Origin of the sequence: Lysinibacillus parviboronicapiens, assembly GCF_003049605.2 — a bacterium.
Lineage (GTDB): Bacteria > Bacillota > Bacilli > Bacillales_A > Planococcaceae > Lysinibacillus > Lysinibacillus parviboronicapiens.
The window spans coordinates 1203084-1260754 of record NZ_CP073713.1 but is presented as its reverse complement, the minus strand read 5'-3'; the positions used below and the strand labels follow the sequence as shown (position 1 = coordinate 1260754).

61 protein-coding genes (2 of these 61 cut by a window edge) are annotated in these 57671 nt (G+C 38.8%); 4 read left to right on the top strand and 57 right to left on the bottom strand.

All coding sequences use genetic code 11. The annotated features are described in order from the left end of the window. The 4 genes from C9J31_RS05920 to C9J31_RS05905 form a co-directional block, all read right to left on the bottom strand. Nucleotides 1-614, bottom strand: partial view of an aspartate-semialdehyde dehydrogenase gene (locus C9J31_RS05920; RefSeq protein ID WP_107923036.1) — the 5' portion only. The gene continues 424 nt to the left of window position 1, outside the view; 614 of the gene's 1038 nt are visible here — the first part of the coding sequence; the start codon lies at nt 612-614; its stop codon lies beyond the left edge, outside the window. 82 nt (nt 615-696) lie between these two features. Further along, nucleotides 697-1287, bottom strand: a complete 591-nt coding sequence (locus C9J31_RS05915) for a dipicolinate synthase subunit B (RefSeq protein WP_107923037.1) — start codon at nt 1285-1287, stop codon at nt 697-699. Further along, nucleotides 1281-2060 (bottom strand): dipicolinate synthase, encoded by a 780-nt coding sequence (locus C9J31_RS05910; protein WP_107947816.1) that lies wholly within the window; start codon nt 2058-2060, stop codon nt 1281-1283. Before C9J31_RS05910 ends, C9J31_RS05915 begins: the two co-directional genes overlap by 7 nt. A gap of 9 nt (nt 2061-2069) precedes the next feature. Continuing rightward, entirely contained in the window at nt 2070-2333 is a 264-nt protein-coding gene (locus C9J31_RS05905; RefSeq protein WP_010858502.1) for a YlmC/YmxH family sporulation protein, read from the bottom strand. 198 nt (nt 2334-2531) lie between these two features. Here C9J31_RS05905 and C9J31_RS05900 point away from each other — a divergent pair, with 198 nt between their 5' ends. The 4 genes from C9J31_RS05900 to C9J31_RS05885 are packed head-to-tail and all read left to right on the top strand — an operon-like array spanning nt 2532 to nt 5010. Beyond that, nucleotides 2532-2909, top strand: coding sequence for a GntR family transcriptional regulator (locus tag C9J31_RS05900; protein WP_054767149.1), 378 nt, complete (start codon nt 2532-2534; stop codon nt 2907-2909). Next, entirely contained in the window at nt 2910-3755 is an 846-nt protein-coding gene (locus C9J31_RS05895; RefSeq protein ID WP_107947814.1) for an ABC transporter ATP-binding protein, read from the top strand. After that, nucleotides 3755-4381 carry an ABC-2 transporter permease gene (locus tag C9J31_RS05890; RefSeq protein WP_107947812.1) on the top strand — a complete coding sequence of 209 codons (627 nt, stop codon included), beginning with the start codon at nt 3755-3757 and terminating at the stop codon, nt 4379-4381. Before C9J31_RS05895 ends, C9J31_RS05890 begins: the two co-directional genes overlap by 1 nt. A 14-nt stretch (nt 4382-4395) precedes the next feature. Next, entirely contained in the window at nt 4396-5010 is a 615-nt protein-coding gene (locus tag C9J31_RS05885; protein WP_107947810.1) for an ABC-2 transporter permease, read from the top strand. 161 nt (nt 5011-5171) lie between these two features. Here C9J31_RS05885 and C9J31_RS05880 read toward each other — a convergent pair whose 3' ends face one another. The 53 genes from C9J31_RS05880 to C9J31_RS05620 all read right to left on the bottom strand — a co-directional run. Continuing rightward, nucleotides 5172-5663 carry a pyridoxamine 5'-phosphate oxidase family protein gene (locus C9J31_RS05880; RefSeq protein ID WP_107947808.1) on the bottom strand — a complete coding sequence of 164 codons (492 nt, stop codon included), beginning with the start codon at nt 5661-5663 and terminating at the stop codon, nt 5172-5174. Between the two features lie 13 nt (nt 5664-5676). Further along, a complete protein-coding gene (locus C9J31_RS05875) occupies nt 5677-6459 on the bottom strand; it encodes an ABC transporter ATP-binding protein (RefSeq protein ID WP_107947806.1) in 783 nt (260 codons plus the stop codon). Next, entirely contained in the window at nt 6459-7448 is a 990-nt protein-coding gene (locus tag C9J31_RS05870; RefSeq protein ID WP_107923043.1) for a FecCD family ABC transporter permease, read from the bottom strand. Before C9J31_RS05870 ends, C9J31_RS05875 begins: the two co-directional genes overlap by 1 nt. Before the next feature lie 15 nt (nt 7449-7463). Continuing rightward, nucleotides 7464-8456, bottom strand: coding sequence for an ABC transporter substrate-binding protein (locus C9J31_RS05865; RefSeq protein ID WP_107947804.1), 993 nt, complete (start codon nt 8454-8456; stop codon nt 7464-7466). A 148-nt stretch (nt 8457-8604) separates the two neighbouring features. Beyond that, nucleotides 8605-9828: a M16 family metallopeptidase gene (locus C9J31_RS05860; protein WP_107947802.1), complete on the bottom strand. Its 1224-nt coding sequence runs from the start codon at nt 9826-9828 to the stop codon at nt 8605-8607. Between the two features lie 87 nt (nt 9829-9915). Continuing rightward, nucleotides 9916-12030 carry a polyribonucleotide nucleotidyltransferase gene (gene pnp / locus C9J31_RS05855; protein WP_107947800.1) on the bottom strand — a complete coding sequence of 705 codons (2115 nt, stop codon included), beginning with the start codon at nt 12028-12030 and terminating at the stop codon, nt 9916-9918. Between the two features lie 238 nt (nt 12031-12268). After that, nucleotides 12269-12538: a 30S ribosomal protein S15 gene (gene rpsO / locus C9J31_RS05850; RefSeq protein ID WP_010858490.1), complete on the bottom strand. Its 270-nt coding sequence runs from the start codon at nt 12536-12538 to the stop codon at nt 12269-12271. A 131-nt stretch (nt 12539-12669) separates the two neighbouring features. After that, nucleotides 12670-13620: a riboflavin biosynthesis protein RibF gene (ribF, locus tag C9J31_RS05845; protein ID WP_107947798.1), complete on the bottom strand. Its 951-nt coding sequence runs from the start codon at nt 13618-13620 to the stop codon at nt 12670-12672. A 13-nt stretch (nt 13621-13633) separates the two neighbouring features. Next, complete coding sequence (gene truB / locus C9J31_RS05840) at nt 13634-14545, bottom strand: tRNA pseudouridine(55) synthase TruB (protein ID WP_107923047.1); 912 nt, start codon at nt 14543-14545, stop codon at nt 13634-13636. Nucleotides 14546-14763: 218 nt separating this feature from the next. Further along, a complete protein-coding gene (gene rbfA, locus C9J31_RS05835) occupies nt 14764-15105 on the bottom strand; it encodes a 30S ribosome-binding factor RbfA (RefSeq protein WP_107923048.1) in 342 nt (113 codons plus the stop codon). 201 nt (nt 15106-15306) lie between these two features. Further along, on the bottom strand, nt 15307-15585 hold the full coding sequence (locus C9J31_RS05830) for a DUF503 domain-containing protein (RefSeq protein WP_010858486.1): 279 nt from the start codon (nt 15583-15585) through the stop codon (nt 15307-15309). After that, nucleotides 15585-17870, bottom strand: coding sequence for a translation initiation factor IF-2 (gene infB, locus C9J31_RS05825; RefSeq protein ID WP_107947796.1), 2286 nt, complete (start codon nt 17868-17870; stop codon nt 15585-15587). The genes C9J31_RS05830 and infB overlap by 1 nt, the downstream gene beginning before the upstream one ends. Before the next feature lie 14 nt (nt 17871-17884). Further along, entirely contained in the window at nt 17885-18193 is a 309-nt protein-coding gene (locus tag C9J31_RS05820; RefSeq protein ID WP_010858484.1) for a YlxQ family RNA-binding protein, read from the bottom strand. Beyond that, nucleotides 18190-18468 (bottom strand): RNase P modulator RnpM, encoded by a 279-nt coding sequence (rnpM, locus tag C9J31_RS05815; RefSeq protein ID WP_107923050.1) that lies wholly within the window; start codon nt 18466-18468, stop codon nt 18190-18192. Before rnpM ends, C9J31_RS05820 begins: the two co-directional genes overlap by 4 nt. Nucleotides 18469-18668: 200 nt before the next feature. After that, entirely contained in the window at nt 18669-19808 is a 1140-nt protein-coding gene (nusA, locus tag C9J31_RS05810; protein ID WP_054767143.1) for a transcription termination factor NusA, read from the bottom strand. Between the two features lie 24 nt (nt 19809-19832). Further along, nucleotides 19833-20309, bottom strand: a complete 477-nt coding sequence (gene rimP / locus C9J31_RS05805) for a ribosome maturation factor RimP (RefSeq protein WP_107923051.1) — start codon at nt 20307-20309, stop codon at nt 19833-19835. 435 nt (nt 20310-20744) lie between these two features. Then, nucleotides 20745-25076, bottom strand: coding sequence for a PolC-type DNA polymerase III (locus C9J31_RS05800; protein ID WP_107947794.1), 4332 nt, complete (start codon nt 25074-25076; stop codon nt 20745-20747). A gap of 661 nt (nt 25077-25737) precedes the next feature. Further along, nucleotides 25738-27444, bottom strand: coding sequence for a proline--tRNA ligase (locus C9J31_RS05795; protein WP_107947792.1), 1707 nt, complete (start codon nt 27442-27444; stop codon nt 25738-25740). Between the two features lie 377 nt (nt 27445-27821). Then, nucleotides 27822-29084, bottom strand: a complete 1263-nt coding sequence (rseP, locus tag C9J31_RS05790; RefSeq protein WP_107947790.1) for an RIP metalloprotease RseP — start codon at nt 29082-29084, stop codon at nt 27822-27824. A gap of 47 nt (nt 29085-29131) precedes the next feature. After that, on the bottom strand, nt 29132-30277 hold the full coding sequence (gene dxr, locus C9J31_RS05785; protein ID WP_107947788.1) for a 1-deoxy-D-xylulose-5-phosphate reductoisomerase: 1146 nt from the start codon (nt 30275-30277) through the stop codon (nt 29132-29134). Nucleotides 30278-30386: 109 nt separating this feature from the next. Then, nucleotides 30387-31187: a phosphatidate cytidylyltransferase gene (locus C9J31_RS05780; RefSeq protein ID WP_107947786.1), complete on the bottom strand. Its 801-nt coding sequence runs from the start codon at nt 31185-31187 to the stop codon at nt 30387-30389. Next, entirely contained in the window at nt 31184-31978 is a 795-nt protein-coding gene (locus tag C9J31_RS05775) for an undecaprenyl pyrophosphate synthase (protein ID WP_107947784.1), read from the bottom strand. The genes C9J31_RS05780 and C9J31_RS05775 overlap by 4 nt, the downstream gene beginning before the upstream one ends. 481 nt (nt 31979-32459) lie before the next feature. Then, the gene (gene frr / locus C9J31_RS05770) at nt 32460-33017 is read right to left on the bottom strand and encodes a ribosome recycling factor (protein WP_107923058.1); all 558 of its coding nucleotides are present in this window, start codon (nt 33015-33017) and stop codon (nt 32460-32462) included. Next, the gene (gene pyrH / locus C9J31_RS05765; protein ID WP_107923059.1) at nt 33017-33742 is read right to left on the bottom strand and encodes a UMP kinase; all 726 of its coding nucleotides are present in this window, start codon (nt 33740-33742) and stop codon (nt 33017-33019) included. Before pyrH ends, frr begins: the two co-directional genes overlap by 1 nt. A 240-nt stretch (nt 33743-33982) precedes the next feature. Next, nucleotides 33983-34870, bottom strand: a complete 888-nt coding sequence (tsf, locus tag C9J31_RS05760; RefSeq protein WP_107947783.1) for a translation elongation factor Ts — start codon at nt 34868-34870, stop codon at nt 33983-33985. Nucleotides 34871-34970: 100 nt separating this feature from the next. Next, nucleotides 34971-35690 (bottom strand): 30S ribosomal protein S2, encoded by a 720-nt coding sequence (rpsB, locus tag C9J31_RS05755; RefSeq protein WP_107923061.1) that lies wholly within the window; start codon nt 35688-35690, stop codon nt 34971-34973. Nucleotides 35691-35847: 157 nt separating this feature from the next. After that, nucleotides 35848-36441 carry a hypothetical protein gene (locus C9J31_RS05750; protein WP_107947781.1) on the bottom strand — a complete coding sequence of 198 codons (594 nt, stop codon included), beginning with the start codon at nt 36439-36441 and terminating at the stop codon, nt 35848-35850. Nucleotides 36442-36450: 9 nt separating this feature from the next. Further along, nucleotides 36451-36759: an RNA polymerase subunit sigma gene (locus tag C9J31_RS05745; protein WP_107923063.1), complete on the bottom strand. Its 309-nt coding sequence runs from the start codon at nt 36757-36759 to the stop codon at nt 36451-36453. Between the two features lie 38 nt (nt 36760-36797). Further along, nucleotides 36798-37568: a FliA/WhiG family RNA polymerase sigma factor gene (locus tag C9J31_RS05740; protein WP_107923064.1), complete on the bottom strand. Its 771-nt coding sequence runs from the start codon at nt 37566-37568 to the stop codon at nt 36798-36800. 314 nt (nt 37569-37882) lie between these two features. After that, entirely contained in the window at nt 37883-38254 is a 372-nt protein-coding gene (locus tag C9J31_RS05735) for a hypothetical protein (protein ID WP_107947780.1), read from the bottom strand. Next, nucleotides 38254-38757 carry a chemotaxis protein CheD gene (locus C9J31_RS05730; protein WP_054767140.1) on the bottom strand — a complete coding sequence of 168 codons (504 nt, stop codon included), beginning with the start codon at nt 38755-38757 and terminating at the stop codon, nt 38254-38256. The genes C9J31_RS05735 and C9J31_RS05730 overlap by 1 nt, the downstream gene beginning before the upstream one ends. After that, nucleotides 38758-39390, bottom strand: a complete 633-nt coding sequence (locus C9J31_RS05725) for a chemotaxis protein CheC (RefSeq protein WP_107947778.1) — start codon at nt 39388-39390, stop codon at nt 38758-38760. A gap of 9 nt (nt 39391-39399) precedes the next feature. Continuing rightward, complete coding sequence (locus C9J31_RS05720) at nt 39400-39846, bottom strand: chemotaxis protein CheW (RefSeq protein ID WP_107923066.1); 447 nt, start codon at nt 39844-39846, stop codon at nt 39400-39402. Between the two features lie 27 nt (nt 39847-39873). Continuing rightward, nucleotides 39874-41919, bottom strand: coding sequence for a chemotaxis protein CheA (locus C9J31_RS05715; protein WP_107947776.1), 2046 nt, complete (start codon nt 41917-41919; stop codon nt 39874-39876). Between the two features lie 15 nt (nt 41920-41934). Beyond that, nucleotides 41935-43089: a protein-glutamate methylesterase/protein-glutamine glutaminase gene (locus tag C9J31_RS05710; RefSeq protein WP_107947774.1), complete on the bottom strand. Its 1155-nt coding sequence runs from the start codon at nt 43087-43089 to the stop codon at nt 41935-41937. Further along, complete coding sequence (locus C9J31_RS05705; RefSeq protein WP_107923069.1) at nt 43090-43965, bottom strand: MinD/ParA family protein; 876 nt, start codon at nt 43963-43965, stop codon at nt 43090-43092. It abuts the gene before it with no gap. Beyond that, the gene (gene flhF, locus C9J31_RS05700) at nt 43962-45161 is read right to left on the bottom strand and encodes a flagellar biosynthesis GTPase FlhF (protein ID WP_107947772.1); all 1200 of its coding nucleotides are present in this window, start codon (nt 45159-45161) and stop codon (nt 43962-43964) included. Before flhF ends, C9J31_RS05705 begins: the two co-directional genes overlap by 4 nt. After that, nucleotides 45158-47191 (bottom strand): flagellar biosynthesis protein FlhA, encoded by a 2034-nt coding sequence (gene flhA, locus C9J31_RS05695; protein ID WP_107947770.1) that lies wholly within the window; start codon nt 47189-47191, stop codon nt 45158-45160. The genes flhF and flhA overlap by 4 nt, the downstream gene beginning before the upstream one ends. Before the next feature lie 24 nt (nt 47192-47215). Further along, nucleotides 47216-48304, bottom strand: a complete 1089-nt coding sequence (flhB, locus tag C9J31_RS05690) for a flagellar biosynthesis protein FlhB (RefSeq protein WP_107923072.1) — start codon at nt 48302-48304, stop codon at nt 47216-47218. Between the two features lies 1 nt (nt 48305). After that, complete coding sequence (fliR, locus tag C9J31_RS05685) at nt 48306-49082, bottom strand: flagellar biosynthetic protein FliR (protein ID WP_107947768.1); 777 nt, start codon at nt 49080-49082, stop codon at nt 48306-48308. Between the two features lie 4 nt (nt 49083-49086). Further along, complete coding sequence (gene fliQ / locus C9J31_RS05680) at nt 49087-49356, bottom strand: flagellar biosynthesis protein FliQ (protein ID WP_024362021.1); 270 nt, start codon at nt 49354-49356, stop codon at nt 49087-49089. Between the two features lie 13 nt (nt 49357-49369). Then, complete coding sequence (gene fliP, locus C9J31_RS05675; RefSeq protein ID WP_107947766.1) at nt 49370-50035, bottom strand: flagellar type III secretion system pore protein FliP; 666 nt, start codon at nt 50033-50035, stop codon at nt 49370-49372. Then, the gene (locus C9J31_RS05670; RefSeq protein WP_238602000.1) at nt 50032-50703 is read right to left on the bottom strand and encodes a flagellar biosynthetic protein FliO; all 672 of its coding nucleotides are present in this window, start codon (nt 50701-50703) and stop codon (nt 50032-50034) included. Before C9J31_RS05670 ends, fliP begins: the two co-directional genes overlap by 4 nt. 10 nt (nt 50704-50713) lie before the next feature. After that, the gene (locus C9J31_RS05665; protein WP_004269288.1) at nt 50714-51076 is read right to left on the bottom strand and encodes a response regulator; all 363 of its coding nucleotides are present in this window, start codon (nt 51074-51076) and stop codon (nt 50714-50716) included. Between the two features lie 21 nt (nt 51077-51097). Continuing rightward, nucleotides 51098-52318, bottom strand: a complete 1221-nt coding sequence (gene fliY / locus C9J31_RS05660; protein WP_054767137.1) for a flagellar motor switch phosphatase FliY — start codon at nt 52316-52318, stop codon at nt 51098-51100. Further along, a complete protein-coding gene (gene fliM, locus C9J31_RS05655) occupies nt 52311-53306 on the bottom strand; it encodes a flagellar motor switch protein FliM (RefSeq protein WP_107923075.1) in 996 nt (331 codons plus the stop codon). The genes fliY and fliM overlap by 8 nt, the downstream gene beginning before the upstream one ends. A gap of 34 nt (nt 53307-53340) precedes the next feature. Continuing rightward, complete coding sequence (fliL, locus tag C9J31_RS05650) at nt 53341-53769, bottom strand: flagellar basal body-associated protein FliL (protein ID WP_107947762.1); 429 nt, start codon at nt 53767-53769, stop codon at nt 53341-53343. Further along, a complete protein-coding gene (locus C9J31_RS05645; RefSeq protein ID WP_054767214.1) occupies nt 53759-53980 on the bottom strand; it encodes a flagellar FlbD family protein in 222 nt (73 codons plus the stop codon). Before C9J31_RS05645 ends, fliL begins: the two co-directional genes overlap by 11 nt. A 241-nt stretch (nt 53981-54221) precedes the next feature. Continuing rightward, a complete protein-coding gene (flgG, locus tag C9J31_RS05640; RefSeq protein WP_107947760.1) occupies nt 54222-55187 on the bottom strand; it encodes a flagellar basal body rod protein FlgG in 966 nt (321 codons plus the stop codon). Between the two features lie 85 nt (nt 55188-55272). Continuing rightward, nucleotides 55273-55644 carry a TIGR02530 family flagellar biosynthesis protein gene (locus tag C9J31_RS05635; RefSeq protein ID WP_107947759.1) on the bottom strand — a complete coding sequence of 124 codons (372 nt, stop codon included), beginning with the start codon at nt 55642-55644 and terminating at the stop codon, nt 55273-55275. 14 nt (nt 55645-55658) lie between these two features. Beyond that, complete coding sequence (gene flgD, locus C9J31_RS05630) at nt 55659-56321, bottom strand: flagellar hook assembly protein FlgD (RefSeq protein ID WP_107947757.1); 663 nt, start codon at nt 56319-56321, stop codon at nt 55659-55661. A gap of 2 nt (nt 56322-56323) precedes the next feature. After that, nucleotides 56324-57601 carry a flagellar hook-length control protein FliK gene (locus tag C9J31_RS05625; RefSeq protein WP_107947755.1) on the bottom strand — a complete coding sequence of 426 codons (1278 nt, stop codon included), beginning with the start codon at nt 57599-57601 and terminating at the stop codon, nt 56324-56326. Nucleotides 57602-57622: 21 nt separating this feature from the next. Then, a protein-coding gene (locus C9J31_RS05620) for a MotE family protein (RefSeq protein ID WP_107923080.1) crosses the window boundary here: on the bottom strand, nt 57623-57671 show its final stretch. 605 nt of this gene lie beyond the right edge of the window; the window shows 49 of its 654 coding nt (coding positions 606-654); its start codon lies off the right edge, out of view; it ends in the stop codon at nt 57623-57625.

Below are 57671 nucleotides of genomic sequence, written 5' to 3'. Positions count from 1 at the left end.
GGAATGACATTACGAGCAATTGGGAAATGACGTTTGTCGCTACCAGAAGGTAAAATATTTGCTTCTACTTCCTTACCTGCATCCCAGTTTGCGCTTTGTGTTTTTAATTCTTGAAGCGCTGAAATACCTGCACCTGAAACTGCTTGGTATGTCGATACTAATACTTTCGTTAAACCAAATGCTGCACGGATTGGTTCAAGTGCTGCTACCATTTGAATTGTAGAGCAGTTTGGATTTGCGATAATTCCTTTATGCTTAGCAAGATCGCCGCGATTTACTTCCGGTACAACAAGCGGTACCTCTGGATCCATACGGAAATGGCTCGTATTATCAATGACAACTGCACCACGTTTTGCCGCTTCTGGCGCAAGCGCCGCTGATACCGAACCACCCGCTGAGAATAAAGCGACATTGACGCCTTCGAAAGCTTCAGGTGTCGCTTCTTCAATTGTATATGTCTTTCCATTGAATTCGATTGATTTTCCTGCTGAACGTGCAGAAGCTAAAAACTTAATGTCCCCAATAGGAAAATTTCGTTTTATTAACTGCTCCATCATTTTCGAACCTACTGCTCCTGTTGCACCTACTACCGCAACTGTTAACTGCTTTGTCATCTGTCATCTCTCCTTGAATACAAGTTCCATAATGTGTGCTATTGTATCACAAAAATACTGAATTTTGTGTGTAATTATTGATTTATTTGAAATATTGTATCAACAATGGTTGTAATTGCATTTTCTGCGTAATTGCTGCATGTACGGTGTCAACCATTTGATCAAAATCAGCAATTAATGAGTTCGGTTTGCCATGTGGAGAATCCTGACCAAATGGAATAAAGTATATATTTTTAGCATTGAGTAGTTTCATAATATTCATGCCATTTAAACCAAGGGCATCATTAGTCGAGATGCCTAGTACAACAGGTGAACCATTGCGCAAAGTTGCTTTTGCTGCCATCAACACTGGGCTGTCTGTGGCTGCATTTGCAAATTTACTAATACTATTACCTGTCATTGGAGCTATAACCATTGCATCCAATGGATTTGACGGTCCAAACGGTTCCGCTTCTTTAATAGAAGAAATAACTTTTTCTCCTGTCAAATCCTCGATTTTTGCAATCCATTCCTCCCCAGTGCCAAAGCGTGTAGCTGCATGTAAAACGGAGTGGGTAATAATAGGAATCACCGTTGCCCCTACATCGATAAAGTTTTGAATTTTAGGCACAACATCTTCATACGTACAATGTGAAGCCGTAATACCTAAACCAATTCGTTTCCCCGTTAGCAATTTTCTTCCTCCTCTATTGCCTTGCACAATATTTCTGCCGCATCATGTGCAAAGTATTTCCCAGGTAATGATGGCAATAGTACATACGTTTGTAACTGGTCAGCATCTATATCTAAGCATCCTGGTTCAGAAGCTAAATCATATAACACTGCCGGTACATAATCTTGGAATGACTCTGTAATCCACTTGGCTGGAATTGTATTAATGAAAATGCCATCATGGATCGACCATTTACGATCATCTAAATTTGTCGCTTTATAACCATATGCCTTGGCTTCACTGACTTGCACTACCGACCTTGCAACTATGTGCACATTAGCCCCCATCTTAACGAGTAAAGACGCGAGCATTTTGGCTATGCGACCAAAACCTGCGATAGTAAAGTTTTGTCCGTAAATACATTTTTGCTCTAGACCGTAAAACGTGGCGATAAATCCCTCCGCTGTTAAACGAGCATTTTGCCAAATAAAAGACTCTTGCTGCAAATAGCAATTCGTTTCATTTTTTTCAAGCAATTGCTTCCAATGCATCGTCAGGCGCCCCGTATAAAACTTAACTTGAGATGTGCCATATAATTGTTCAACTTCAATCTTTAATGGCAGAATGGGTAGCACAATCTTATTGGGTTGGAACTCTAAAACCAATTTATTTAACTCTTCATTCCAGACGGTTGTTCTTTTATAAAATACTGTACGCGATGGACTCCTCAACATTGTTGCTAATTCCTTTAATCTTGAGTCTTCCCCAATCACGAGCCATTTTTCATTTTCCAAAAGCTCACCTCACTGTAAAAATTCTGACTGTACTGTCGTTGTTTTGTTAAATAAAATACGATCTTCGCCTATTAGTATAATTTCATGCCATGGAATCATTTCACTAACTTTTACTTTCTTTTTTTGGAATGGCATCTTATCTTTAATAATCTCAAAGCCATGAATCTTTCCAGTTTGTACATCTAATAGGCATTCTGTATGTGCTAGTATGCCAAAATGTACCCCACCTTCAACCTGAATTAACTCTTTATCCACCATTTCTGATAGTAGCATGCCTCATCTCCCTCCTTGAGCCGTTATCCCAATATATGCCGAGTTTTTGCAATTCGTGCCCATCATTAAGAGTACTTCTGGGTTGCATTTTTCGCCCTAACTGTATATGGTGTGTATATACAGTTATTATTTTATTACCAAAGCACAATGGCAAACCATTATTACACCTAGGCCATTTCAATCTGTGAGGTGAAAAAAGTGCATATTCATTTAAGTAATGCGAGCGACAAACCCATTTACGAGCAAATTACGATGCAATTAAAAGAAGCAATTTTGGCCAATAAATTGCAGGCCGGTGATGCATTACCTTCTATTCGTATGCTTGCCAAGGAGTTAAAAATTAGCGTCATGACTACGAAGCGGGCTTATGCTGATTTAGAGCGAGATGGTTTTATTGAAACGGTCGCCGGAAAAGGTAGCTTTGTTACGGAGCGTAATCAGGATTTTCTACGCGAGGAGTTACTTCGTCAAATCGAAGAACATTTACACAAGGCAGTAAAGACAGCAAAGACAGCCGGACTTACAAAAGAGGAATTACAAGAGCTATTATCGCTAATCTTAGAGGAGGACAATTAAATGAATGCCATTGAAATTCATGATTTACATAAAAGTTTTGTTGGCTTTTCACTAAAGGATGTGAGTTTTTCAGTACCCCAAGGAACAGTCATGGGCTTTGTTGGAGAAAATGGTGCAGGCAAGTCAACAACAATTAAATGCATATTAAATTTACTGAAAAAAGAATATGGCGAAATTTTGCTATTTGGTAAGGATGCTGTCGAACATGAAATTGCGATAAAAAACGACATCGGTGTCGTTTTTGACGATTTGCATGTACCTGAGACGCTAAATGCGACGCAACTCGACAAATTTATGAAGAAGGTATTTATATCGTGGGATTCACACTATTATTTTGAGCGGCTGGCACAATTTAAAGTACCCGTGCAAAAAAGAGTAAAAGAGCTATCCCGAGGAATGAGGATGAAGCTGTCAATTACACTAGCACTTTCCCATCATCCAAAGTTGTTGATTTTGGATGAACCAACAAGTGGGCTTGATCCTATTATTCGTGACGAAATTCTCGACTTATTTTTAGCGTTTATGCAGGATGAAAGACATAGTATTTTATTTTCTTCACATATTACGAGTGATTTAGAAAAGATTGCGGATTATATTACATGTATTCATAATGGGGAAATTTTATTTAGTGAAAGTAAGGATGTGATGCTTTATGAATATGGCATTTTCAAAGGGAGTAAAGAGGAAGTAAGCGAATTGCCTGAGCACGCTATTATTGGGAAGCGCTATGGCATTTTTGGTGTTGAGGTGCTTGTCCGTAGAAACAATATAAATGAGGTATTTCCTCTAGAAAAGCCAACTATTGAGGAAATAATGCTATTTTACGTGAAAGGTAATGTTGTGTGATGACTGCTCTTATCATGAAAGACTTTATGACCATTCAGCGTCAATTGAAATCACAGGCTATTTTTCTCATCATCATTGTGATAATGTCGGTTTTCATGCAACAGAGCACAATACTTCTTTTCTTTATTGTATTTATCGTCACCATTCAAGCAATAACTGCTCTCACGTATGATGAACTATGCAACTGGGATAAATATGCAAATACTCTTCCAATTTCAAAGAGCGATATAGTGCTCAGTAAATATATACTAAGTATCATGTTAATAATCATTGGTCTTGGGTTTGCGTTACCTTTTGTCTTACTTATAAATCGCTTCACAAATCACATAGAAACTACTAATTTTTTTCTGACTTTCTGCCTAATCGTGACTGCCGCCTTCTGTATGTTGGCAATGTTGCTACCTATATATATTAAATTCGGCTCTATCAAAGGAAGAATCGTGCTTATTGCTCTATGCTTCATACCGAGTTTTTTAATAGGTGTATTAGATCAATATGTTTCTAATTTTTTAGTGACATTATCAAAATTACAAGATTTCAGCTACTTTGCACCTTTCGTTGGGCTTTTTATCTTATGGCTGTCTTCTCTAATATCAACTGGTATTTATAAACGTAAGGATTTTTAGGAGGTTATACAAGAATGAAAGCTTTACTTTGGCATAGAATTTCGATGCAAAAATTCTCGATAGTTAGCGTATTGATTGTTTGTATTGTTTTTAACTTCATCAGTATACGGTATTTTGATAGTTTTTCAATGTTGTTTTTCATCGTTATTTTTTCAGTTAATATTGTCAGTAGTTTTTATGAGCAAGACAAGAGGGCAAACTGGGAGCTATTCGTCAATAGCCTACCATTAGCAAGGAAAACACAGTTAACAACTGATTTTCTATTTTGCTATTGTCAAATTTTATGTCTTTTCATCGTTTCTGCACCTTTTTATTTTATGCGTACGGATGAATACAGTAGTTTTTCAGAGCATTTCGCTTTGTATTTCGCAAATATTAGTTGTGCGATTTTACTTATCTGTATACAATTTTACATACAACACGTGCAAGATACAAAGAGCATGAAAAATTTAAGGATGTTTACGGCCATTTTTCTTATTTTTCTAATTAACTATCCTATCCATTATTATTTATCATTAGTGGCAGGAAATTTATTAGTGCTCCTTGTTCCAACCATTATCAGCACTATGATTAGCATTTTTGTTTTTCGTAAATGTCTCACTCTATTTGTAGCAAAGGAGATTTTTTGATAAAAACGACTACTTTACTATTTTTATTTATTTGCGATAATATACGGTTTCTATAAATTAACGTTCGTTTTGCATGAAGAACTACAGAAAGGTTTCGAGAATGGTGGCATTCCCGAAACCTGTTGTCATCAGTTAACCAAAAAGATGAAACTGACAAATGCTTACTTATCAACAACTACATGTATTAAGGTATCATTAACTATATCGATATCAAATGCTTTACCAAAACCTATAACATAACGGCCTTCTATTGGTGTAAGTTCAAACAAAGAAAAATCAAGAGTACGTAGCAGCTTCATCATGGGTGCGCTATGTACCTTATCAAATATAGCAAACACTTCCTCATGCCCATCACTGCCTAAATGCTTAGGCGTACATTGCCAGCGTGCGCGCTCGGCAGCAAAGCTATTAGATGTTATTGCTTCATCTGCTACACATAATACATCAACAAATTGTGCTTGCTCTAGCAGCTGGAAATGCTCTGCAATTCGACTAATATAAATATAAAACTTACGATTTACACGAACAAAAGGTGTCGTGCTACTAAATGGCTTTCCTTCAGCGTTTATCAGACTTAATACACAACTTTTTTTCCCTTGAATAAACACTTCATAGTCTTGTTTAATTTTTTCAATATCTATTGTTTTTTTCATGATATAGCCTCCCCTAACATTTAATTGTATTTTTTAATTGAATACGTGGGGCTGAATCCCATTCAACATGTTGAATTTCTGCCTCCATTTTATAAATGGTCTGAATCATTTGTTCTGTCATGACATCGTCAGGTGTACCCATTTGGGCACGATAGCCATCTTTTACAACAACGATTCGGTCACTATAGCTCGAAGCCTGATTCAAATCATGGAGTACCATAACGACAGTCATCCCCATATCTCGGTTCAACTCACGTACTAGCTCGAGCACCTCATGCTGATGGGCAATATCTAAATAGGTTGTCGGCTCATCTAATAATAAAATTTGTGGTCTTTGTGCCAGTGCCATTGCAATCCACGCACGTTGTGATTCCCCGCCTGATAATGCGGCAATGGATTGAGCTTTGTAATGGGTGAGCTGTGTTTTCTCCAGTGCCCAATCTACAATCGCATAGTCTTCATCATCTAAGCGTTCAAACCATTTTTTATGTGGATAACGTCCATAACATACTAAATTACGTACTGTTATATCCGCAGGGGCTTGGTTACGCTGACTTAATACACACATTTTCTTGGCAATTTCCTTTGATGACAATTGGCGCATATTTTCTCCGTCAAACGTAATCGTCCCTGCACTATAGGGTAACATTCGCGACACTGCTTTTAAAATCGTAGACTTTCCGGAGCCATTTGGCCCGATGATGGATAACACCTCTCCCTTTTTGACATTAAATGAAAAATCATGGATAACTTCTTTGTGCTCATAGCAAACTGCAAGCTGCTCAATTTTTAACATTAAAACGCCCTCTTTCGCATTAAGTATAGAAAGTAGGGACCACCGATAACCGCCATTAAAATACCCGCCGGAATATCCAGTGGCGCAAATAGCGTCCGACCACCCGTATCAGCAAGCAGTAATACAATAGCCCCCATTGCCATACTCATCGGCAACATATATTTATAGTCCGAACCGACAAGTAATCGTGCCATATGCGGGACAATTAAACCGACAAAACCAATCATGCCAATTGCTGCCACTGAAATGGCTGCTAAAAAAACTGCTAAAATGGATAACAGAATTCGAATACGTGTGACATTCTCACCTAAATTTACAGCGACTTGATCGCCTAAACGAATAATATTTGCCTTACGGATTGCGAATATCGATAATATCCAGCCAATGATAGCGTACACATAAATCATTTGCAATGATGCGTGACCTTTGGCAGCTAAACTACCATTCAGCCATTGCACTGCTGATGGTAAACGATCACTATATAAAATAGAAAGGAAACCAATTACCCCTCCGCATAGGGCATTGACGGCAACCCCCGATAAAATAATCGTTATCGGCGTTATGCCAGTCCGCCGCCAAGCAAGTGCATAGACAATTGTTGCAGCAAGTAATCCCCCGACAAATGCAGCAATGGGTATTAGATGCGTGTATTCAGGGTTCGCCAACATAATGAGCAACACAAATGCTGCTGCACCACTGGTTACACCTGTCAATCCAGGATCTGCAAGCGGATTGCCCATCACTGCTTGTAGTAAAGCACCTGAAATGGCAATATTAGCGCCAATAATTAGCGCCAATAAAACTCGTGGCAGACGAATATCCCAAATAATAGTCGTAAAGACTCCTTCTTCACGTCCATTAAAAATCGTCTTTAAAATATCTGGAACGGCAATATGCACACTGCCTAGCCCTATTGCCACAATTGCAGCAATGAGTGTCAGTGCAAATGTTAAAATAACAATTGTGCGACTTCTCGTTGTTCGAATCATGTGAAGCACCTCACGCTATTCAAGGAAATAATCAGCAATTGTTGTTAATGCTGTATCAACATTTGTAATTGATGTTACACCGAAAATACTGTAATCTAGCATATAAATTTTATCGTTTTTATAGGCTGATAATTGTGTCCATGCACTATTTTTGGCAACTTCCTGTTTGAACTTATCTTCATTTGCTCCATGATCTCCTGAGGCCAATACGAAAATCATATCTGGATCAGCGACAACAATTTCTTCAAGGTTAATGGCAGAGTATGTGGATTCCGTTTTTAAAACTGATTTCGCAATATTATTTGCACCTAGCTGTTGAACTAAACTTCCTAAATATGATTTATCGTTCATCACCATAAAGTCATCTGATGTTCCAATCACTAACATAACCGATGGCAGTTCTTTGCCTTGTGCTAGCTTCGCTAATTCTTGTTCCTTTTCTATAATATTTTTTAGTACTTCATTCATTTTTTCTTCTTTGCCAAAATATGTACCTAACACCTTGAAGCTCAGCTTTAAATCTTCAAACGAATCTGTCGGTAAATATGCAGCTTGTAAATTCATGCCTTGTAGTGCTTTATCCAGTGAATCTTGTAACGAGGATGCACCAATAATTAATTTTGTTTGCAAACTCGAAATGACCTCTAAGTCTGGGGCCATTGGTGAACCGATACGTGTCACCGCATCGAAATCCGCTGGAATTGGATTCGTAGAAGTAGGCACTCCTACAGGAACAATATCCAATAAGTGAAGCATCTCTGTTAAAGGAACAGACGTCGTTGCCATTTTATCTGGTACCGTTGCTGGGAACGACGCTAATAATTGTTGGAACTTCCCTTCATCGACACCATCTTCAAATACATCCGCTTTTACAGCTGATGTACCAGCTTTTTGTTCCTGTGTCTCTACTTCAACTGAATCTTCCCTCTTTACTTTTTGTTGTTGTTCTGCACACCCAAAAAGTGCTAATGATAGCGCTATCAAACTTACACAAACAAACTTCTTCATTTATAAATATCCTCCTATTAAATGATAATGATTTTCAATATCATTTATGCTATCAAAGTTTATTGAGAATATCAATAGTTAATTGAGAATGTGTTTTTCATAGGTACTAAAAAAGAATCATTCACTTTCGTGAATGATTCTTTTTTAGTTATAAATCAGGGCCAATTATGGAAATCGCAGGCTCTGCTTTTAATATTTTTGCTATTAAGCGATCTACTGATGCCATTGATACTGCATCAATAGAAGCTAAAACCTCATCTACTGAACGATGTCTTCGATGTACTAGTTCACTTGTACCGTTGCGGTTCATACGTGCCCCAGTCCCTTCTAGACCTAATACAAAACTACCTTTTAGCTGTTCTTTTGCATTATCTAGTTCTTCCTCTGTTACACCACCTGCTAGGATATCAAGCATTGTGGCATCTATCGTATGTTGAAGCTGGGGCAATTGCTGGCGACTTGTACTACCGTAAATCGTAAATGCTCCAACGTCTGCATAACAGGATTGATAAGAGAAAATTGTATAAGCCAAGCCACGTTCTTCACGCACCTCTTGAAAAAGGCGTGAACTCATATTACCACCAATAATGTTATTGAGTGCAATAAAGCTATACATATCTGGATCTTTTACACCAATCGCTGGATAAGACAGCGCTAAATGTGCCTGCTCCGTATCACGTGCTTTTACAATTTCGCCAGCTTGAAACTGAGGCTTTGTCAGAGTTGGTGCTATAGCTAGAGAGGATGCCTGATAATGCCCAAATAAATTCTCAATAGTTGTCAAAAGTTCCGCTGAGATATTTCCTGCAAGTGAAATAACGACAGATTCCGGTCCATAATGTTTAGCCATATAGTTGCGAATCATCTCAGCTGTAAATGTTTGTAATGTTGCTGCAGTCCCTAAAATAGAGCGACCAAGGGCATCATTTGGATACATGACTTGCCATAGCTTTTCATGGACATCGTCATCAGGAGCATCTTCACTCATTAAAATTTCTTCTAGAACCACCTGACGTTCCTTCTCTAATTCTTCCTTTGTAAATGTAGAATTAAAGAACATATCCGCTAATATTGTCATGGCAAGTTCCGCATGGTGATCCAACACTTTTGCATAGTAGCATGTATTTTCCTTGGATGTGAAGGCATTTAACTCTCCACCGATACGATCAAACTCTTCCGCAATTTGACGTGCTGAACGCGTTTTTGTTCCTTTAAATAACATATGCTCGATAAAATGTGTAATACCGTTCTCCTCTGGCAACTCATAGCGTGAGCCAGCATCTACAAATATTCCAAGTGCGACTGAGCGCACATGGTCAATTTGCTCCGATACAATACGAACACCATTTTGACATGTATGTACTTGTACCAAATAATCTCCTCCATTAGCAATATGTTGATGTTACCCTGTTTCTTTATCTCAAAAAAGGCTGCGCATCACACGCAGCCTTTAACTTTTTTATTTATCTTGTTCAGCGCGTTCTTTTTCTTCTTGTACAACCACTTTACGAGATAAGTTCACACGACCTTGCTTGTCGATTTCAATTACTTTTACAAGTAATTGATCGCCAAGTTTGAGGACGTCTTCTACTTGTTTTGTGCGTTCTTCTTGAATCTCTGAGATGTGTAATAAGCCATCTTTACCAGAGAAGATTTCACAGAATGCCCCGAATTTTTCGATACGTTTTACTGTAGATAAGTAGTACTCGCCTACTTTTGCTTCACGTACGATGTCTTCGATAATTTGTTTTGCACGCGCATTCATGTCTTCATCCGCAGAAGAGATGTAAATTGTACCATCTTGTTCTGTATCAATTTTCACGCCAGTTTCTTCAATGATTTTATTGATTTGTTTACCACCAGGCCCGATAACATCACGGATTTTATCAGGATTGATTTTCACAATGACGATTTTTGGTGCGTACGTAGATAACTTTTCACGTGGCTCTGCAAGTGTTGCAAGCATTGATTCTAGAATGTGCATACGACCGATTTTAGCCTGTGTTAATGCTTCTTCCAAAATGTTACGTGATAAGCCATCAATTTTAATATCCATTTGAAGAGCTGTTACACCTTTTGCAGTACCTGCTACTTTAAAGTCCATGTCTCCAAGATGATCTTCCATCCCTTGAATGTCTGTTAGGATTGAATAATGCTCGTCTTTTTTAATTAGACCCATTGCAATACCAGCAACTGGTGCTTTTAATGGTACACCAGCATCCATCATCGCTAATGTTGAAGCACAAATAGATGCTTGAGATGTTGAACCGTTTGATTCAAGAACCTCAGATACACAACGGATTGTGTATGGGAAGGCAGCTTCATCAGGAATTACTGCATCCAGTGCACGTTCACCTAACGCACCATGACCAATTTCACGACGGCCTGGTCCACGAATTGGGCCAGTTTCCCCAACTGAGAATTGTGGGAAGTTATAATGATGCATAAAACGTTTTGACTCTTCAACGCCTAAACCGTCGATAATTTGCACATCACCCAGTGCACCTAGTGTACAAATAGAAAGGGCTTGTGTTTGTCCACGTGTAAATAATGCTGAACCGTGTGTACGCTGTAGTAAACCTGTTTCAGAAGAAAGTGGACGAATCTCATCTAGCTTACGACCATCAGGACGGATTTTATCTTCAGTAATTTGGCGACGTACTTCGTCTTTCACCATTTTATCTAAAATTGTATACACTTGTTTCATTGTTGTGTCATCTGCTTCTTGCTCTTCATATGAAGCAACAATACGTTCTTTCACTGCTTGAATCGCTTCATCTCGCGCATGCTTTTCAGCAGTTTGAATGGCATTATGCATCTCAGTTTCACAAGCTGCTTTAATATCTGCTTGAATCGCTTCGTCTATTTCGAATAAAGTAATTTCTTTTTTCTCTTTACCAACCTCAGCTACGATTTGCTCTTGGAAGGCGATAATTTTTTTAATTTCATCATGACCAAACATAATTGCCTCAAGCATAATTTCTTCAGGCACTTCTAGAGCACCTGCTTCAACCATGTTGATAGCGTCCTTGTTACCTGCCACTGTTAAGTGTACAGTTGAATATTTCGATTGTTCAACAGTTGGGTTCACGATGAATTCACCGTCGATATAACCAACTTGAACGCCTGCGATTGGTCCGTCAAACGGAATATCCGAAATCGATAATGCTAAAGATGAACCAATCATTGCAGCCATTTCTGCCGTACAATCTGGATCATTAGACATTACCATTGAAATCACTTGTACTTCATTACGGAAACCATCTGGGAACATTGGACGAATTGGACGGTCAATTAAACGGCTCGTTAAAATCGCATTCTCAGAAGGACGGCCTTCACGTTTAATAAAGCCACCAGGAATTTTACCTGCTGCATATAAACGTTCTTCATAGTTTACTGTTAATGGGAAGAAATCTAGTGGTTTTGGTGATTTTGACATTGTTGCGGTTGCTAAAACAGAAGTATCTCCATAGCGCACTAATGCAGCTCCATTTGCTTGTTTAGCTAACTGTCCTACTTCAATAATAAGTGGACGGCCAGCCCATTCGTAGGAATAGACTTTCTTTTCGTTCATTCAATGAACCCCTCTCTATTATAAAAACACTTACTCGTCTGTATGTACTAATAGTAAGTGTACCAAAAATGCTTGTTCTATGCTAAATATTTCATTAAATAATCATACATTTAAATTTAGTTATTGCCAATTTATTTAGGATTTATTTCTTTTTGGTTTAAGTGGCTTTATTTTAGGTTGCTATAAAGTTTTAAAACATAAAGAAAAAGCGGGAATAATCCCGCTTTTCGATTGTCAATTAGCGACGTAAGCCTAAACGATTGATTAGTTCACGGTAACGTTGAACGTCAGTTTCACGAAGGTATTTAAGTAAGTGACGACGACGACCTACCATTTTAAGAAGACCACGCTCAGAGTGGAAATCTTTTTTGTGTGTACGTAAGTGCGTGTTTAAAGCGTTGATTTCCGCTGTTAAAACTGCAACTTGTACTTCTGGAGAACCAGTATCACTTTCGTGTGTACGGTACTCAGCAATGATTTCGTTTTTACGTTCTTGTGTAATAGCCATTTTTATTGACCTCCTAAATAATTGTTAATCCCCATTAGCACAGTAAACGTTGGAGTCATCGATGTACCGAGCTAAGGTTAAGCACTTTATGCATTATGAATGTTACCATAAAACAAAGGACCAAGCAAGCATTAACGCAGAGCCTCAAAATATTGAATCGTTTCTTGTTTGTCTTTTTCGATTTGTGTTTTCAACGCTTCTATGCCATCGAATTTTCGCTCGCTTCGAATCCGTTTATACCAAGTGACATGTACTTCTTCACCATATATATTTTTTTCGAAGTTTAAAATATGTACCTCGATAGATAATTGCTTGTCATTCGGATCCTTGAACGTTGGTTTATAGCCTACATTGCATACACCATCATACCATTTATTTTGTACAAGGAGGCGTACAGCATATACACCACTTGCTGGAATATAGGCACCCTCTAATGCTTGGACATTCGCTGTAGGGAAGCCAATTGTACGTCCACGCTTATCTCCGTGTACAACCATACCTGTTACCTCGAAAGGACGTCCTAATAGCATACGTGCAGCCTCCATATCGCCCTCTTGCAATAGCTTCCGAATACGAGTGGAGCTAATTTTTTCAAGCTCATCTGCCTTCTTCTCAACAACTGTCACGCCATAATCGCCATTGCTTAATGTGCGCATATCTTCCATAGTGCCTTTGCCAAATGCACCAAATGAAAAATCAAAACCTGCTGTCACATGCTGAATATTCAATGAACGGATAAAAGTATCGACAAAATCAGCTGGTGAGAGCTTGGCAAAATCAGATGTAAAATGCACGACGAAAACTTTATCAACGCCTTGTTCTTTAAATAACTGTAATTTCTGTTGCAGTAATGTAATGTAAAATACCTTTTCATTACGTCCACCTAGCACCAACGAAGGATGTGGATCAAATGTCATAACGGCGGTTGGAATTTGTCGCTTGTTCCCTTCTTTCTTTGCTGCTTCAATAACTGCCTGATGTCCTATATGCACGCCATCAAAGAATCCAATGGCCAAAGAATACGGTTGCATACTTTCTCGTTGTTGCAATTGATGTGGGTATTTTAAATGAATGACCTCCATACAAAAAATCCTCCTACTCTATCGTCGGGAACATTTTATGTGGCTTCATAAACCCTTCCTTCGTCGGATGAGCTTGATATACCGCAAATGCTTTCCCATTAATTCCAAACACAATTTTATCATGTATCTTTAATAATGCATCTGCCGGAAGCACTTGTCCATTGAAAATTTCTTTTTCAATAGCAGGCGTTATCTCAATGTACGGGTAATCTGATAAAGCATACTCAACTGGTAGAATACATGTATTTACTTGCTCTACTTCCATTAGCTCCGCAACTTGTGCCAATGTATAACAATGCTCTTGAGTAAATGTACCTGACGCCGTACGGACCAGTTCTTTCATATGTGCTGGATATCCAAGTGCCTCGCCAATTTGAACCGCTAATGTGCGTATATACGTGCCCTTGCTACATGCTATACGGATAGGGAAAGTAATTTCTTGTCCTTCATAAACCTCGACATCATCTAGTAACTGTAATTCATAAATTGTCACCTGGCGGCTTGGTCTTTCGATAGTTTCTCCTTTACGTGCATATTCATATAAGCGTTTGCCATTCACTTTAACTGCCGAAAACATTGGTGGTGTTTGAGTAATAAGGCCTGTCAGGGATGCTAATACTTCAAGCACTTTAGCACGTGTAAAAGACTTATTTGTGCTATCTTCCTCAACTGTTTCGCCTTCTGCATCCTCTGTTGTAGTTGTCCGACCAATGGAAATAACTGCTTCATACGTCTTGCCCGTATCTGTTAAATATTCTGCAATACGAGTTGCTTGTCCAATGCAAATAGGCAGGACACCCTCCACACCAGGATCTAGAGTACCTGTATGGCCGACCTTTTTTGTACGCAATATTTTTCGTAATTTAAAGACGCAATCATGGCTCGTCATGCCGCGTTCCTTCCAAAGCGGTAAAATACCGTTCATATAAATCCCCCTAAAATTAACCTTGGCGTATTTGTACTGCCATATAGAAAAAAGCCTGCCTGCATAGACATGCATGTGGCAGACTTTTTTTCTATTCTTGTTTAGGCCTAAGCGTCATTCCCTTAAAGTCGTTTCAATCCTGAATGAAAGTATAAATACGCACTTTCACTTCGGTCTTTCCATGCTTATTGGGATAAATCGGCACTTAAACACTTTTGTTATTCTTTGTGTAAATCACGTAGTAATGAATCAATTCGATTCCCATATTCAATCGATGAATCAAATTCAAAGATTAACTCAGGTGTACGTCGTAAACGGATACGTGAACCGATTTCAGAACGAATGAAGCCCGAAGCTTTTACTAATGCTTTTAGTGTTTCCTCTCGTTCTCGATCATTGCCTAGCGAAGTTATATAAATTGTTGCTTGTTGTAAATCACCTGTTACTTCAACACCGGTAACAGTTACGAATCCAACACGTGGATCTTTGATTTTACGGCCAAGAATTTCACCAAGTTCTTTTTTCATTTGCTCAGCAACACGATTTGAGCGTAGAGACATAGTTCGTCACCTCAATTTCGATGTCCAGATATTTGCACTACTTGCTTATGGTCGATTCCTGCTGACACATACCGACTGTAAAACATAGTGGAACGTCACACGTTTGAATCCTTCAAGCAATTGTTGTACATGGAAAATGACATAGCTGAAAACAGCAATATGCTTTGTCATGTATAAACAAGCACTAATACCCTTCCCTACTTATAAATAGTCTCGCCACACATTTAACTGCTCCCATGACGGATTTGACTGCAAATAGTGGAGTGCATGATTGATTTCACGCTCAGCTGCATCTTTCGAGGAAGAAACAGCAACAAGCGCTAATTTTGTCCGTTGCCACACATTTTGATGGTCAATTTCCGCAATGGAAACATTAAATTTCTGCTTTGTGCGAGTAATCATTCGCTGTAAGACAGCGCGTTTTTCCTTTAACGAATGGGCAGTTTGAATGATGAATTCAACCTCTGCATAGACAATCATTATGGACGTTTAATCTCTTCCATAATGTAAGCTTCAATAATGTCGCCTTCTTTAATATCATTGAAGTTTGTAATTGTAATACCACATTCGTAACCTCTTGCAACTTCTTTTACTTCGTCTTTGAAACGTTTTAATGTATCTAATTCACCTTCAAAAATCACGACATTGTCACGGATGACACGAACGCCAGAATCACGAGTAACTTTACCTTCAGTTACGTAAGAACCAGCAATTGTACCAACTTTTGACACTTTAATCGTTTGACGAACTTCAGCTTGACCAATAATTTTTTCTTCAAATTCTGGGTCAAGCATACCTTTCATCGCTTGCTCGATTTCTTCGATTACTTTATAGATTACACGGTGTAGACGAATATCTACGCCTTCTTCTTCAGCTGCACGTTTTGCATTGACATCCGGACGTACATTGAAGCCGATAACAATCGCATTTGATGCTGCTGCAAGAGAAATATCTGATTCAGTAATAGCGCCAGCACCAGTGTGGATAATTTTCACGTTAACGCCTTCGACATCAATTTTCATAAGTGATGCAGCCATTGCTTCTACAGTACCCTGTACGTCAGCTTTCACGATTAAGTTAAGTTCTTTCATTTCGCCTTGGCTCATTTGTTCAAATAAGTTATCCAGTGTGACACGTTGTTTTTCAGAACGTTGTGCTTGAATCGCTGTCATTGCGCGTGTTTCACCAACTTGGCGAGCCGTTTTTTCGTCTTCAAATACAACGAAGCGGTCACCGGCTTGTGGCACATCGTTTAAACCTGTAATTTCTACTGGTGTCGATGGACCAGCTTCTTTCACACGACGGCCTTTATCATTGACCATTGCACGTACACGACCATATGCATGGCCCACTACGATAGGATCTCCAACTTTTAATGTGCCATCTTGTACTAAAAGTGTTGCTACTGAGCCACGGCCTTTATCAAGCTGTGCTTCAATAACAGTACCAAGTGCTAAACGGTCAGGATTTGCTTTTAACTCGCCAACTTCTGCTACAAGTAATACCATTTCTAATAATGTATCGATACCTTCACCTTTTAATGCCGAGATTGGTACGAAAATTGTTTCGCCACCCCAAGCTTCAGGTACTAAACCATGTTCCGTTAATTCTTGCATAACGCGATCAGGGTTTGCAGAAGGTTTATCCATTTTGTTAACCGCTACAATAATTGGCACTTCTGCCGCTTTTGCATGGTTAATGGCTTCAACAGTTTGAGGCATTACACCATCATCCGCTGCTACTACTAAAATTGTTAAGTCCGTTACTTTCGCACCACGTGCACGCATTGTTGTGAACGCAGCGTGTCCAGGTGTATCTAGGAATGTAATTTTCTTATCGCCTTCTGTTACTTGGTACGCACCGATATGTTGCGTAATACCACCCGCTTCTCCGGCTGTAACTTTAGTGTGACGGATAGAATCCAGTAACGTTGTTTTACCATGGTCAACGTGTCCCATAATCGTTACTACAGGCGGACGTTCTGATAATACTGCTTCATTTACTTCTTCTGGTTGTTCGAAGTGTGTTTCTAAATCCGTAATATCTACACGGATTTCTTCTTCTACTTCTACACCATAGTCTGCACAAATTAACTCGATAGCATCCTTATCTAATTCTTGGTTAATTGTCGCCATTACACCCAGCATAAATAATTTTTTAATGATTTCAGATGGCTCACGGTGTAGTTTTTTTGCTAATTCTGCAACAGAAAGAGATTCAACAAATGTAATTTTTTCTGGTAATTCCTTTTGTTTCACTGGTAATGTAGGTTGGTGCGTTTTTGGATGACGGCGTTTACCACCGTGAATTCCTGGTTTTGGACGTTGGTTATAGCCTCCGCCTCTACGGTTATTATTATTATTGTTATTATTATTATTTTGTGTCATATTTCGATTTTGATTACCTTTAGTATTCTTAGATTTTTCGTTAGACGAATTTTGGTTTTGGTACGATTGTTGCTGATTGTTCGTTCTCGGCTTAGAAGTAGCAGAGTGCTGCTTTTGTCCCTCTTGTTTTTTCACCGATTGTTGTGGTTTCTGTTGCCCATTAGCTTGTGATCGTTGTGATACATTTTGAGTAGGTTGTTTCGCCTCTTTTTTGTCAGATGCTGGTTTAAATGATTGGTTTAACTTCGTCACAGTGTCGTTTTCCAACATAGACATATGATTGGTTACACTCACATTTAATTTATTTAGCGCTTCAATAACCTCTTTACTCGATTTATTCACTTGTTTCGCATATTCATGAACTCTGATTTTGGTCATCTGCTCACCCCCGATTATTTTTCGTTGAGTAGACTAGACAATTTGCTTGCAAAACCCTTATCGGTAATAGCTAGAGCCACTCGGGCTTCCTTACCTGTAGCATGTCCTAGATCATAACGATCGCCAACTACATGATACTCAACGTTGTAATACGTGCATTTATCTTGAATTTTTTTGCTAGAGTTTTTAGAAGCATCGTTTGCAAGCAGTACTATTTTAGCATTACCATTGCGGACTTCCTTTACTACTAACTCTTCTCCTGAAATGACTTTACGGGCTCTTGCCGCGATGCCAAGCAAATTAAACACTGCTTGATTTGTCATAGTATTGACTCCCTACGAATGATCGTTAGTAGTTCTTCGTAGACTTCTTCAGGAATTTTCACATCAAGTTGGTGCCCTAAAACATTTTTCTTGCGTGCGATGTCAATCGCCTGTTCAGACTTTGAAACATAGGCGCCACGTCCAGGCTTTTTACCCGAAACATCAACGCTTACCTCGCCTTCCTTCGAACGCACAACCCGAATCATTTCTTTTTTTGGTAGCATTTCTCCAGTGGCTACACACTTTCGAAGAGGCACTTTTTTATTAACCGCCATAAGAATCACCTTCCTCTCTGAAGCTTCGTAAGAGGTGGACTAACCATAATCAAAACTGCTTCGGCGTAGCATTCGGATTTGGCATTGTACCATGACAATGTCAAATCCATGTCATCAAGCCGGAGACTCTGACTTAATTCAGTCGGCGCCCAACCGCCCACTGAATTAAGTCAGTTGACTAGTCACACGGGCTTTCTTACTTATTCTTCGTCGTCTTGATATAAGTCAACTGCTACATCTTCGTAGTCGCTTTCTTCATCATCCGCCGGTACGAAAGTACTTGTTGCAGATGGATAAATACCTAACTCACGTGCATCTGTTTCACTTTTAATATCAATTTTCCAACCAGTCAGTTTTGCAGCTAAGCGAGCATTTTGACCACGTTTACCGATTGCTAATGACAATTGGTAGTCTGGTACGACAACAGTTGTTGATTTTTCTTCCTCATTCACTTGCACATCTAATACTTTTGAAGGGCTAAGTGCATTCGCTACAAATACAACAGGATCTTCTGACCATTCAACAATATCAATTTTCTCACCGTTTAATTCATTGACAATCGTTTGTACACGCGCACCTTTTGCACCAACACAAGAACCAACCGGATCAACTTCTTCATTATGTGCATAGACAGAGATTTTAGAACGATCTCCGGCTTCACGTGCAATGGATTTGATTTCGACAATACCTTCATAAATTTCTGGTACTTCCATTTCAAACAAGCGACGTAGTAAGCCAGGATGTGTACGCGAAACAATGACTTGTGGGCCACGCGTCGTACGTTCCACTTTCGTAATGTATACTTTGATACGATCATGAGGATGATACGTTTCACCTTGAATTTGTTCGTTTTGTGGTAACGCTGCTTCGACTTTACCTAGACCAACATAAATATTACGTGCATCTAGACGTTCAACAACACCAGTTACAATATCATCTTCGCGGTCAACATATTGCTCATAAATTAAGCCACGCTCTGCCTCACGTACACGTTGTGTAACAACTTGTTTCGCAGTTTGTGCTGCGATACGGCCAAAATTACGAGGCGTTACTTCTTGCTCCACGATATCCGCTAATTGATAGGCTGGATTGATGACTTTGGCATCTTCTAATGAAATTTCTAAGCGATCGTCCTCAACTTCTTCGACAACATCTTTTCGTGAAAACACACGAATTGAGCCCTTATCTAAGTTTAAATCTACACGGACATTTTGAGCTTGGTTAAAGTTGCGCTTGTATGCTGTTACTAATGCAGCTTCAATCGCTTCGATTAACACATCTCTTGAAATTCCTTTTTGTTCTTCTAGCGCTGTTAGCGCATCTAACAAATCACTACTCATTTTGTTTTCACTCCTAAATATGCATTATGCTGAGAAATCGATGGCAAGTCGTGCCAAAGCGATTTTTTCCTGTTCAATTGTTACTGTAATTTTTCGTGTTTTAATACGTACTTCCATCACTAATGTATGATTATCGTATGACGTTAAGTAGCCTTGGAATTCCTTCATGTCCTTGATGGGCTCATAGGTTTTTACATAAATTAATTTACCAATCGCTTTTTCAAAATCAGCATCTTTTTTCAATGGACGTTCTGCACCTGGTGAAGATACTTCTAAATAATAGTTTTGTGTAATCGGATCTTTTTCATCCAACAGTAAACTAAGTCGTTCACTAACTTGAGCACATTGGTCAATGTCGATTCCACCCTCTGGTGTATCTACATAAATACGTAAAAACCAGTTACGTCCTTCTTTTACGAACTCGATATCTACTAACTCAAGATTTAACTCTTCAACAATTGGAATGGCAAGTTCTTCAATTACAGATGGTACTTTGCTCATTGTTTCCTCCTGCATCTTTCAATTTCTGGCGTAATAAAACAGAAATTCCACCATTTGCTTTGGTGAAATTTGACGGTCTTACCTGCTGTTAGTCTAAAAATTTGTTTTGCTACAATATAACAACAGAAAAGAGCGGGAAGGACCCACTCTTTTGCTGGAAAACTATCAACAAATTATTACCATAAGGATAGCACAGTTCACTTCACATTGCAAATTTCCTTAATTAGGACAATAACGTATCGATCAATAATGCCTCGACATTATTGCGTCCGGAATCGGCTTTGTGCTTGCACAAAGAACTCCTTTTCGATTTCCGTGACATCCGCCGGAGGCTTTAGCTTATTTCAGCGGATGTTTGTACACCCGCTGAAAAGCAACTTAAATCAAGCATTCATCTCACCACCTATAGAGGTGGGAGACTTCTGCTGAAAGAAGTTAAAATAATGAAAGCTGATTGGCGTCTGGCATGCCTTCTAAGCAACCTAACTGATCCATATACTCAATGAGCGTTTTAGACACTCGACCACGTTGCTGTAAATCTTCCTTCGATAAAAACTCTCCGTCTTCACGAGCAGCTACAATTGTTTTAGCTACGTTCGTGCCAAGTCCGGGAATCGCATCAAACGGTGGAATCAAGGAATTTCCATCAATAATAAACTCACTAGCTTGTGAGCGATATAAGTCAACTTTTTTGAAACTCATGCCGCGTTCACACATTTCAAGTGCGAGTTCCATGACCGTTAGTAGGTTTTTCTCTTTCGTTGAAGCATCTAAGCCCTTTATATTGATTTCATCAATTTTCGCACGAATCATTTGTGAACCTTGTGTCATCGCAATTAAATCAAAATCATCTGCACGCACCGTGAAGTACGCTGCATAATAGAGAATCGGAAAATGCACCTTAAACCAAGCTATACGTACCGCCATTAAAACATATGCAGCCGCATGGGCCTTCGGGAACATGTATTTGATTTTTTTACAAGAGTCGATGTACCAGCCTGGTACCTTATTTGCGAGCATTTCAGCTTCAAATTCGTCGGATAAACCTTTCCCTTTACGAACGGACTCCATAATTTTGAAAGCCAATGAGGGTTCAAGTCCTTGGTAAATTAAATAGACCATAATGTCATCACGACAGCCGATTACTTCTTTAAGGACACATGTACCATTTTGGATGAGCTCCTGTGCGTTACCAAGCCATACATCCGTGCCATGAGAAAGTCCGGAGATTTGTACAAGCTCTGAGAATGTAGAGGGTTTTGTATCTTCTAACATTTGACGCACAAATCGCGTTCCAAACTCAGGTATGCCTAGTGTACCTGTTTTACAGCCAATTTGCTTTTCCGTTACACCTAATGACTCCGGCGAACTAAAAATCTTCATAACAATCGGATCATCTGTCGGAATAGTTTTTGGATCAATACCCGATAAATCTTGCAACATCCGAATTACGGTTGGATCATCGTGTCCAAGAATATCGAGTTTTAAAATATTATCGTGTATGGAATGGAAGTCAAAATGTGTTGTACGCCACTCTGAATCCTGTGCATCGGCAGGGAACTGAACTGGTGAGAAATCATAAATATCCATATAATCTGGTACTACGATAATACCACCTGGGTGTTGCCCTGTCGTACGTTTCACGCCTGTACATCCTTGAACTAAACGATCTACCTCAGCACCACGGAAATGTAAATTATGATCATTTGCATAGCCTTTTACGTAGCCATATGCTGTTTTCTCCGCAACTGTACCGATTGTACCGGCCCGGAAGACATAATCTTCACCAAACAACTCCTTTGTATAGTTATGTGCCTGCGGTTGATATTCACCTGAGAAGTTCAAATCTATATCTGGCACTTTATCCCCTTTGAAACCTAAGAATGTTTCGAATGGAATATCTTGCCCATCTTTTTTATACGGTGTACCACATTCCGTACAGTCCTTATTTGGTAAGTCATAGCCTGAGCTAACCGAACCATCATCAAAGAACTCCACATGCTTACAATTTGGACAAATGTAGTGAGGTGGAAGCGGATTTACTTCGGTAATTTCCATAAAGGTAGCGACAAGGGAAGAACCAACCGAACCACGTGACCCTACTAAGTAGCCATCTGCTAATGATTTTTTCACGAGTTTGGCCGAGATTAAATAAATAACCCCAAAACCATGTCCAAGTATCGACTTTAATTCCTTGTCTATTCGTGCCTTGACGATTTCTGGTAACTCTTCACCGTAAATGCGATGAGCCATTTCGTACGTTAAATTTGTCACTTCATCATCAGAGCCTTCAATTTTCGGTGTATATAGATCATCCTTAATCGGTTTTACATCACCAATCATAGCTGCGATTTTTTGCGAATTTGTGACGACGATTTCTTTTGCAATATCTGGACCTAAAAAATCAAATTCTTGGAGCATTTCGTCGGTCGTTCTAAAATGTACTTCTGGTAACTTCGATCTGTTTAATATATTGGCGCCACCTTGAGAACCAATCAATATTTGTCTAAACATTGCATCTGTCGGATCTAAGTAATGAACATTCCCCGTTGCCACAACTGGTTTATCAAGCTTCTTCCCGAGCTTTACAAGCTTACGGATAATGTCCTCGATTGTCCACTCATCTCTTACGACATTACGTTCGATTAATGGTGCATAGACAGCTTTTGGTTGCACTTCAATATAATCGTAAAATCTCGCAACTTGTTCGGCTTCCTCTGGCGATTTATTCATCATCGTTTCAAATAATTCGCCATTACTGCAGCCTGAACCGATTAGAAGCCCCTCTCTATACTGTTCGAGCGTTGCGCGTGTTACACGTGGTACACGGTAAAAGGTTTTTGTATGGGCATGTGTCACAATCTTAAACAGATTTTTCAATCCATCATTATCTACTGCTAATATTGTACAGTGCATTGGTCGTGCTTTTTTATACGCATCACCACCACCGATATGCTTATTGAAATCATCATGATATTTGATATCTAGTTCATCCGCTTCTTTTAACAGATGCAATAGTAAATAACCTGTTGCCTCTGTATCATAAATGGCACGGTGATGCTGGGTTAATTCAATCCCAAATTTTTTACAAAGCGTATTTAAGCGATGATTTTTCATCGTTGGATGGAGTAAACGTGCAAGCTCTAGCGTATCAATTACTGGATGAACTGTGTCGGCTAGACCATGTTTCTTATATCCAGTATATAAAAAGCCCATATCGAAAGAGGCATTATGTGCCACAACGATTGCGTCTCCTATAAATGCATGAAACTCTCGGATGACCTGCTCTACTTCTGGCGCATTACGTACCATATCATCGGTGATACCTGTCAGTTCAATAGTGGTTGCTGAAAGTGCATGATGCGGATTCGCAAAGCTTTCGTATTTGTCAATTACATGTCCACCTTTGATTTTTACCGCTGCAAGCTCAATTATTGTATCGTATGCCGTAGATAGACCCGTTGTTTCGACGTCAAAGACGACATAGGTTGTATCTTCTAACGCTCGATGCTCAGGGGCGTAAGCAATTTGTACACCGTCATCTACTAAATTTGCTTCCAAACCGTAAATAACCTTAATGCCATGTTTTTTCCCTGCACCATAGGCATCTGGGAAAGATTGCACAACAGCATGGTCAGTAATAGCAATCGCAGGATGCCCCCACTTAGCGGCTTGTGCTACCAATCTCTCTACTGGTGTGACCGCATCCATTTGACTCATCGGCGTATGCAAATGTAACTCCACACGTTTTTCGTTTTGTGGTGCCTTGTCCTGGCGTGTTTCTTTTTTAATTTCGTTAATATCATTTGCCATGATGATTAAATCACGAATAAACGTATCGGTTTGTACCGAGCCACGTACTTTTACCCACATTCCCTTTTTCAAATGTTGCATGAGTTCTGCATCATCATTATCACGTGAGAACATTTTCACAATGATGGAATCCGTATAGTCGGTAATTTTAATTTGCAACAACGAACGGCCACTTTTTAATTCTTTAATTTCTGTATCGAACACAAAACCTTCTACGATCACGCGGCGTTCTTCCTCAACAATGCGTTTAATTTCCATGGTTTCATCGTCTTTAATGTGCATACCCAACTGAAATGGTCGATCCCCCAGAGCAGCCAAGGCTGGATTATCCTTCTTGTCCTGCTCACGCTTTTGGAAGTCTTGCACGGCTTGTTGCGCCATTGCTGCTTCTTCTAAACGCTTCTGCTCTATAAAGGCTTCCTGTGCTGCTCGCATTTCTTCCGTTTCATCTTGGAGCATGAAATCCATCGCTATCGGTGGGAATCCAAATTGACTATAGCTCGCTGATAATTTCTCTGCATACTTCGTTTTCAGCATCATGAATTCCATTTCCTGCATACAGGATAAGGTAATTTTTTGACCGTTCCACATAGGTATTTGCGATACAAGACAATTTTTCAATGTTGGTGCCATATCATCGATTTGTTCTACTACCGTTAACCAATACGCTTGAATTAGTTCCTCTGTTACATTTTGTTCTAGCGTTTCGAAGGTGGTATTAATTTGAGCAATAGCTGCAAATTTTTCAGCTAAGTGTGTGTGAAAAAGCTGGTATAACGGAAACGGCAAAATTCCGCGTAATTTAATAGTAAAATGCCAGAGCCTATTTTTTTTATGCACGGTTAAACGTGATAATTCCCCTTCTTCAAAAAAGGACATATACACATCATCCGTTAACTCTAATTGCTGCAAGAGCATTTGGAGTTTTAATCTTGCCTCTTGTTGCTGTTCCAATCGGTTGACACCTACTTTCTACTTTAATCAATAATGCCTCGACATTATTGCGTCCGGAATCGGCTTTGTGCTTGCACAAAGAACTCCTTTCCGATTTCCGTGACATCCGCCGGAGGCTTTAACTTATTTCAGCGGATGTTTGTACACCCGCTGAAAAGCAACTTAAATCCGCATTCAACCACCTATAGAGGTGGGAGACTTCTGCTGAAAGAAGTTGAAAAAAGAGGCAGTCTGCAAAGCCTCTTGCTGTATTTCCCTGTAGCGGATTTTATTAAAATTTGATGCAAAAAAATTCGCTCCCTTCCACGGGCGATCCGCAAGCCTCACAGATATTTTAAATCTGTGGTGACTTGCTTGACTCGCTTTCCCGCAGGATTGTCGCGAATTTTAGGCTTAATCCTATCATATCAATAATGCCTCGACATTATTGCGTCCGGAATCGGCTTTGTGCTTGCACAAAGAACTCCTTTCCGATTTCCGTGACATCCGCCGGAGGCTTTAACTTATTTCAGCGGATGTTTGTACACCCGCTGAAAAGCAACTTAAATCAAGCATTCATCTCACCACCTATAGAGGTGGGAGACTTCTGCTGAAAGAAGTTAAAAAACATGCTTCTCATTAAGAGTATCTACATCCTTTTGAGAACACGTTCAAAAGGATATTAGTTCTTGCGGAAAAATTCGTTTAAGCGATCAATGACCTCTTCTTTTTTCCATTCAAATGTTTCGCCTGTTTGACGGAATTTCACTTCAACAACACCTTCTGATGCCTTTTTCCCCACTGTTACTCGAACAGGTAGACCAATCAGATCAGCATCCGCAAACTTAACGCCTGCGCGTTCAGCACGATCATCTAAAAGCACATCATAACGATATGATTTCAATAAGCCGTATAACTCATCCGCTAACGTAACCTGTGCTTCATCCTTCGTGTTAACAGGCACGACATGAATATCATAAGGTGCCAATTGTATTGGCCATGTAAAACCATTGTCATCTTGGAAATGCTCAGCTACAGCTGCTAAAATACGTGAAACGCCAATGCCATAGCACCCCATAATAAATGGTTGTGCCTTCCCTTGCTCGTCTAAGAATGTGCCATTCATTTTCGCAGAGTATGTTGTACCTAATTTAAAAATATGACCTACTTCAATACCTTCTGCAAATTGGATAGTACCTTGTCCATCAGGCGATGGATCTCCCTCTTGGATAAAACGAATATCTAAATAGTCATTCACTGCGAAATCGCGTTCAGGGTTAACATTCACTAGGTGGAAGCCGTCTTCATTTGCACCAGCTACACCATTTCGAATGGATTTAATGGCTTGATCAGCTACTACTTTCACATCGACTGGTAATTTAACTGGACCAATAGAGCCAACGCCACAGCCAAGTAACTCACGAATAGCTGTTTCACTTGCAAGTTCAACAGTACCCGCATCTAATGCATTTTTCAGTTTTATATCATTAATTTCATGATCGCCACGAGCAAGCACAACAACTAATTCACCATCTACATCAAATACTAATGATTTAATAACATTTGAAGCTTCAACATTTAAGAAAGCCGATACTTCTTCAATTGTTTTTTGATCAGGTGTTGATACTTTTTCAAGGTCTTTTAATACTTCTGCGGAAGGTTTATAGTCAACAATTACTTCTGCCATCTCAATATTCGCTGCATAATCAGAACTATCCGAGTAGGCAATTGTATCTTCCCCAATTTCAGAAAGGCACATGAATTCATGCGTTCCTTTCCCACCTATTGAACCGGCATCTGCAATAACTGCACGGTAATTTAAGCCCAGACGGGTGAAGATATTTGAATATGCACGATACATATCTTCATATGTTTCATCTAAGCTTTCACGAGATGCATGGAAAGAATAAGCATCTTTCATAATAAATTCACGTCCACGTAATAAGCCGAAGCGAGGTCGCTTTTCATCACGGAATTTTGTTTGAATTTGATAGAGTGTTAATGGTAACTTTTTATATGATTTAATTTCATCGCGTACTAAAGTTGTAATTACTTCTTCATGCGTTGGTCCTAATGCAAAATCACGATCATGACGGTCTTTTAAACGCATTAATTCTGGGCCGTATTTTTCCCAGCGACCAGATTCCTGCCAAAGCTCTGCAGATTGTAAAGCTGGCATTAATAATTCGATAGAATTAACAGCTTCCATCTCTTCACGAATAATACTTTCAATTTTTGTTAACACACGTTTTGCAAGCGGTAAATACGAGTATACCCCACTTGTATTTTGACGAATAAACCCTGCACGTAGTAATTGCTTATGTGATTTAACATCTGCATCAGCAGGTACTTCACGTAGCGTAGGGATAAATGTTTTACTTTGCTTCATTCAGTGTTCCACCTTTTTATCAATTTGCCTCGACGTTATTGTGTCTAGATTTAAAATGATGAACACACTACACTCATTAATCCATGACATTCGTCGGGCCTTAACTTCAATCAGCAGGGGTTCGTATCCTACTGAAGTTAACTTCACTTCGCATTCTTCCCACAAAAGTAGTGTGGGGAAAATGTTGAAGGAAGTTATAGAGATAAGTTCCTTCTCTAGCATAATCAAATTTAGCTTTGAACGCAATGTTTCCAAAACAATTGCGCTCAAAGCTAAAATTCACAGTCAATTTCACGATGGCATCTTGCATCTTCTAATATCTGACGCCAAAGTTTAAGTAAAATGAAGCCAACATTTGAATGGTCACGCCATTTACTTTAAAAGAAAAATCTTTGGATGTCGTTCCATGTGACTACGACCATTAATATCATCAATAATACGATACCCACAAAATGAACGATTCCTTCTTTTTGACGATCGATTGGTTTGCCTCGTAGTGCCTCAAACCCGAAGAATAGTAACCGGCCACCATCTAGTGCTGGAAGCGGTAGTAAATTCATAATACCTAGGTTGATACTTAACATTGCCGCCCAATTCATTAAATTCACGAAACCGTACTGCGCTACCTGCTCTGTCGCTTTATATATACCTACTGGACCTGATAGGGCATCTATTGTGAATTTCCCGGTAATAAGCATGCCAAGAAGCTCAAAAATCTTCTTTGTCATGTTGTACGTTTCTTGTGCACCAAACACGACTGCCTTGAGTGGATTAAATTCACGTGGGCTCTCATATCGAACACCGATTTGACCATATTTTTGGCCATCCTGTTTGATTTCTTTTACCATCATATTCAAATTAACTAACTGCCCACCACGCTCAACTGTCACATCAATTGTTTGTCCTGGACGTTTTTGAACAATCGCAGCTAAATCCTGCCATTTCTCTACTACTTGTCCGTCTACTGAAGTTACCTTATCCCCTGCGAGCATACCTGCCTGTGCAGCTGGATCATTTGTTACTACTTCTGTAATTATCGGCTCATATGTAGGTACGCCGGTAAATAAACCAATTAGCAAATAGATGAAAAATGCTAAAATAAAGTTAAACAATGGTCCTGCAAAAATCGTCATGGCACGTTGACCAACTGTTTTTGCATTAAACTGGCGATCATATGGTGCAATTAAAGTTTCTCTGCCATTTTCGACAAGTAGACAATCTCGCGAGACACTATAGCGAATTAGCTTTTCTTCCTCATCATAGCCTTCGATAAATAAATCTCTCACTAAGTCCGCACGCTCAACTTCCAAAAATAACAAATCTGGTAGTTGCTTATTATTTTGGTTGAAAATTATTTTTTTAACAATGTTATCTTCATTGACAATGAGCCCTACACGGTAGCCTGGCTGTAACTCCGAGTCGTCCATATCCTCGCCTGCCATACGAACGTAACCACCAATCGGCAATAAACGAATTGTATAGATCGTTTCACCATGTGTCTTCCCGTAAATTTTTGGCCCCATACCAATTGCGAACTCACGAACCATAATTCCTGCGCGTTTCGCAAATAGGAAGTGACCAAGTTCATGGAAGAACACAAGGGATCCAAATATAAAAATAAATGCAATGGCTGTTTGCATAATACCCCACCTTTAAAAGTGAATAGTTTAACGACGTCTTACCCTCGTTATTTTACCATGTCTAATACTATTTTTCTTGTCTCACTGTCCGCATGTAAAATCGTTTGTAAATCTGGCACTAAAATATTGTGATGTGCCTGCATAACCCGTTCAATTGTGTCATCAATTTCAAGGAATGTTATTTTTCCTTGTAAAAATGCCGCAACTGCTGCTTCATTCGCTGCATTCATCGCTGTTAAAATTGTACCACCTGTACGACCCGCCTCATATGCAAGTCGCAATGCTGGATAACGGTCAAAGTCCATATTTTTAAAATGTAACTGACCAATTTGCGCTAAATTAAGTCGTTGACCATTATGCAGTGGTATACGATCAGGGTAGCTTAGTGCATATTGAATGGGTACACGCATATCCGGTGTACCCAACTGTGCAATGACACTAGTATCATGATACTCAACTAGGGAGTGAATAATACTTTCTCTATGCAAAAGTACATCGATTTTATCATACGGCATATCAAATAAGACATGTGCTTCTATGACTTCCAGCCCTTTATTCATCATGGTTGCTGAATCTATCGTGATTTTCGCCCCCATGGACCAATTCGGGTGATTTAGTGCATCAGCTACCGTTACATGTTTTAATTCATCACGTGTTTTGTCACGGAAACTACCACCAGACGCTGTAATAATTAAACGCTCAATATTTTTTGAATTTTCGCCATTCATAGATTGGAAAATGGCTGAATGCTCACTATCCACTGGCAAGATTGTTGCGTTGTATTTCTTCGCCTCTGCCATCACTAAGTGTCCTGCTGTTACAAGCGTTTCCTTGTTTGCGATAGCGATCGTTTTACCCATGCGAATTGCAGCAAGCGTCGATTCTAAACCAACACTACCAAGCACTGCATTGACTAGAACTGTTGAATCAGGATGTGTAGCAACCTCTACAAGCCCTTTGGCACCAAATGTAAAGTGCACCTGTGGATAAGCTTTTGCGAGCGCCAGTGCATCTTCTTCAAGCTGCACAGATACAAGCTCAGGCTGCAACGTTTCAATCATCTCACGGGTTTTCTCTATATTTTTCCCTGAAGAAAAAGCTACAAGATGAAATGCATCACGTTGTTCTTTTAAAATATCGTAGGTTTGCCAACCGATAGAGCCAGTAGCACCCAATAAACTAATTTTTTTCACGACAAAACGTCCCCTTTTTCTATCTAAGCAAATAAAGAAAAGCTACAATCGATTTTCGCCTACCACTTTTTAGAGGAGGTGAAATCTTTAGCATAAAAATCACGGTTTTCTAATTACCGATAAGATATAAAAAATGTAGTAAAGGCACGACGAATAACAGACTATCAAAGCGGTCTAAAATGCCGCCATGCCCAGGTAAAATAGTTCCTGAATCTTTCACGTCAAAATGACGCTTTATTGCAGATTCCACTAAATCGCCCATTTGACCAATAATGGAAGCGAAAATTGTGATAAAAATCAACGACACATAACTATCTACAATTGGATAAATCGCTTGCATGCCAACAGCGAAGATGACAGCAATAACAATCCCGCCGACAAAGCCTTCCACTGTTTTCTTTGGTGATATTTCAGGCCAAAGCTTATTTTTGCCCAATTTTCTTCCAACAAAATAGGCACCTGAGTCTGTCGTCCAAACAACCAGTAAACAATAAACAACATACTGTAGTCCAGAATTACGTGTCTCAATTAAATAATGGAAACCTAGTCCAACATAAAATGCACCCAATAAAATAAAGCCAATTTCATCAAATGTAATTTTATTTTTTACAAGCACCACATAAATAAGCAATAACATCATCAGTCCGTAAACAACCATTAAAACGGATGAATAACCAATTGCTTGTACTACCTCACTTCCCCAGTCCTTTGGTATAACCAGCATAATAAGTGTTAGTAGTCCCATAAAACCAGGTACTGAAAAAATTGAAATACCTTTCATCTTTAGTATTTCATAAAAGCCGACAACAGCCATTGCAAGCACAAGTAGTGTAAATGGCACCTTTCCATAAATAACAAATGGAATAAATAGTGCAGCTGCAATTATTGCTGTGATGATTCGTTGTTTCAAGTTGTTTCTTCTCCCTTCAACCCACCGTAACGACGATTACGTTTCTGATAGTTTTCCACCGCTTCGAGTAAGTTTTCCTCACTAAAATCTGGCCACAATGTATCTGTAAACCAAAATTCCGTATAGGCGAGTTGCCATAACATAAAGTTACTTAATCGTACTTCACCACTTGTACGTATTAATAAGTCTGGCTCTGGTAAATGGGCTGTCATTAAATGAGATGTCATACATTCCTCATTAATGTCCTGCATCGTTAAATGACCGTCCTGCACCTTTTGAAGCATCGTTTTCATAGCGCTGACCATTTCTGAACGACTCCCATAATTCAAGGCAAAGTTTAAAATTAGTCCCGTATTATGCTTTGTCTCCTCCATCGCCTCATACAGTGCTTTTTGTGTATGAGCAGGCAATAGAGAAGGGTCACCAATCATTTCAACTCGTACATTGCGTTCCATCATTTCCGGTAAAAAAGAACCTAAAAATTCCACAGGTAGACGCATGAGAAAATCGACCTCTGGTTTTGGTCGTTTCCAATTCTCTGTAGAAAACGCATAGACCGTTAATACTTGAATACCAAGATCTGACGCAAATCTCGTTACTTTCCGTACCGTCTTCATACCTTCATGGTGCCCAGCAACACGTGGCATTGCACGTTTCTTTGCCCAACGTCCATTTCCGTCCATAATAATCGCTACATGGGCAGGAATTGGCTCGCTTTTAGACAGGGCAACTCGTTCCTCCAATGATAGTGTATTTATATTTACTTGTTTACCTAATAGCTTCTTAAACATGCTAACTCCCCCACTACAACTAATCGGACGTATACTCACCTATCATAACAAACAAAAGTACTTTTTGTCTTTTTTTTCCCTCTAAATTGACTATGTATGAACTAGCTTATTTTAGAACAAATACACCTCATTAATTACACTTAGGCTAAGTTTTTAAATGACTAAGCTAACTCAAAGCCTGTCATTTCGGTATAGCCACTGGTATTGGTGTTTTAACAATACAGTAAGTGAGCCAACATCAAATGGTTACGCAGACTTGAGGTTAACTTTTTTTATTGTTTTCCATTCTTAAGCTATACCTTGTGCTCGAGGCATAAACATTCTGCAGTACGTGCCCGCTGATAAGCAATTAAAAATTAGTTCTTATCGAAATGGGATACTTCAACTGAATAAAGTTAAAAAAGAAAAGACGTCCTGTTATGTATAGGACGCCTTCATCTCATCAAAAAGTTCCATCAAAGAGTGTAAAGTGTCTGTCTGCTTACACTTCTAGAATTTCTTTTTCTTTTTCTTTCGTTACTTGATCTACTTTTACGATGTAATCATCCGTTAATTTTTGAATGTCCTCACCGTAGCCGCGTAGATCATCTTCTGTGATTTCGCCAGCTTTTTCGAGTTTTTTCAAATCGTCATTAGCGTCACGACGTACATTTCGAACTGCAATTTTTGCATCTTCTGCTTCTTTTTTTACTTGCTTTACAAGGTCTTTACGGCGTTCTTCCGTTAAAGCAGGGATCATTAAACGAATAACTGTCCCATCATTTGTTGGTGTAATACCAATATCAGATTTCATAATTGCTTTTTCAATCTCACCTAACACTGTTTTATCGTAAGGTGTAATGACTAATAGACGTGCTTCTGGCACAGCTACACCCGCAAGTTGATTAATCGGTGTTGGCGCTCCGTAGTAATCTACAGTAATACGATCTAGTAATGATGCGTTTGCTCGTCCTGCACGAATTGATGCCAATTCACGTGAGAAAGCAGCGATAGTTTTGTTCATTTTGTCTTTAGCTTGTTCTAAAACTTGTTTAGCCATTATGCATTCCTCCTAACAACTGTTCCAATTTTCTCGCCTAGCACGGCACGTTTTATGTTACCTGGCTCCGTAATTGAGAAGACAATTAACGGAATATCGTTATCCATACATAAAGTAGAAGCTGTTGAGTCCATTACTTGTAAACCTTGTTGAATAACGTCTAAGTATGTGAGTGTTTCATATTTAACGGCAGTCGTGTCTACTTTTGGATCTGCTGAATAAACACCATCGACATTATTTTTTGCCATTAAAATTGCATCTGCGTCAATTTCCGCTGCTCGTAAAGCTGCAGTTGTATCTGTAGAGAAGAACGGGTTACCCGTACCTGCGGCGAAAATAACTACTCGTTTTTTCTCTAAATGACGAACTGCTTTACGACGAATATACGGTTCTGCTACTTGTGTCATCACGATAGAAGATTGCACACGCGTTTCAATGCCTAATTTTTCAAGAGCATCTTGTAATGCTAATGAGTTCATAACCGTTGCTAACATGCCCATATAATCAGCTGCTGCACGATCCATTCCCATTTCGCTACCGATTTTTCCACGCCATATATTACCGCCACCTACAACAACAGCAACTTCTACATCAAGATCTACTACTTCTTTTACTTCTTCTGCAACAGACTTGATAATTTTTGGTGATAAACCGAAGCCAGCTTCTCCCGCTAACGCTTCACCACTTAATTTAATGACTACTCGTTTATATTGTGGCACACTCATTGTAAACCTCCGTCAGACATTTATTTAAAACATTTCTATTCCTTTTCCATTATAGTATATCTAACAATAAATACTAGTTGTGTAAATGGAGAATAGAAAATTCTATAGTTTTTCGCTCATTTCGGAAAAATAGGGAACACGTTATGTTGTGTTCCCCATTTTTGTCTAGAAAAAATCTAGATATTATTTGGTTAGGATCAAATGTAAGCCAGTCCATCCATGAACTAGTTTCACAAAAAATTAGTTACCTTTAACTTGGTTCATTACTTCTTCTGCAAAGTTATCTTCACGTTTCTCGATACCTTCACCTACAGCGTAACGTACGAAGCCAGTTACATTACCACCAGTTGATGCAACGAAGTCACGTACTTTTTGATCAGAGTTTTTAACGAATGATTGGTCAAGTAAGCAAACGTCTTCGAAGTATTTACCAAGACGACCTTCAACCATTTTCGCAACGATGTTTTCTGGTTTACCTTCGTTAAGAGCTTGTTCAGTTAACACTTTACGTTCACGTTCAACTTCTTCAGCAGAAACTTCTTCACGAGAAACGTAAGTTGGGTTAATAGCCGCGATATGCATAGCTACATCTTTTGCAGCTGCTTCATCAGTAGAGCCTTCTAAAGTTACTAATACACCAATACGTCCACCCATGTGTAGGTAAGAACCGAATGCATCTGCATCAGTTTTTGTTTTAATTTCAAAACGACGTAGGTTAATTTTTTCACCGATTGTTGCAACAGCTGTTGAGATTTGGTCAGCGATTTTTACGCCTTCAGCGTTTTCAAGCTCAAGAGCAGCTTCAACAGATTCTGGTTTAGCCGCTAATAATTGTGCAGCAAGTTGTTCAACTAATACTACAAATTTATCGTTTTTAGCTACGAAGTCAGTTTCAGCGTTTACTTCAATTAAGATCGCTTCGTTACCTTGAGCTAAAATGTAAGTTGTACCTTCAGCAGCGATACGATCAGATTTTTTAGCAGCTGATGAAAGACCTTTTTCACGTAAGAAGTCGATTGCAGCTTCTAAGTTACCCTCAGTTTGTACTAACGCTTTTTTACAGTCCATCATACCAGCGCCAGTTTTTTCACGTAATTCTTTTACTAATTGTGCAGTAATGTTTGCCATTTAGTGTTTCCTCCTCGAATTGGTAGAGATTATAGTGATAAGGTTCTAAAAAAGGTGATAAGGGGGTCTGAGCCACTTATCACCTTTTTGTAAACGTGAATTACTCAGCAGCAGCTTCTACAGCTGGAGCTTCTTCTTCACCTTGTTTTGACTCGATTAAAGCGTCAGCCATTTTAGCAGTTAAAAGTTTAACAGCGCGAATAGCATCATCATTAGCAGGGATTACGTAGTCGATTTCATCTGGATCACAGTTTGTATCAACAATACCTACTAGAGGGATGTTTAGTTTACGAGCTTCAGCAACAGCGATACGCTCTTTACGTGGGTCAACCACGAACATAACATCTGGAAGATTGTGCATATCACGGATACCGCCTAAGAATTTTACTAGACGTTCGTGTTCTTTTTTAAGTTGGATTACTTCTTTTTTAGGAAGAACTTCAAAAGTTCCTTCTTCTTCCATTTTTTCGATAGCTTTCATACGTGCAACACGTTTTTGAATTGTACCGAAGTTAGTAAGAGTACCACCTAACCAACGTTGGTTGATGAAGTAGTTGCCTGAACGTTCAGCTTCGTCTTTGATCGCTTCTTGTGCTTGTTTTTTCGTACCAACGAAAAGAACTTTACCACCGTCTTGACCAACTTGACGCATGAAGTCATAAGCTTCCTCTAATTTTTTAACAGTTTTTTGTAAGTCGATGATGTAGATCCCGTTACGTTCAACGAAGATATATTTCTTCATTTTTGGGTTCCAACGACGAGTTTGGTGACCGAAATGTACACCAGCTTCAAGTAATTGTTTCATAGAAATTACTGACATGTGAATTTCCTCCTAGAATGTTTGGTTTTTTTCCTCCGCATTTATCACCTGCAACAAGCTACCCTAATCTTAGAGCACCACTTACTACATCAAAATGCGTGTGTAATAATAACACCATTTGCTACTATATCACAGCTTATCCATATTAGCAACTGTTTTAGCTATGGAATTTCAATAAAAGCTCGATTTCTGTCTTACCTTTTTGAAGCTGTTTGGCAATTTCCTCCGCAGTTTTACCTTGCTTCGCTAGTTGCACGATTTGCTGTTCTACAGTTTCTGGCTTCGGCTCTTCCTTTTGCAGCATGACATCCTTTGTTTGGGAAGTACTTGATACTGTCACTCCAGCTTGCTGTTGACGTGAGTAAGCGTTCGCAGCAATATTTTTAGAGACTAATATACGCGGTTCACTATCATGACTAGTAGGCGCCAATACAGTTTTCTCTTGTTCTGTCTGAGAAAACTGGTAATCTTGCTCTTTTTGCTGTTTCTTCACCTGCTGGACAGCATATGTTGTTTTAACTTCAGGTTCAGGTTCAGGTTTAGGTACCGCTTGCAACTCTTGAATTAAGCGATTATTTTCATCCTTCATTTCTGCTAAGTAGAGACTAATGGTATCATCCATTTCTCGCATTAAGCGTTCTTGCTTATTTTCTAAATCTTTGAATTTTGCTAGTTTCGTGTTAAGTATAATAATGAAGTAAAATGAAAGTAGCTGTAAAACAAATAGAACAGCTATTAGTATGGTTGTCATAGTAAACTCCTATCCACTAAAGTCCACGAAATTTCCTTTAAACGGGTGTTGTGCCTGTTTTTCTGGTTTTTCGTTACTATTCTTTTTCTTTTTACGAGTACCTTTTATGTACTCTCCTCCCGCTTCTTCCTCTTCACTAATCTCAACCATACCCTCTGAAGTATTGACAACTTTCTGCTTACGCTCTAATTCCTTTTTTAGCGCTTCATTTGCATGTGCTTGCTGAGCCAAAGTTTGTTGTTGTGCCTGATCTGCCATTTTACCCGCTTCAAATGTCTTCGGAATAGCTATTTGTAATTCGACACCTTTTAAACTCATAAGACTCCCTCCTTCAAAGTTATGTGCCTATTCGCTTATTACACATTTAACATCTCATTTGACAGCAATTTTCTTAGCTTTAAAAGTGCCTTCGAGTGAATCTGTGAAATACGAGATGTTGACAATTCCAACATTTCACCAATCTCTGTCAATGTTAATTCCTCGGTATAAAATAAACTAAGCACAAGCTGTTCTTTGTCATTTAGCTTTTGTATATTTAAGGCTAAGTCGCCAAGTAATTCTGTTTTTATAACAACCTGCTCTGGCGTTTTCGACGTATCATCACGGATGATAAACGCCTTTCCTTCTGTTTCTTCCTGGTCTTGTTGCTCATTAATAGATAATACATTTGAAAAGAAATGCTCTTGTACAGTTTGGTACACTTCCTCTACTGGTAGTTCCATATGATTTGCGAGCTCCTCAGGTGTTACATGACGCATATATCTTTGTTCTAATTGTTCAATTTGAGCATCCAATTTTTTCGCCTTTTCTCGTGCAGAACGCGGCAACCAATCTTCCTTACGTAAGCCATCAATAATCGCCCCTCTTACTCTAAAAGAAGCATATGTATCAAATTTTAAGTCTCGATTAATATCGAATTTATTTAATGCATCAAAAAGACCTAACATGCCTAAGCTTGTTAAATCATCTCGTGATACGCTCTTCGGTAAGCCTGCTCCAATTCGCTGTACATGGTAAGAAACAAGAGATATATATTTTTTTATCAGTAAATCACCCGCATCAGGATCACGTTCATTGATCCAGCGACTCCACAGCTTTTTTTCTTCGTTCAGATTTGGTTGTGTCATGAAATCCACCTCTCTTTAAGAAAAGCGCATTCGAGCCCGTTCACACAAAAAAGCTACTTGCGAGCTCGAAGCAAAAGTATGTTCTACAACTTTCGCACGTGAAATTGAAGGATTTCAAGCGTGCGACACGATAGTGTAGACATGGTAAAACCGATGCCGTTCTTTACTATATTATAACAAGATTCGCCATAATTTCATATGTTTCTCTAACACTATTATATGATTCCTTCCTTTTCCCTCTTTTGGCATAACAAAAACTGCAAACAATTGTTAGCTTGGACACTAACATTGCATGCAGTTCGAAGTTGCCTGGTTTATGCATTTACTTGTTGGTCATCTTCACGACTCATCATCGTACGTACAACCTGTGCAATATCTTCGGTACTTTCATCTTGAAACTCAACAGTTGAGCTTGTGTTGTGTTTTTTCTGATTTTCGTCATTTTGTTCATCAGACACATTTTCGTCAAGTTCACTCTCTGTTTGCACTTTGTCTGTTTCCGGTGTAAATAAAATATACGTGATTAGCAATCGTACAAGATACATAACGAAAAAGACAATAAGTGCAGCTACAAATGAGCCGATGATAATACGCAATGGCGTTAAAGGTTTTTGAAATGTCATAAAGAAATAAATAGAAAAGGCAATTAATGCTCCCCATAGGTTGTAAAAAATAGAACCAAACATTATATTTCGCTCACTCCTTGGTTAACCGTTCGGATATGTAATGTCGACGTCGCAGGATTAAATTCAATTGTTCTACCACTATTTCCACCAGTATCTTCAGCAATTAAAGGAATTCCTTGACGCTTCAATTCACTCTTTACAGCCTCTACATTACGTGGACCGATGCGCATTGAATCTTTGTCCGAAGAGAATTGAAACATCTGCGCACCGCCCGCGATTTTCGCCTTTAGCTTGAACTTTTGAACACCTTCTAGTTTCAATAAGTCAATCATGCCCAAAATTCCTGTATCCGCAAATTTCGCCACATTAATCGACTCTGATCTAGCAAGGCTAGAATCTGGTAGCATCACATGTATTAAACCAGCAATTTTTTTTGACTCATCGTATAAAATAACACCTACACAAGAACCAAGACCTGAAGTTCTTATGGTATTTGGTAGTTTTGCTACATCCATTTGTGCAATTCCAACTTTTATTACTTGTCCACTACTATTTAACATAATCTATGATACTCCCAATGCCTTAAAAATAGCATCAAATGAATCTGGATCTGGTAGTAAGAAGAAATGTCCTCTTACCGTTTCATGATCCTCAACCCCGTCTTCATAAATGGATGTATTTATTACGATAACATTATCACTGACATGTGATAATTCAATTAAGCCAATACTGATGATAGCACCAAACATGTCGACACTAAGTCCTGGTACAGTTGGATAAATTTTTAAATTTGTAAAATCTGACAATGCCGATAAATATGAACCTGATAAAATATTACCCATTTCCTGCATGGCCGATAACCCTAATTCTGAAACAGGTGGTTTTTTAAAGTCGAACGATTCATCATATATTAGACGTCGGATAAAGCGATTAGCCTGTTCGATAGGAAGGATAAAAAACATACTTCCTTCAGCATCACCTTCGATGCGTAAAAAGATCCCAACAACGACGTTTTCAGATCCTCCAGCGAGTTCCATCATGTCATTAAACGATACCATTTCAACTTTTGGTACACGCATGTCGATTTTTTTACCAAGTAAACTGGAAAGTGCTGTCGCAGCATGCGCAGCACCAATATTTCCAATTTCCTTTAAGACATCTAAATGTAGTGATGTAATCTTTTGATTAAATGTCATCATCGATCCCTACTTTAGTGGATTTAATACTTTCTCTAAATGCAACAAGATTAATAATCGCTTGTCTATTTTTGCCACACCTGAAATAAATTCTTCTTCAAGCGAGCCAACTACTTCTGGCTGTGGTTCAATGGAATTTGAGGGAATATCTAAAACATCATTTGCTGAATCTACTACGAAACCTACTTCCATATCTTCCAATGAAATAATGATAATACGAGTTGTTTCTTCATGTTCAGAGATAGGTAACTCAAAACGTTCACGTAAATCCACAATTGGTGTTACAACACCACGTAGATTAATAACACCTTTCACATATTTCGCTGTTTTAGGTACTCGCGTAATATGCATTAACTTCTCGATTCCTTGAACGTGTGATACTGGAATCGCATATTCCTTATCTGCTAATTGGAAGACGATTACTTTAATACTTTCTTGTTCAACTGCGTTTGTCATTGTTAACACCTCTCTTATTCATTCACCTTATTTAATAAGTGCGTTGCAATCTACAATTAGGGCCACTTTACCATTACCTAAAATTGTCGCGCCAGAAATTGCAAAGATATTTGTTAAGTAATTTCCTAATGATTTCAGTACAATTTCTTGTTGGCCAATGAATGAATCTACAACTAAACCAGCAAGTTTTTCACCTTTACGAACAATAACTACTGAATGGAATTCGTCATCTTGCAGCTCTTTACGAGGCACCTCAAAGATTTCCTCTAAGAATACAAGTGGTACAACTTTGCCGCGGAAGTCGATTACTTTTTGGTTATGCGCATTCATAATATCTGATGAACGGATAATAGATGTTTCAATAATCGATGATAACGGAATTGCATAAATCTCTTTTTCGATTTCCACTAACATGACTGAAATAATTGATAATGTTAAAGGCAATTGAATAGAGAAAATAGAGCCTACGTCTTGAGTAGATTCAATCGAAATATTACCACCTAATGATTCAATGGTAGTTTTTACTACGTCTAAACCAACGCCACGACCTGATACGTCAGAAATAACATCTGCTGTAGAGAAGCCTGAAGCGAGAATTAGTTCATTGATTTGTTTATCAGACATCGAGAAGGATTGTTCTTGTGTGACAATACCTTTTGAAATCGCTTTTGCTAGTACTTTATCGCGATTAATGCCTGCGCCATCATCCTCTATCTCGATGAAGACATAGTTACCGCTATGGTAAGCACGTAATACAACTGTTCCTTCCTCTGGCTTACCCTTCGCACGGCGTGCTGTTGGATTTTCAATGCCATGATCGACAGAGTTACGGATTAAGTGAACAAGTGGATCTCCGATTTCATCAATTACGGTACGGTCCAGTTCGGTTTCTGCCCCAATAATGTCAAGATTAATTTTTTTGTTTAAGTCACGCGATAGCTGACGAATCATTTTTGGGAAACGATTGAACACTGTTTCAACTGGAACCATTCGCATCGTTAAAATAATTGTTTGTAAATCACCCATTACACGGCTCATACGCTCAACCGTTTCATTTAGCTCACCATGATTTACTTCAGTAGCAATTGACTGTAAACGTCCACGATCGATGACAAGTTCTTCAAATAAGTTCATTAATATATCAAGACGTTCAATATTCACACGAATTGTCTTATTTCCAACAGGAGCATGACTTTTTTCTGCTTTAACAGGTGTAGCAGACTTTGCAGGTACAGGTGTAGGCGCTGGTGTAGCTACCTCTTCTAGCGTTGCTGTCGCTGCTACTTCTTTGTGAGCCTCATACTCTTTTTCGCTGAATTTCTCTTGATTGATGTTTGCAACAATAACTTCATCAACCTCAGAAACCTTCATTAATTTTTTCTGCATATCCTCTGCGGATTCCTTTGTTACAAAGGCCACATAAAATTGTTGATCGAATTGTTCATCTTCTAGCTTCTCTACTGTTGGCGAAGATTTAATGACATCTCCGTCCTTTTCTAAAATCTCAAATACCATAAATACTCGTGCTGCCTTTAATAGACAATCTTCACGAAGGCGTACTGAAATTTCAAAAGCATTAAATCCTTGTTCAGCAGATTGCGTAATGACTGTTTGTTCAAAACTATCATATTCTAAGACGCTTGCTACAGATGGCGTGTCAATTGTTGTTGCAACAACTTCAGTAACTGCTTCTTCTCCTGACTCAATACGCTTTAATTGTGCTACGGTTGAAGAAACATCTCGTTTGCCGTCCCCACCGTTTGCAATATCCATAACCATTTCCTCTAAATGGTCTACAGATTCAAAAACTACATCTAAAATTTCTGGTGATACATGGATTTTTTCATTTCGAATGGCATCTAATACATTTTCCATTTTATGCGTTAAATCTGCTAAATCTTCGTAGCCCATCGTCGCTGACATACCTTTTAATGTATGAGCGGAACGGAAAATTTCTCCAACAATGGCCAAATCATCTGGGTTTTTTTCTAATTCTAATAAATGTTCACTACAAGCTTGTAAATGCTCTTTACTTTCTTCGATAAACATCTCTAAATATTGATTGACTTCCATAAGAGGACACCCCTTTTAAGGCAAATATTTCATAATTATTTGTGCAATATCATCAACATCAGCAACTTCATCGACAAGCTGCGTTTCCACCGCAGCTTTCGGCATACCATACACTATGCAAGTATCAGCTGACTCTGAGATAGCAATCACATTCCCAGTACTTTTTAATGCTTTTAATCCTTTTGAGCCATCATGGCCCATACCCGTCATAATGACTGCTACCTTATCAAAATCTTTAATTTGGCTAACGTCTTCGAACATGACATCTACTGATGGGCGATGTCCGGAACGTGGTGGTTCATTATTATCAAGGACGACACCAAAAGAGGTGCCTACTTTTCTTAGTTTCAAATGATACCCACCGGGTGCGATATAGGCCACTCCATTTTGTAAAATATCACCTTGCTCTGCTTCCTTTACAGTAATCTCACTTAATTGATTTAAGCGGGAAGCCAATGATTTTGTAAAACCAGCCGGCATATGTTGGACAATTAAAATTGGCGCTTGTATCGTTTTAGGAATTTTTGTAATCACTTCCTGTAGAGCGCGCGGTCCACCTGTAGATGTCCCAATAAGCACAATTTTCTTACTTACTCTACTCCATTCCATATGTGGCTTTTTTACCTCAGGTACTAGTGTCGAAATAGGGACTGAATGAGCCACTTTTCGTTCGTTTAGTATTTCTTTTTTTATGGTACTCGCTGTTAACGTTGGTACTTGTTGTTTTTTGCTACCGGCAGGCTTTTTCAATTTGGAGATAGGTACCAATGATGCTTGTTCAACCTTGTGGACAAGTTCATTTTGGATTTTATGTAAATCAAGAGATATTGTTCCGCTAGGCTTTGCGACAAAATCAACCGCTCCATATTCAATTGCTGTTAATGCATTTTCAGCCCCTCGTTGAGTTGTACTTGAAAGCATGACCACAGGTACAGGACAAATGGCCATAATTTCATTTAACGCCTCAAGTCCATTCATTTCAGGCATTTCAATGTCCATTGTCACAACTGTCGGCTTTAATGTTTGGATTTTTTTAATCGCATCTTTGCCGTTTCGTGCTGTTCCAACTACCTCAACCTTCGAATTCCCAACAAAAAAGTCACTAATTAGCTTTCGCATAAAAGCAGAATCATCTACTACTAATAACTTGCTTTTATGTAAAAAGTCCAATTAATCACGCCCTTTCGAAAAAATATTTCTAAGTTTAGATAAAAATTTACTCCCAGACTGTTCATGTCCATGCACTTCCTCTACACGGTGTTCCATAAAACGAGCCACTATAAGTTGAAGTGTCTTTGAAATAAGGGCATCTGGGTATGCAATCGAAAATGGCACTTGCTCGCGCACAGCTTTCCGCACAACGGTGTCCTCAGGTAACGAGCCTAACACCGTGACCTCTTTGTCTAAAAAACGTTTCATAGTAAGTTTTAAACGTTCATTTGTTTCAATTCCTTCTTCTTTAGAAAAAGCACGATTGCAAAGAATATAAATTTGCTTATCCATATCTCGTCCATGAATATATTTCATCATTGAATAAGCATCTGTAATGGAGGTTGGTTCGGCTGTCGAAATCACAATGATTTCATCTATTGATGTTAGCAAATCGAGTGACCAGTTAGTTGCACCTGCTCCCATATCAAACACAATATAGTCGAAGTTTTTTTGCAATTTTTCAAAAGCATGAATCAATTGTTCAAACATTCCATCTGACCATTCCAGCACACTCGCCATACCCGATCCCCCAGAGATATATCGCAAACCATAAGGACCTTCAAACATTACCTCATCTAGTAGCTTGTTTCCTTCTAAGTAGTCTTTAAAACTATAAGAAGCATTTTTTCCAATTAGTATATTGATATTGCCCATGCCAATATCCATATCTACGATTACAACTTTTCTCCCTTTACTCGCTAATGTAGCTGCAAAATTCATTGAAAAGTTACTTTTTCCAACTCCACCTTTTCCACTTACAACAGCGATTGCTCTACCTAATTCACCTTGCTGTCTTAGCATTTTCAAGCGCAATGTTTCAGCTTGGTCTCTCATTTTTCTTCACCTTGGAAAAACAAATTAAGAACTTCTTCTATTTCAGCTTCTTCAATATCTTCTGGTACTTCTTGACCATTCGTATAGTAAGCAAGTCCTTTATTATATTTAATCATTAAATTAATCATTGTGCCAATAGAATTTGTTTCATCAATCTTTGTAAAAATTATTTTTTCAATTGGCAACTGCTTAAACTGGTCAATAATGTCCGTCATATCTTTTTCTTTTGCTGTCATAGCAAGCACTAAAAAGGATTCAGCTTGATCGTCAAACTTTATAAGTCGCTGTAAATCATCAACATACTTTACTTCTTTATAGTTTCGACCTGCTGTATCAATAAAGACTAAATCCAAATGGGACAATCGTTGGATAGCTTGTTCAAAATCTGTTGCATTATAGGCAATTTCAACAGGCGCTTGTAAAAGACCCGCATACGTTTTTAACTGCTCTATAGCAGCAATTCTGTAAGTATCCGTAGTAATAAAGCCTATTTTTTTCTTTTTCTCTAAAACCGCTCTGGCTGCCATCTTAGCAATGGTTGTTGTCTTTCCTACACCTGTTGGGCCTAGAACATTAATATACTTTCTTTCATAGGTTAAACCGCCTATTGGTAGACCTTCAAGTTTTTTGCGCAATAAGTTTTTCGTAATCAATTTGCATTGTGAAAAGTTGATTTCGGCTGCTTCTTTAAAATGCATAAAAAGCTCATCACCAATCATTGTGATGAGCTCCTCATTTAGCTCTTGCTGTCTTAAGTATTCAATGAAGGGTAAGAGTTCATCGGGATATTGAGCTTGGGTCGTCTTCTTATGCATCGATTGCATTAAAGATTTTAAATCTGCAATTTCCTTCCTCAATTCTTCAGGAATACCTGTCTCCTCTTGCAAGGTCGTGTCCTGCTTTGGTTGTACTGGATGAATCTTTGCTTGCACAGCATTAGTAATCTCTTGTAAACTTGCATTTTCTTTACTTGATTGAGGTGTTGCAAGAGTAGCAGTAGGTGCTGGTGCCATATTGCTTGGCTCCATTTTATCAATCCCTGCTACTACCTCAAAACTCTTCTTTTTTACGAGTCCAAAAAACTTTTTAGTTACCACTACTTTTGAATTCAAAATGACAGCGTCTTCGCCTAAATCAGCACGTACAAGTTTCATTGCTTCTGGTATGGAAGATGCGTAATATTTTTTCATTTTCACTCAACATTCACCACCCCAACACTTTGAATTTCAACCGTAGCATCAAGTTCATTATAAGAAAGAACTGGAATCTGCGGGAAATAACGTTCCGTCAGCTGACGTAAATACATACGAACTGCTGGTGAACATAAAATAATAGCCGATTGTTCCATAAAGGAAACACGTTCTACCTCAGCTGCTATGGACTCTAACACAATTTGAGAATCTTGTGGATCCATTGCTAAATAATTCCCATGATCTGTTTGCTGAATACTATCAGCAATCATTTTCTCTACTTTACCTGATACAGTAATGACTTTCAATGACGCACTGTCCCCTACATATTGCGATGTAATTTGGCGCGCTAATGACTGACGTACGTATTCAGTTAATATATCGGTATCACTCGTTAATTTTGCATAGTCTGCAAGCGTTTCGAAAATAATTGGCAAGTTACGCACCGATACATTTTCTCGAAGAAGCTTGCCCAGTACTTTTTGAATCTCTCCAGTCGATAGCGGAGCAGGTGTTAATTCTTCGACTAAAATTGGATGTGTTTCGCGTAAATGATCTATTAATTGCTTTGTTTCTTGACGACCTAATAATTCATGCGCATTTGCGCGAATCATTTCAGTTAAATGTGTGGACACAACACTCGGTGGATCCACGACTGTATAACCAAACATTTCAGCATCCTCTTTAACTTGCTCTGTAATCCATTTTGCCGGTAGACCAAATGACGGTTCAACTGTCTCAATACCTTCAATTGAATCATCATCTCCTGGACTCATGGCTAAATAGTGATCAAGTAACAGTTCGCCTCTTGCCATCTCATTTCCTTTTATTTTAATGCGGTATTCATTTGGCTGTAACTGAATATTATCACGAATACGAACAACTGGAATGACAATACCTAGTTCCAACGCTAGCTGGCGGCGTATCATGATGACACGGTCTAACAAGTCTCCACCTTGTGCAGCATCTACTAAAGGTATTAAACCATATCCAAATTCAAACTCAATCGGGTCCACATTTAATAAATTCACAACATTTTCAGGGCTCTTCATGCCGTCTGTTGCCACTTCTTCCTCAATTTCAAGTAATTCTTCTTCATCCTCAGGCTTCTTACGTTCCATCATGTAGGCACCCGCAATTAACGCAATACCAATTGGTAGTGTAATCCAGTCAGGAATTGGTGTGAATAGGCCAAGTAGGATAATTGTACCTCCGGCAACATAAAGTAACTTTGCTTGAGCAAATAGCTGGCCCATAATATCTTCGCCAAGACTGCCTTTAGAAGATGCACGTGTTACAACAATCCCTGTCGCTGTAGAGATGAGTAATGCTGGAATTTGTGAAACGATACCATCGCCCACTGTCAGCTTGGAGAAATGGGTTGCGGCTTCCGCGAATGGTAAACCCATTTGCACAACACCGATGATGATACCAAATAATAAGTTGATAATAACCATGACCATAGAGGCAATGGCATCCCCTTTAACGAATTTCGTGGCACCATCCATCGCCCCATAGAAATCCGCTTCACCCGCTACTTTATCACGACGTTCTCGCGCTTCGCGCTCTGAAATAACCCCTGCGTTTAAGTCAGCGTCAATACTCATTTGTTTACCAGGCATCGCATCTAACGTAAAACGTGCTGCTACTTCTGCTACACGTTCCGCCCCTTTTGTAATAACGATAAACTGAATTAACACAAGAATTAAGAATACGACTAGACCAACGAGAACATTCCCGCCGACTACGAAATCCCCGAATGTTTCAACTACAGAACCTGCATCCCCGGTTGCTAAAATCGCACGCGTTGTGGATACACTCAGTCCAAGTCGAAACAAGGTTAACAGTAAAATAACTGAAGGGAAAATCGAAAAGTCTAACGCTTCCTTCATACTCATTGCTGTTAATAGTACTATTAATCCTAAAGTAATATTAATGACGATTAAGAAACTTAACATCCAAGGAGGAAGAGGGATGATGAGCATCGCTACGATTAAAATAACCGCACCTAAAACCCCTATATCGCGAACCTTCATTTGTGTCCCTCCTACATAAAAGCTTTAAATTTTACGCTTAATACGATAAACATAAGCGAGTACTTCTGCTACTGCTTTGAAAAATTCATCCGGTACCTGATCGCCAATTTCTACCTGATCATACATCGCACGTGCTAATGGTCTATTTTCAACCATAATGACATCATGTTCTTTCGCAATCAGTTTAATCTTTTGGGCAACAAAGTCTGTGCCCTTTGCGACCACCCGAGGGGCATCCATACTTTCCTCATCATATTTTAGAGCAATCGCATAGTGAGTTGGGTTTGTTATAACCACATCTGCACTTGGAATCTCTGACATCATCCGACGCATCGCCATTTCGCGCTGACGTTGTTTGATTTTTGATTTGATAAGTGGGTCACCCTCACTATTTTTATATTCATCTTTAATGTCTTGCTTGGACATTTTAAGATTTTTTTCATAATCATGTTTTTGGTACATCCAGTCCAATAAGGATACACAAAGTAAGACAAGCGAAGCTGCAATACCCATAATACCGACGAGTTTCCCAACTGTAATAAGGGTCATCCACGGACTTTTAAAGGATAAGGCTAATACTTCAGGTAAATTTGACCAAATAATAATTGTTGTAACCCCACCAATAAAGGAAATTTTCAATACTGATTTTAATAGTTCAACAATTGCTTTAACAGAAAATATTTTTTTTAACCCTTTAATGGGGTCCATTTTTTTTAAATCAAATTTCATCGGTTCTAATGTAAATAAGAAACCAAACTGTAGAAAGTTCCCTGCTAATGCCCCTACAAAGGCAATGGCCATAATTGGCACGATAATATACGCCATTTCCGTTAATGTTTCTGTAAATAAGCGCATAACACTATCAATGGTTAGTGTTTCTACACGTATGTTATGAATAAAGGTTTGTCTAAAAAAAGCTAAAATTTCGTCTATTAGTGAGCCCGCAAAGAAGAAGAGAAAGATAAATACCATGAGCATAACAATAGCGCTTGATATATCCTGACTCTTGACGACTTGACCTTTTTTACGTGCATCTTGCCGTTTTTTAGGTGTCGCCTTCTCTGTTTTTTCACCTGCAAAAAATTGTAAGTCTAAATCCAGTAGTAGCAACATTTTATCCACCACCTAAAATTGCCATTAAATCTCGCATAGCGTAGATCATAATTGTAATAAGCTTTTGAATGACTTGTATCATAACGCCCATCATTGTGAAAAGCACTAAAAAACTGACACCAATTTTAATTGGGAAACCAACAACGAAAATGTTCAATTGCGGGACAGTTTTTGCGGTTATTCCTAGCGCCAAATCGACTAAAAACAATGTTGCTACAACCGGTGCAGCCATTTGGAAAGCAATAGCAAAGACGGCGGTAAATGTTGTCATGATAAACTGGATATACTCTTCATTCGCAAAATTAGGGAACCCTTGATCCATCGGTAAAAATTGATAACTATAGTAAATGCCATCTAGAATCATATGATGTCCATCAATCGCTATTAGTAATAGTAGTGCTAGCGTATTGAAGAATTGTCCAATTAATGGGCTTTGTGCCCCCGTCTGCGGATCAATAATATTAGCAATAGCAAACCCCATTTGGAAATCAATAAAGCTACCGGCGATTTGAATCGCCGACATGACGATGTAGCCTATTAGACCAAGTAACAGCCCAATAAGTGCTTCCTTCATCACTAAAAGTATGTAATCACCATTAAAAAGAAACGGCTCTACGTCGATTGTATAATACATCATCCAAGCTAAAACGAATGCGAGAGTAATTCGTACTTGCTGCGGAATTGTTCTGTACGAAAAAAAAGGTACAGTGACAAAAAAAGCTGTTACACGTACAAGTACTAATAAGAAAACGGTTATTTGAGGGATTAATTCATTCATGCACTCACCCTATGTAACGCGTTAAATTCTCAAAAATGTCTCTCGCATAACTCGTTACTTGTGATAACATCCATGGACCAAAGAATACAATGGCCACTAATACCGCGACGATTTTTGGAACGAATGCTAATGTCTGCTCTTGAATTGAAGTTGTTGCTTGAAAAATACTTACCGCTAAACCAGAGATTAAAGCAACTAATAATAGCGGTCCGCTTGTTAGAAGGATAATCATAATGGCACGCTCTGCAATTGAAATGACCATTTCACCTGTCATACTGTATCATCCCCTAAAAACTTTGTAGTAAGGATTTCATTACGAGGTACCAGCCATCGACAAGTACAAATAATAAAATCTTAAACGGCAATGAAATCATAACCGGTGGTAACATCATCATCCCCATCGACATTAACGTACTAGCAACAATCATATCGATAACAAGGAATGGAATAAAAATCATAAAACCAATTTGAAATGCTGTTTTTATTTCGCTCAAGGCAAAAGCAGGTACGAGCATTGTTAATGGAATTTCTTCCACCGATGCCGGTTTTTCTGCTTGATTATACTTTAAAAATAAATCTAGATCCTTTTGCCTTGTATGCTTACTCATAAATTCCTTGAAAGGCTCACTTGCGCGATCGTATGCTTCTTCTAGGTCTATTTCCTCGGCAAATAATGGCTGTAAGGCCTCTTTATTCACCTCTTGGAAAGTTGGAGCCATAATGAAAAATGTTAAAAATAAAGCTAGACCGACAATGACCTGATTAGGAGGCATTTGTTGGGTTGCCAGTGCTGTACGCACAAACGACAACACAATTACGATTCTTGCAAATGAAGTCATTAAAATTAAAATACTTGGTGCCAGTGATAATACCGTTAATAATAATAGTAGTTTAACAGAGGTGGAAACATTGGCCGGATCACTACCAGAAAGGATATCGACTACATCATTCATTTTTCATCATTCTCCTTTTGTTTCCATTTCTCTAGTTCCTCACTACGCTCCTGTTTAATTTCAGATATCTTTTTTTCAAATAGTTCTCCAAACGAGTCCTGATTTTGTTGTGTTGTTGAACTATGTGTATTTTTTTTCTTAAACTTCGAAAACAATTCAGCTATATAAGGTGATGTTGCTGCATATTCTTGTCGTTCGTTATAGAGTGCTAGTAGTGCTTCTACTTCCTGAGGGTCTGTAATTTCACGTAACAGTTGTACGTCCTCACCGACACCAATCAAATATAGTGATTTTCCAACTTGTAGAAGTTGCACAGATTTTTGTGCACCTAACGATAAACCGCCTAAATTTTGTACCATTTGATTCCGTTGAAAGGTTAAATTTCTTTTATTTAAGAATTTCATTAACCCGTAAAATAAAGCTACAACAAAAATAAGCGCCAAAACCATTTTTATGTATTCCCATGTAGACACATCGCCAGCTGCGGAGACAACTGCATCTTCTTTAGCAGCTGGTTCTGAGTCATCTTTACAAGCTTCTGGATTTTTCATACAGTACTCAATACTATTTGTATCGGAGTCAGCGTAAACAGAAGCTGATGTTGGGTACAAAAACAGGAAGGGTACAAGAAATGCAAAAATCATCGTAAGACGAAATGATTTTAACATTTGCATGCAATCATCCTAGAGCTTTTTGAATCGCTTCAATTACTCGATCTGCTTGGAAAGGCTTAACGATAAAGTCTTTTGCACCCGCTTGAATTGCATCGATTACCATTGCTTGTTGTCCCATTGCTGAACACATGATTACAGTAGCGCTTGGATCTGTCCCCTTAATGGCTTTAAGAGCAGCAATGCCATCCATTTCAGGCATCGTAATATCCATTGTTACTAAATCTGGTTTTAATTCGTTGTATTTTTCTACAGCTTGTAAACCATCAGCTGCTTCCCCTACAACTTCAAATCCATTTTTCGATAAAATATCCTTGATCATCATGCGCATGAATGCAGCATCGTCTACAATCAAAATTCTTTTAGACATGGTTAACTCCTCCAATTGAAACTATCTTAAATTATTTAAACGCTCTGCTTGACTTAAAACATCTGTAATGCGAACACCGAAGTTTTCATCAATAACAACAACTTCGCCTTTAGCGATTAAACGGCTATTTACTAGAATATCGACTGGTTCCCCAGCTAATTTATCTAGCTCAATAATCGATCCACTAGCTAGCTCTAAAATCTCTTTAACAGAACGTTTCGTACGTCCTAACTCTACAGTAACTTGCAATGGAATATCAAGTAGCATATTTAAATTTCTAGCTTCAGATTGCGAGATTACATTTGGATCAAAGCTAGCAAACTGTGCTTGTTGAACATTGACAGGTTGTACAGGTCTTGCTGATGTATGAAGCTGTTGTTCTTGATACATTGGTTGCTGTGCAGGTTGTTGGTGCATTGGCTGTTGGACAGGCGCTGCAGGTTGTTGTTGCGGCGGCGCTTGTTGCACAGGTGGCGGAGCTACTGGCGGCGCTTCTGGTGCAATTGTTGCAGCCACAGGCTCTTCAACGGGCTCTGTTTCTCCTAATAGAGACTTTACAATGTTTTGACTAAATCTCAGTGGTAGTAATTGCATTAAATTCGAATCAATTAAATTACCAATTCGGAGTCGGAATGATACTTTCACAAGTAAATCGTCTTCCGGAATATTATCTCGACCTTCATTTTGAGAAATATTCATTAAATCTATAGTTGGTGGTGAAATGTCCACCTTTTTGTTAAATACTGTCGACATAGACGTTGCAGCCGAACCCATCATTTGGTTCATTGCTTCTTGTACTGCACTTAGCTGAATTTCGCCTAAGTCAGGCTTTGGATTTAATCCATCCCCGCCTAACATTAAATCTGCAATAATAGCAGCATCTGATTGTTTAATTACAAGTAAATTCATACCTGTTAAACCAATCGTATACTCAACTTGTACTGCTACATAAGGATGAGGAAACTCCTCTTCTAATTTATTGCGATTAATCATTGAAATACTTGGGGTAGTAATATCTACTTTTTGACCTAATAACGCTGAAAGTGCTGTAGCAGAGCTACCAAAAGATATATTTCCTACTTCACCTAATGCATCTTGAGCAAACGAATCTAGGTAGTCCTCTACTCGTATTTCATTCATTTCATCATTTGCAGAAGCTTCGGTGTCGCTGTTTTTATCTTCCAACGTCTCGCCCCTTAATAACGCTTCAATTTCTTCTTGGGAGAGCATTTCATCACTCATCTTCGTCTCCTCCTTTCAAAGGGTCGATAATCTGGATTGCTAATTTTTTACCTTGTTTTCCGGGCTGTACCGTGAATTTAGGTAATGTTCCTACTTTAAGTATTAGAGGCTCTTCAATTTTTTGTTCTAACTGAATAACATCACCCGTTTGCATCATTAGGAAATCTTCAATAGTAATGTCTGTAATCCCTAACTCTACAGAAAGTGGTAACTGTGCTTGTTTTACACGTGTTTCAAGCATTTTTGTTTGCTCTGGAGACATCTCTTTTGTATTTGTCTGCATCCAGTAGCGTACCGATAAATTAGGTACAATTGGTTCCAATACAACATGCGGAATACATATATTAATCATACCGCTTGTCTCTCCGATAATCGTATTTAATGAAATAACGACAACCGTTTCATTGGGTGAAATCATTTGTAAAAATTGAGGATTCACTTCCAGTTCTACTAAAATCGGATCGATTTCAGCGACATTTTCCCATGCCTCCCGTAAATTATCGAATGAACGTTCAAAAAGGTTTGTCATAATTTTTGTTTCAATTTCTGTTAGATTATCAACATTACTATGACTCGCCCCACTACCGCCCATTAGACGATCTAGCATTGAGTAGGCAATATTCGGATTTATTTCCATCAATATATTACCATCAAGTGGTGGCACTTCAAACACATTTATGAGTGTCATATTCGGAATCGAACGAACAAACTCTTCAAATGGTATTTGGTCTACTGATGCTACGGTAATTTGTACATAGCTTCTGAGCTGTGCAGAAAAGAAAGTAGTCAATAGTCGTGCAAAGTTTTCATGTATTCGGGTCAAACTTCGGATTTGATCTTTTGAGAAGCGTAGCGCTCGTTTAAAGTCATATACTTTAACCTTGCGCACCTCGTCTTCTTTTTTTATATCATCCGCTGACATTTCTCCGGTTGATATTGCCGAAAGAAGCGCATCTATCTCAGATTGGGATAACACATCTCCTGCCATTTGCCCACCTCCATTTCAAGCAGTTTCTGTTTTTTTAAGTAGTGATGAAGGAGGTAATATACACTTGTTGAATTTCTCCCTCTTGCATCAGTTCATTTAATTGTGTTTTTAGTGCCTTTTGGAACATTTGCTTACCTTGTTTACCTTCCAAACTATCTAACGTCATTTCGGAAAGTTCCTCAATAATGATGTTATTCGTTTGGAACTGGCGTTTTGTTAATTCAGCAGCAGCATCTTTACTTGTTGTTTGAATTTTTAGCGTCATTCGTACAACGCGCTTATCTGCAAGATTTGTTGTAATCTCTGGCACATCCACAAGAGTTTCTACTACCTCATCAATCGTTGGCTCAAGTGACGCTGCGGGCTTATTGAATTGAGTTAGCAATACAAAAGCGATAACCCCAATTAGTATGATGGCCACTAATACAATGATGAGCATCGTTAACATTTTATTATTCTTCATCTTCTTCACCTCGTAGATGCGGGTTTGATAGTATTTGTATATTTTTATAAAAGGTTGTTACCTTTTGTCGCACCTCATCTTCACTCTGTAAAACAATGACTTTTGTTCCAGTCGTCAAAGTAATGGTCGTATCTGGAAAAGATTCGACTGTTTCTATGTATAAAGCATTTAAAGTAAATGCTTTGCCATTTAGACGTGATAGTTCAATCATTGAAATAGGGCCGGGTCTAACACGAGAGCCGGCCCGACCCTCCCTCATATTGAATTTATGTTTCTATAGTGCAGAACGCCGTTTACACCTAACAAGCACGTCCTGTGGCTGATGCAACACTAGCACAATCATACACACCAGAGTACTAATGTCAAAGTTTTTTCTCGATTTCACCTGAGGGATTAAAGCGACCTCATGGTTTGGCATTCAAAGCTAATTGAACTTCTTCAATTACTTAACACTAGCGTTTTAAATTAACAAGCTCTTGAAGAATTTCATCTGAAGTTGTGATAATACGCGTATTTGCTTGGAAACCACGTTGTGCAACAATCATCTCTGTAAATTCCTCAGAAAGGTCTACGTTTGACATTTCTAAAGCACCAGATTGAATTTTCCCCATACCAGCTACAGTACCAATTTGTCCATATGCTGCACCAGAGTTTGCTGTTTGTTGATAATAATTACTTCCCACTTTCGCAAGACCACCAGCATTCGGGAATTTAGCCATAATCAGCTGACCTGCCCACTGAAGATCACCGTTTAAATCAACATATGTGACAGTACCATCCTGTCCAATCGACAATTCCTTCGCAGTTGTAGGAATACGGATTGGTCCTAATGTACCTTCTTCAGGAGTTAATACACCATCATCATCAAACAAGTTTGCACCATCATCGCCTGATGCGTTCGGTGCGTCTTCAGGAAGGATACCTGTGTCATCGGCTTCAACCACAAGTTCATCCCCAGCAGTTACACCAACTAAATATTTACCATCTGCATTCACCAAGTAACCATTCTTGTCCATATAAAATACACCATTTCGCGTGAATAGCGTATTATTGAAGCCTTCTTCTGTAACTGCACCTGTGTCATCAGGTGCACTATTTGCATCTGCAACCATAAAGAAACCATCACCTTCAATACCTAAATCAAGTGCACGGCCGGTACCTTGTAATGAACCTCCACCATGAATTGTATCAATAGCAGCTAATTGTGAACCTAAACCTATTTGTTGAGGATTTACCCCTCCGCGAGTAGAAGTTGCTCCAGAAGCACCAGCTTGCGTTTGAGAAATTAAATCTTTAAAGAGAACACGACCTTTTTTAAAGCCATGCGTGTTAACGTTAGCGATGTTATTACCAATAACATCAAGCTTCGTCTGGAAGTTTTTTAAACCGGAAATACCTGAATACATAGAACGTAACATTGTTGTCGTTCTCCCTTCGTTTTTGAATTGTGTGCTTCAGTCAGTCAGCTACACATAAGGCTTCCTTACATCAGAAGGTCCAGCCTTAAAGCACAATAGTGCCATCAATATTGGTAAACAGTTGTTGTTTTGCTTCCGTGCGATCCATCGCTGTAATGACAGTTGCATTTTTTGCGCTGACAATTAGAGCTGCTTGTTCCATCAAGACTAATGGTTGTTTGACACCTTTTGAGTGTGCCTCAAATACCTTGTCAGAAACAACCTGCCATTCTTGTTCAGTAATCGCAATATTACGCTCGACAATGCGTTCATGGGCATGCTTACTTACTTTCAGCTCCTGTTGCTGAGTGGCCTCCTGTAAATGAGCACTAAATGATTGCTGAGACCTAACGGGCGTATGTTGCGTTTGGCGAATAGTTGGATGCAATGGTACACGATGAATTGAAAACTTATCCATCCTAATCCCCACCTCTATTCGCTGATTACTGTGAATTCTTTACCTGTTAGTTTTTTGTCATTATCTAATACATAGTAAATAACATTATCTTTACTTGTCACCGAGACAATACGTCCTTGGAGCTCTTGCTCGCCATCCTGATAAGTAACATTTTTACCTATTAGCTTGCTTGCTTGTACAAGTGGTGATTCAGTTGACGAGTTATTACCGCCTGTAATAGCTGAGATATTACCAGGGGATATTTCTTTACCATCAGCTAATATAAACACTACAGTACCTTCCACGAATTTTACCGATTCAATAACGCCTGTACCTTCATTTATAATCGGTTTACCCTTATCATCTTTTTCCTCTGTTAATTCATGCCATTTTACTTCCTTACCCACAAAAGATGAGTAGTTCATAAGTTGTGTTTGCTGCTGAGAGGCTAATAAGGCCTCCAACCCTTTAGTCATATTTTGCATTTGCTCAAGAGAAGAGAATTGGGCCATCTGGGCGATAAATTCACGGTCATCCATTGGATTTGTTGGATCTTGGTTTGCTAATTGCGTTATTAATAATTGTAAAAAAGCATCTTTACCAAGTTCGCTATTACCTGTTTCTTTAACTGGTTTCTTGTAGTTTGAATAGTAAAGACTATCCGTTATCGTTGTATTTGTTGTTTTAACTTCTGCCATGCTTACACCTCCTCATTTATTAGATAGTCACTAAAGGACTTGCTATCATCGTCATCGTCATTTTTTTGCTCTTGCTCTTCTTCTTGCTGTTGCTTAAAGAAGTTATTAAAGAAGCTTTGATCACGTTGTTGGCGATCTGCATCCTGCAATGACTGCGCAATATCAAGCCTGTCGACTTGGATGTTCTGCTGGACAAAGGCTTGCTTTAATTGATGTGCTTGGCTATCAAGTAGTTCACGGCCATGCGCAGTAGAAGCAAGAAGACGTGCCGTCAAGACGCCATCATTTTGTACTAGCTCGATACGAATTGTCCCCAGATTTTCTGGATACAATTTTAATGTTAAACGGGTAATGCCCTGTGCATTAGAGAGTTGAGCTTTGTTGATAATGGCTTGCATCTCTTTCAGTAATGCCTCAGATTGGGCTGGTTTTGCTGCTGGCAGTGTGACTTGATATGTGTCTGCCTTTGTTTGTACTGTATTTGATGTGACCATTTCGTTAGCACTTGTATCAGTCTGTTTCGTTACTTGTACTTGCTGGACAACTTGTTGGAAGCCCTGTAATGGCAATGTAGCAGTTGTTTTTGTCATTACTTGTAAGGCAGTTTGAATAGTTTCAATCTGTGTTTGCATCGTTGATAAAAAGTTTTTACTATTCGCTAGCAGGTTTTCTTGTGTCGCTGTTAAATCAGTTTTCTGTCCTACTAATTCAGCCAGCTTTAAGACCTGAAGTAACTGTGTTGCTTCTTTTGGTGTTACTTCTCCTTCACCTTGTAAAGCGGATACTATCTGTGTTTGAAGCAATGGTGCTTGCGCATCAACTAATGCTAGTAGCTCCCATACATCGCCTGCTTGCTGTTCTTCGCCTAATAGTTGTTGCACTAATTTTTGCAATTGCTCTGCATCAATATTTAATGCAGCCATTAGATCGTCCAGATTTAGCATTTCATCGATTGCAACTGCTTTGCCATCTTCTCCAACTTGGAGCATTAACAAGCCGTCATCATGTGGAATATCCAATAAATTCAAAAGTTCCTCCATTGATTCTGCATCCAATACAGCCGCTAATTCAGCCAGCCCTGCTTCCTCCTTAGCACCCGAAGATTGTGTTGTCTGCTGAGCTTGGTTTGTTGAGGACATTACTTGTCCAAAGACAGATCCAAATGTAGATAAATGATTTTTTGGCGTTACTGCATTTGTTTGAACGTCTGCCTTAGTTGTTGTTACATTTTTAGCTGTAGCCACTTTAGAAGTCATCATTTGCATCATTGCAATATTCATTTTTTCACCCCCTTTCAGATCTTATTGTTTCGACATCATTTCTGTATATTTGGCCGCATCTTGTGGATCC

Bases quoted from the DNA above. Each gene is read 5' to 3' on its own strand.
- C9J31_RS05905 (WP_010858502.1), bottom strand. From the start codon at position 2,333: ATGCTACTATCAGAAATGGTGGATAAAGAGTTAATTCAGGTTGAAGGT.
- C9J31_RS05895 (WP_107947814.1), top strand. From the start codon at position 2,910: ATGAATGCCATTGAAATTCATGATTTACATAAAAGTTTTGTTGGCTTT.
- C9J31_RS05890 (WP_107947812.1), top strand. From the start codon at position 3,755: ATGACTGCTCTTATCATGAAAGACTTTATGACCATTCAGCGTCAATTG.
- C9J31_RS05885 (WP_107947810.1), top strand. From the start codon at position 4,396: ATGAAAGCTTTACTTTGGCATAGAATTTCGATGCAAAAATTCTCGATA.
- C9J31_RS05880 (WP_107947808.1), bottom strand. From the start codon at position 5,663: ATGAAAAAAACAATAGATATTGAAAAAATTAAACAAGACTATGAAGTG.
- C9J31_RS05875 (WP_107947806.1), bottom strand. From the start codon at position 6,459: ATGTTAAAAATTGAGCAGCTTGCAGTTTGCTATGAGCACAAAGAAGTT.
- C9J31_RS05870 (WP_107923043.1), bottom strand. From the start codon at position 7,448: ATGATTCGAACAACGAGAAGTCGCACAATTGTTATTTTAACATTTGCA.
- C9J31_RS05865 (WP_107947804.1), bottom strand. From the start codon at position 8,456: ATGAAGAAGTTTGTTTGTGTAAGTTTGATAGCGCTATCATTAGCACTT.
- pnp (WP_107947800.1), bottom strand. From the start codon at position 12,030: ATGAACGAAAAGAAAGTCTATTCCTACGAATGGGCTGGCCGTCCACTT.
- rpsO (WP_010858490.1), bottom strand. From the start codon at position 12,538: ATGGCTATTACACAAGAACGTAAAAACGAAATCATTGCTGAGTACCGT.
- ribF (WP_107947798.1), bottom strand. From the start codon at position 13,620: ATGGAGGTCATTCATTTAAAATACCCACATCAATTGCAACAACGAGAA.
- truB (WP_107923047.1), bottom strand. From the start codon at position 14,545: ATGAACGGTATTTTACCGCTTTGGAAGGAACGCGGCATGACGAGCCAT.
- rbfA (WP_107923048.1), bottom strand. From the start codon at position 15,105: ATGTCTCTACGCTCAAATCGTGTTGCTGAGCAAATGAAAAAAGAACTT.
- C9J31_RS05830 (WP_010858486.1), bottom strand. From the start codon at position 15,585: ATGATTGTCTATGCAGAGGTTGAATTCATCATTCAAACTGCCCATTCG.
- infB (WP_107947796.1), bottom strand. From the start codon at position 17,870: ATGACCAAAATCAGAGTTCATGAATATGCGAAACAAGTGAATAAATCG.
- C9J31_RS05820 (WP_010858484.1), bottom strand. From the start codon at position 18,193: ATGACAAATCAAGCAGTGTTTAATTTGCTTGGCATCGCGGCAAGAGCC.
- rnpM (WP_107923050.1), bottom strand. From the start codon at position 18,468: ATGGCGGTTAATAAAAAAGTGCCTCTTCGAAAGTGTGTAGCCACTGGA.
- nusA (WP_054767143.1), bottom strand. From the start codon at position 19,808: ATGAGTAGTGATTTGTTAGATGCGCTAACAGCGCTAGAAGAACAAAAA.
- rimP (WP_107923051.1), bottom strand. From the start codon at position 20,309: ATGAGCAAAGTACCATCTGTAATTGAAGAACTTGCCATTCCAATTGTT.
- C9J31_RS05795 (WP_107947792.1), bottom strand. From the start codon at position 27,444: ATGAAGCAAAGTAAAACATTTATCCCTACGCTACGTGAAGTACCTGCT.
- rseP (WP_107947790.1), bottom strand. From the start codon at position 29,084: ATGCAAACAGCCATTGCATTTATTTTTATATTTGGATCCCTTGTGTTC.
- C9J31_RS05775 (WP_107947784.1), bottom strand. From the start codon at position 31,978: ATGTTTAAGAAGCTATTAGGTAAACAAGTAAATATAAATACACTATCA.
- frr (WP_107923058.1), bottom strand. From the start codon at position 33,017: ATGGCTAAACAAGTTTTAGAACAAGCTAAAGACAAAATGAACAAAACT.
- pyrH (WP_107923059.1), bottom strand. From the start codon at position 33,742: ATGAGTGTGCCACAATATAAACGAGTAGTCATTAAATTAAGTGGTGAA.
- tsf (WP_107947783.1), bottom strand. From the start codon at position 34,870: ATGGCAAACATTACTGCACAATTAGTAAAAGAATTACGTGAAAAAACT.
- rpsB (WP_107923061.1), bottom strand. From the start codon at position 35,690: ATGTCAGTAATTTCTATGAAACAATTACTTGAAGCTGGTGTACATTTC.
- C9J31_RS05750 (WP_107947781.1), bottom strand. From the start codon at position 36,441: ATGACAACCATACTAATAGCTGTTCTATTTGTTTTACAGCTACTTTCA.
- C9J31_RS05745 (WP_107923063.1), bottom strand. From the start codon at position 36,759: ATGAGTTTAAAAGGTGTCGAATTACAAATAGCTATTCCGAAGACATTT.
- C9J31_RS05740 (WP_107923064.1), bottom strand. From the start codon at position 37,568: ATGACACAACCAAATCTGAACGAAGAAAAAAAGCTGTGGAGTCGCTGG.
- C9J31_RS05735 (WP_107947780.1), bottom strand. From the start codon at position 38,254: ATGTTTGGTTCTATTTTTTACAACCTATGGGGAGCATTAATTGCCTTT.
- C9J31_RS05725 (WP_107947778.1), bottom strand. From the start codon at position 39,390: ATGACATTTAATCAAAAGATTACATCACTACATTTAGATGTCTTAAAG.
- C9J31_RS05720 (WP_107923066.1), bottom strand. From the start codon at position 39,846: ATGACAAACGCAGTTGAACAAGAAAGTATTAAAGTAATCGTCTTCCAA.
- C9J31_RS05715 (WP_107947776.1), bottom strand. From the start codon at position 41,919: ATGGAAGTCAATCAATATTTAGAGATGTTTATCGAAGAAAGTAAAGAG.
- C9J31_RS05705 (WP_107923069.1), bottom strand. From the start codon at position 43,965: ATGAGAGACCAAGCTGAAACATTGCGCTTGAAAATGCTAAGACAGCAA.
- flhA (WP_107947770.1), bottom strand. From the start codon at position 47,191: ATGAAGGTTCGCGATATAGGGGTTTTAGGTGCGGTTATTTTAATCGTA.
- flhB (WP_107923072.1), bottom strand. From the start codon at position 48,304: ATGTTGCTACTACTGGATTTAGACTTACAATTTTTTGCAGGTGAAAAA.
- fliR (WP_107947768.1), bottom strand. From the start codon at position 49,082: ATGAATGAATTAATCCCTCAAATAACCGTTTTCTTATTAGTACTTGTA.
- fliQ (WP_024362021.1), bottom strand. From the start codon at position 49,356: ATGACAGGTGAAATGGTCATTTCAATTGCAGAGCGTGCCATTATGATT.
- fliP (WP_107947766.1), bottom strand. From the start codon at position 50,035: ATGAATGATGTAGTCGATATCCTTTCTGGTAGTGATCCGGCCAATGTT.
- C9J31_RS05670 (WP_238602000.1), bottom strand. From the start codon at position 50,703: ATGTTAAAATCATTTCGTCTTACGATGATTTTTGCATTTCTTGTACCC.
- C9J31_RS05665 (WP_004269288.1), bottom strand. From the start codon at position 51,076: ATGTCTAAAAGAATTTTGATTGTAGACGATGCTGCATTCATGCGCATG.
- fliY (WP_054767137.1), bottom strand. From the start codon at position 52,318: ATGAGTGATGAAATGCTCTCCCAAGAAGAAATTGAAGCGTTATTAAGG.
- fliM (WP_107923075.1), bottom strand. From the start codon at position 53,306: ATGGCAGGAGATGTGTTATCCCAATCTGAGATAGATGCGCTTCTTTCG.
- fliL (WP_107947762.1), bottom strand. From the start codon at position 53,769: ATGAAGAATAATAAAATGTTAACGATGCTCATCATTGTATTAGTGGCC.
- C9J31_RS05645 (WP_054767214.1), bottom strand. From the start codon at position 53,980: ATGATTGAACTATCACGTCTAAATGGCAAAGCATTTACTTTAAATGCT.
- flgG (WP_107947760.1), bottom strand. From the start codon at position 55,187: ATGTTACGTTCTATGTATTCAGGTATTTCCGGTTTAAAAAACTTCCAG.
- C9J31_RS05635 (WP_107947759.1), bottom strand. From the start codon at position 55,644: ATGGATAAGTTTTCAATTCATCGTGTACCATTGCATCCAACTATTCGC.
- flgD (WP_107947757.1), bottom strand. From the start codon at position 56,321: ATGGCAGAAGTTAAAACAACAAATACAACGATAACGGATAGTCTTTAC.
- C9J31_RS05625 (WP_107947755.1), bottom strand. From the start codon at position 57,601: ATGAATATTGCAATGATGCAAATGATGACTTCTAAAGTGGCTACAGCT.